Source organism: Bradyrhizobium sp. 153 (genome assembly GCF_023073835.1).
GTDB lineage: Bacteria > Pseudomonadota > Alphaproteobacteria > Rhizobiales > Xanthobacteraceae > Bradyrhizobium.
In genome coordinates, this window is the sequence record NZ_JADPKH010000128.1 from 112980 (window position 1) to 159068 (window position 46089).

Below are 46089 nucleotides of genomic sequence, written 5' to 3' on the forward strand. Positions count from 1 at the left end.
CAGAACCGCTAAGCAAAAGGCCAGCCTATCCATGCGGAAAACCCTGCTGTTCCCCCTGGGCGCGCTCACGGGAGTGTGTCTGACCCTTCTGGTAGCCAGTCCCCACGGCAGCGTGTGGGCGGCACGGGCGGCGGCGAGCGCGGACGATGCCTATTCCCAGCTCAATCTGTTCGGCGCAGTGTTCGAGCGGGTCAAGGCGAACTATGTCGAGAAGCCCGACAGTGCCAAGCTGATCGAAGGCGCGATCACGGGCATGGTGACCTCGCTCGATCCGCACTCGCGCTACATGAATGCCAAGGCCTGGACCGAGATGCAGGAGACCACCTCCGGCGAGTTTGGCGGGCTCGGCATCGAGGTCACGATGGAGGATGGGCTCGTCAAGGTCGTCTCGCCGATCGACGACACGCCGGCCTCGAAGGCCGGCATCATGTCCGGCGACCTCATCAGCAAGATCGACGGCGAGGCCGTGCAGGGCATGACGCTCGAGCAGGCCGTCAACAAGATGAAGGGGCCGGTCGCCACCAAGACCAAGCTCACCATCGTGCGCAAGGGTGCCGACGCGCCGCTCGATGTCGCGATCACCCGCGAGATCATCCATGTGCGCCCGGTGCGCTTCCACGTCGAGAATGGCGACATCGGCTATATCCGCATCACCTCGTTCAACGAGCAGACCACCGACGGCCTGAAGAAGGCGATCGCGTCGGTCTCCAAGGAGGTCCCCCCGGAGAAGCTCGCAGGCTATGTGGTGGACCTGCGCAACAATCCCGGCGGCCTGCTCGACCAGGCCGTCTCGGTGTCGAGCGCATTCCTCCAGCGTGGCGAGGTCGTCTCGACCCGCGGGCGCAATCCGGAAGAAACCCAGCGCTTCACCGCGCATGGCGGCGATCTCACCAAGGGCAAGCCGCTGGTGGTTCTGGTCAATGGCGGCTCGGCGTCGGCTTCCGAGATCGTGGCCGGCGCGCTGCACGATCACAAGCGCGCGACGATCATTGGCACGCGCTCGTTCGGTAAGGGCTCGGTGCAAACGATCATTCCGCTCGGCGCCGGCAATGGTGCGCTGGCGCTGACCACGGCGCGCTACTACACGCCGTCGGGCCGCTCGATCCAGGCCCAGGGCGTCGCGCCCGACATCGAGATCCTCCAGGACGTGCCGCCCGAGCTGAAGGGCCGGATGGATACGATGGCGGAGTCCCAGATGCGCGGGCACTTGTCGGCCGCCGATGGCACCGAGCAGACCGGTTCCCAATCCTACGTCCCGCCGGAGGAGAAGGACGACAAGGCGCTGCATGCGGCCTATGACTTCCTTCACGGCGTCACCGCGAATGCCGTCGCCGCCAAGCGCGCGACGAAGGCTGCGGTGCCGAACTAGACTTGACGGCCTCAGACATGGATCGCCTGGGAGCGGATGACCGCTTCTGGGCGATTTCGTTTGCGGCGCAGTCTGCGAAGCCTAACCGGCCTCGCGGCGTCGGCTCTCGCTGCCTTCGCGTCGGGCGAGACGGCTGCGATGCAGCGCGAACAGCTCCAGCATCTTGTCGGCCGGTTTCGCGGCGCTGAAAAGATAGCCCTGCATCTCCGAACAACCGAGCGCCCGGAGCAGGCGCTGCTGCTCTTCGGTTTCGACGCCCTCGGCCGTGGTGGTCATGCGGCGGGCGGCAGCTAAGTTGACAACGGCCTGGACGATGCTGGCGGAGCCGTCGGGGCCGGCGATGTCTTCGACGAAGCAGCGGTCGATCTTGATCTTGTCGAAGGGGAAGCGGTGCAGATAGCTCAGCGACGAGTAGCCGGTGCCGAAATCGTCCAGCGCGATGCGCACCCCGATGGCGCGAAGCTGGTGCAGGATCGCCAGCGCTGCTTCGTCGTCGCGGATCAGCACGGCCTCGGTGATCTCGAGCTCGAGCCGGCTCGCCGGGAGGTCCGAGGCGGCCAGCGCCGCCATGATCTTGAGCGCCAGCGTGCCGCTCTTGAATTGCACTGGCGAGACGTTGACGGCGAGGCGGATGTCGTCGGGCCAGATGGCTGCGTCCCGGCAGGCGGTCGCCAGCACCCATTCGCCGATCTCGTTGATCAGGCCGGTGTCTTCGGCGATCGGGATGAACTCGGCTGGCGAGACCATGCCGCGCTCGGGATGGCGCCAGCGCACCAGCGCCTCGCAGCCGGTGATGCGGTCGTCGTTCAGGCCGAGGCAGGGCTGGTAATAGACCTCGAGGCCGCCATGGGCGATGGCGTGACGCAGGTCGATCTCGAGCTGCCGCCGATCGCGAACCTTAGCGTCCATGTCCGGCTCGAAGAAGCGATAAGTGCGGCGTCCGGCGGCTTTGGCGGCATACATCGCCATGTCCGCGTTCTTCAGGATCTGATCGAGCACCTCGCCGTGTTCCGGCGCCAGCGCAATGCCGATGCTGGCGTCCGCGGTGAGATGATGGCCCATGCAGTCGAAAGGGGTGCGGATGGCCTGGAAGACCCGTGCGACGAGATCGTTGACCCGGTCCGGCGAGGTCACCGCGCTCTGCACGATGGCAAATTCGTCGCCGCCAAGCCGGGCCACGAAATCCGCCGGGCCGGCACAGCGGCGCAGGCTCTGCGCGATCGACTTGAGCAGTTCGTCGCCGACGAGATGGCCAAGCGCGTCGTTAACGCCCTTGAACTCGTCGATGTCGATATAGTGCACCGCGATCTGTTCGCCGTCGGCGATGGCGGCCAGCTCTTGCCGCAGATGCTCGTGGAACATGGTGCGGTTGGGCAGATCGGTCAGCGCGTCGTAATGGGCGAGGTGGGTGATGCGCGCCTCGATCCGCCGGCGCTCGGTGATATCCTCATGCGTCGCCACCCAACCGCCGTCCGCAAGCGGCTCGTTGACGATCTGGATCGAACGGCCGTCGGAGGTGTCGACGACCATGGCGTTGCGCACATGGACGCCGCTCAGCACGCGCGCAACGTAGTCGTCGACATCGCCGGTGAACGAGCCCGTCGCTTTCCGATGGGCGATGATGTCGTGGAAGCTGCAACCCGGCTTCACGATCGCGGCCGATAGCCCGTACATGTCGATGTAGCGTTGGTTGCAGATCACGAGCCGCCGCTCGGAATCGAACAGCAGAAGGCCCTGGGTCATGTTGTTGACGGCGCGGTCGAGACGCTGCATTTCCAGCATCAGCCGTTCCCGCGAGAGGCGGTGCTGCTCCAATAGCTTGCGCACGATCGCGATCAGCACGCCCGCGATGGCGAGCGCAGAAGACGCGGCGACCGAGATCAGGATCCTAATCTGCTCGCGCCAGTCCGTCAGGGCCGCCGCGCGCGTCATAGTGGCCATGATCAGGATCGGGAAGTGGGGCAGGGCGCGCGAGGAGATCAGCCGGTCTTCTCCGTCGACCGGGCTTACGAAGCGGCCGGCGAAGTGATCGAGCCCGAAAACCCTCTGCTGCGAGAACGGGCCGGTCTTGAAATTCCGGCCCATCAATTCGCTGGAAAGCGGATACCGGGCGAGCAGCGTGCCGTCTCGATGCAGCATCGAGATCGTCGCGCCTTCGCCGAGCACGACGGAAGCGAAGAATTTCTCGAAATTTGCGGGCTCGATACCGCGCCCGACGATGCCCAGGAACTCGCCGTTCGGTCCCAGGATCTTGCGCACGATCAGGATGGTCCAGGCACCCGAGATGCGACTGTGCAGCGGCTCGATCAGCACGTCAGGCGAATGCGGATCGTATTTGAAGGTGCGGAAATAGGCGCGATCGGCAACGTTCACTTTCGGGGCCGGCCATGCCGTCGACGAATTGACCAGATTGCCTTCGGCGTCGATGACGTTGACCCCACCCATGTAGGGCAACGCCTCGATCTTCGAGCGCAGCATCCGGTGGACGTCCTGCCCCGAGAGGCGCCTGCGATAATCCTCCGCGTCACGGATGCCGGTCGTGCGGACGTGGTCGACGAAATCCCGTTGGATGACCGCAAAATCCTGCAATTGCTGGTCGAAATGATGGGCGAGCATCAGCACGGTGTTTTCCAGCTCGCGGCCGGAGTTGCGCAGCGCACGTTCGCGGAAATTCTGCGCCATCAGCGTCGCGCCGACGGCGATCGCCGCGATCAGCAGCGTGCCGCCCACCACCAGCCAGCGGATCGGTCCGCTGCGCACGAAGGCTTGGTCAAAGAGGCGACTGCCGAATCTCGTCATCATGCTGGATCATTGCCGTGCACACGCCAGGATCAATTCCTGACCTCGAAAACACCCGTTGGTTTACGGGAACGGTATGGAGGCGAAGTTAGGAAGCGCGGTTAACGCGATGTGAACGGCCGGGTGCAAAGGCAACCGATGTGCGCGGCGCAGAAGGTGGATCGCTGACGTCCGCGTGTCAGGCGCGGTAATGGCCGGACTTGCCGCCGAGCTTCTCGACGAGATGGATGCCCTCGATGCGTACGCCGCGCTCCACCGCCTTGATCATGTCGTAGATCGTGAGGCAGGCGACCGAGACGGCGGTGAGCGCCTCCATCTCGACGCCGGTGGGACCGGTAACCTTCACGCTGGCGCGGACGAGGCAACCCGGCAGTTTCGCATCGGGCCCGATGTCGACCGTGACCTTCGACAGCGCGAGCGGATGGCAGAGCGGGATCAGCTCGGAGGTGCGCTTGGCGGCCATGATTCCGGCAATGCGCGCAGTCCCGAGCACGTCGCCCTTCTTGGCGTTGCCGGACACGATCAGCTCGAGCGTCGCCTTGGTCATGATGACACGGCCTTCCGCCACCGCAAGCCGCTCGGTCGCGGGCTTGTCCGAGACGTCCACCATCCGCGCTTCGCCGGACGCGCCGATATGGGTGAGGGCAGCGCCGGCCTTCGACTTGGCTGGGATTGTCTTGGATGGCTTGCGCGCCATGTCAGCGCGTACCCGTCGCGCGCGGCGCCGTCTCGCGCGCCAGCAGCGTGCGCGTGGCGGCGGTGACGTCGGCCTGCCGCATCAGGCTCTCGCCGACGAGGAAGGTCGACATGCCGACGCGCTCGAGCCGCGCAAGATCCGCGGCTGTGAAGATGCCGCTCTCGCCGACCATCAGCCGGTCCCCGGGGATCAGCGGCGCCAGAGCCTCGCTGGTCGCAAGCGTGGTTTCGAAGGTGCGCAAATTGCGGTTGTTAACGCCGATCACCGGCGAACGAAGTTTCAGCGCGCGGTCGAGCTCGGCGCGGTCGTGGATCTCGATCAGCACATCCATGCCGTAGGCGAAGGCGGCATCTTCGAGGTCTCTGGCAGTCGCATCATCGAGCGCGGCCATGATGATCAGGATGCAGTCGGCGCCATGCGCGCGAGCCTCCGCCACCTGATAGGTGTCGAACATGAAGTCCTTACGCAGCACCGGCAGCGAGGTTGCCGCGCGCGCGGCCACCATGAAGTCGAGATGGCCCTGGAACGAGGGCGTGTCGGTCAGCACCGAGAGGCAGGCGGCGCCGCCGGCCTCATAGGCCTTGGCAAGCTGGGGCGGATCGAAATCGGCGCGGATCAGTCCCTTGGACGGCGAGGCCTTCTTGATCTCGGCGATCAGCGCGTAGTCGCCATTGGCGTGCTTCGCCTTGATCGCGCGCACGAAGCCGCGCGGGGCGGCTTGCGCCTTGGCCTTTGCCTCGACAATCGAGAGCGGCTGCGCGCGCTTGGCCGCGGCAATCTCCTCGCGCTTGTACGCTTCAATCTTGGTCAGGATATCCGACATGTCAGGCTCAGCCGTTCGAAACCGCGATCAGATGTTTTAGCCGCGCGCTCGCGGCGCCGCTGTCGAGCGATTTTGCGCCGATCGCCACCCCTTCCTTGAGGTCCTTGGCGCGTCCGGCCACGACGAGCGCGGCGGCGGCGTTGATCAGCGCGACGTCGCGGTAGGGGCTCGGCCTGCCGTCGAGCACGCTTTTCAGCGCGATCGCGTTGGCATCGGCGTCGCCGCCTTTGAGTGCGCCCGTCTCGCAGCGCGATAGGCCGGCCTCCTCGGGCGTCACCTCGAAATTCCGGATCTCGCCATTGTGGAGCGCGGAGACGAAAGTCGGGCCGGTGAGGGTGATCTCGTCGAGGCCGTCGGAGCCGTGCACCACCCAGGCTGACTCCGAGCCGAGGTTCTTGAGCACCTGCGCCAGCGGCTGCACCCATTGCCGCGAAAAGACGCCGACCATCTGCCGCTTCACGCCAGCCGGATTGGAGAGCGGACCGAGCAGATTGAAGATCGTGCGCGTCGCGAGCTCGACCCGGGTCGGGCCGACGTTCTTCATCGCGGGATGGTGCGCGGGGGCGAACATGAAACCGATGCCGCATTCGCGCACGCAGTGTCCGACCTGCTCGGGCCTGAGGTCGATCTTCACGCCGAGCGAGGCCAGCACGTCGGCGGCGCCCGAGCGCGACGACAGCGCGCGGTTGCCATGCTTGGCCACCGGCACGCCGGCGCCCGAGACGATGAAGGAGGCGCATGTCGAGACATTGACGGAGCCGGAGCCGTCGCCGCCGGTGCCGACGATGTCGACCGCATCAAGCGGCGCCGTCACGGTCAGCATCTTGGAGCGCATCGCCGTCACAGCGCCGGTGATCTCGTCCACGGTCTCGCCGCGCACCCTGAGCGCCATCAACAGGCCGCCCATCTGCGAGGGCGTGGCCTCGCCGGACATCATGGCATCGAAGGCGGAGGCGGCTTCGTCACGCGACAGGCTGGCGCCGGTCGCCACTTTTCCAATGATCGATTTCAGGTCGTCCATCGCGTGCTTTCAACTCACTGGTTCGCGCCGGTCACCTGCGCGAAGGCGGCCTGATTAATGGTGGTCCCGATGTCGGTTTCAAGCTTGTTGACGTAGGAAGCGACCTGCTCCTCGGTCTGCGCACGGTCGAGGCTGTCCTTCAGCTTCTTCACCGCCTCGGAGGCTGCGTCGACCGCGGGTTCGACGATGTCGGTGACGCGGAAGATGATCACTTCGCTGCCGCCGCTCACGGGCGTCTGCCCGACGCCGTCCTTGGCGGTACGGAAGGCCGCCGACACCACAGTTGCGGGCACGCCGGCAGGCGAATCGTCGCGCTTGAAGCCGGTTGCGGTCTCGACTTTGGCGCCGATCGCAGCGGCCTCATCGGCGAGCTTGCCGCCGGATTCGAGCTTCTGCACCATCTCGGTCGCCTTGGCCTTCAGCTTGGCCGCGACCTGGTCCTGGCGCCAGCGCGCCTCGACCTGGTCGCGGACCTCGTCGAGATTGCGGTCGCGCGAGGGCGTGATGGCGAGGACGTCGTACCAGACATAGCCGCCTTTGAACGAGATCGGGTCGTTGTCGACGCCGACGTCGGTGTTAAAGGCCTGCGACACCACGTCGAGACCCTGCGGAATGTTGGCGACCGGCTGGCCGTTCGGGGCGCGGCCGGAACGGTCGACGGCGTCGATGGTCACGGCCGTGAGCCCGAGCTTCTGCGCTGCGTCGATCACGCTGGAGCCGCCCCCACGCTCGTCCTCCATCTTGTCGCGGAGATCCGCGACCTTGACGCGCGCGCGCTCGGTCGCGATCTCGCGCTTGATATCGCTGGCAACGCTCGCGTAGTCCGCCTCCTTGCCCGGTTCGATTTTCTCGACCTTGACAATCGCGACGCCAAGCCCCCCCTGGATCGGCTGGCTGATCTCGCCGGCAGGAAGCGCGAAGGCAGCTTCGCCAACGGCGGCATCGAGCGAAGACTTGGTCACGAGCCCGAGGTCGACGTCGGAGGCGCTCAGCCCGCGCCCCTTTCCGAGGTCCTCGAACGACGTCCCGCCGACGAGGCGCTCGCGTGCGGTCTGCGCGTCGGCCATGTTCGCAAACACGATCTGCTGGATCTGGCGCTTCTCCGGCGTGCCGAGCCGATCCTTGCGCTGGTCGAACACTTTCTTGGCGTCCTCGTCCGAGACCTCGGTCCACTTGCCGATCTCCTCCGGCGAGACCACGACGAAGGCGACCTTGCGATATTCGGGCGCGCGGAACTGGACCTTGTGATCCTCGAAATAGGCGGGGAGCGTCTCGGGCGAGGGCGCATCGATGGTGCCTGCCTGCGCGGCGTCGAGCCTGACGAACTCGATGGCGCGCTGCTCGTTCTGGAAGCGCGTCAGTACGTCGAGCATCGTTTTCGGCGGCTCGAGGCCGGCGCCGATCGTGCCGGTGATCTGCCGGCGCAGCGACACCTTGCGCTGCTCGGCGACGTAGCGCTGCTCGGTGTAGCCGAAATTGCGGATCACGGCCTGGAAGCGGTTCGCATCGAAGTTGCCGCCGACGCCCTTGAAGTTCGGGTCGTTCATGATGACCTGGCGGATCTGCTCGTCGGACTGGCCGAGCCCGAGCCGACGCGCCTCCTCGTCGAGGGCGGCCTCCGCAATGGTCTGCTGCAGCACCTGACGATCGAGGCCGAAGGCGCGCGCCTGATCGGGCGTCAGCGGACGGCCGAACTGGCGGCTAATCTGTTGCAGGCGGTCCGTGTAGATCTGGCGGAACTCGTTGAGCGAAATCTCGGTGCTGCCGATCTTGGCCACCGTGGACTGCCCGAAGCCGCGGAAGATGTCGGCGATGCCCCAAATGCCGAAACTGACAATCAACACGCCCATCACCACGGCCATAATGGTCTTGCCGAGCCAGTTTGATGAGGCCTTGCGCATTCCTCGAAGCATTTGGTCCAACTTGTTTGGCAGGAGGGGAACGGGAGCGCGTCTTAATGCAGATTCCGCAAAAGCGCGTCACCAAATTGATAGATCATCATAAAGTGGCGGCTTTCCCCCCGCAACCTCGCCTCAAGCGGCTGTTCGAAGCTGCGGTTAAAAGCCCCGAGGTCTGGAACTGGCGCGACAGCTCTGCTAGCGCATGCACAAATCTCATTTTGCTGGACATTGACATGACCGACGCCATCCGACCGCTGATTGCCGGCAACTGGAAGATGAACGGCCTGAAGGCTCAGGTTGCGGAATTCGACGCCATGCTCAACGGCGCGGCAGATGTGACTGGAAGGGCCGACCTGCTGGTCTGCCCACCAGCAACCCTGATCGCCGCCTTCGCCGACAGGGCGCGGGGCAAGAAGGTGACAGTAGGAGCCCAGGACTGCCATCCCAAGGCCTCCGGGGCCCATACCGGCGATGTCGCTGCCGAAATGCTGGTGGATGCGGGCGCCACCGCCATCATCGTAGGCCATTCCGAGCGCCGCGCCGACCACGGCGAGGGCGATGCCCTGGTCCGGCAGAAGGCCGAGGCAGCCTGGCGCGCCGGGGCGACCGCGATCGTCTGCATCGGCGAGACGCAGGGCCAGCGCGATGACGGCCAGACCCTGGACATCCTGCGCGGCCAGCTCGACGGCTCGCTGCCGGACGGCTCCAGCGCGGCAAATTTGATCGTGGCCTACGAGCCGGTCTGGGCGATCGGCACCGGCCTCACCCCCACATCCCAGGATGTCGAGCAGATTCATGGCTTTATCCGGGAACTCCTGACGTCCCGGTTCAAAGCCGATGGTGCCAGGATGCGGATCCTCTACGGCGGCTCGGTCAAGCCCGCGAACGCGGCCGAACTGATGGCGGTGAAGAACGTCAACGGCGCGCTGGTCGGCGGGGCCAGCCTGAAAGCAGCTGATTTCCTTGCGATCGCGAAGGGCTGTCCCTAGCTCATCCAAACCATGGGTCCGGATCCGATCGGGGGTGGCAATACCCCCTCCGATCGTGTAACACCGCGCAACTTCAGGAAAACCCGCGAAGCGCGATCGGCCGCCGTCAGGCGCCGCCGGCTTATGACGGAAGGATACTATGCAGACCGTTGTCATCGTCATCCACCTCATGATCGTCGCCGTCATGATCGGCGCCGTCCTGCTCCAGAAGTCGGAAGGCGGCGGCCTCGGCATGGGCGGAGGCGCGGGCTTCATGTCGAGCCGCGGCACCGCAAACCTCTTGTCGCGCACGACAGCGATCCTGGCCGCGGGCTTCTTCCTGACCAGCCTGTTCCTGTCCTGGTACGCCGGTTATGACCGCAAGCCGTCGTCGATCATCGGCCAGCCTGGGCAGACTCAGCCGGCCGGCGGATCCCCGATCGCGCCGCCGACCTCGGGCGGTATCCTGGATTCGCTGAAGAAGGCCGACGAGCAGCAGAATCAGGCGCCTGCCGGCCCGCAGGTGCCGCGCTCGCAATAAAGCAGGGGGGCCATGCAGGTCGGCTGCTACCGTCCTGCATCAAAAATCCCCATCAAGGCACTGTCACCACTCTCAGTTCTGGATCACCCACAGGCCCGCAGAATCTTTGGGGCGGAATGCGAATCGCTTTGGCGAATCGAATTCGAGGGATTAGAGGTTAAGTCCCATGGCGCGGTATATATTCATCACCGGCGGCGTGGTTTCTTCGCTCGGCAAGGGTCTGGCTTCAGCGGCACTCGGTGCGCTGTTGCAAGCCCGGGGCTACAAGGTCCGCCTCCGCAAGCTCGACCCCTATCTCAACCTCGATCCCGGAACGATGTCGCCGTATCAGCACGGCGAAGTGTTCGTCACCGATGATGGCGCAGAGACCGATCTCGATCTCGGTCACTATGAGCGCTTCACCGGCAGGCCTGCGACCAAGGCCGACAACATCACCACGGGGCGCATCTACCAGGACATCATTTCCAAGGAGCGCCGCGGCGATTATCTCGGCGCGACCATCCAAGTGGTTCCGCACGTCACCAACGCCATCAAGGAATTCGTCCTCGACGGCAATGACGATTACGATTTCGTGCTGGTCGAGATCGGTGGCACTGTCGGCGACATCGAGGGCCTGCCGTTCTTCGAGGCGATCCGCCAGCTCAAGAACGAGCTGCCGCGCGATCATGCCGTCTACATCCATCTCACGTTGCTGCCCTACATCCCCAGCGCCGGCGAGCTTAAGACCAAGCCGACGCAGCACTCCGTGAAGGAGCTGCGCTCGATCGGCATCCAGCCGGACATCCTGCTCTGCCGCACCGACCGCGAGATCCCGAAGGAGGAGCGGCGCAAGCTCGGGCTGTTCTGCAACGTGCGCGAAAGCGCCGTGATCGAAGCGCGCGACGTCGACAACATCTACGCCGTGCCGGAGGCCTATCACAATGCGGGCCTCGATGATGAAGTGCTCGCCGCCTTCGGCATCGCCTCGCGGACTCCGCCCGAGCTGCGCAGCTGGCAAGAAATCAACGAACGCGTGCGCAATCCCGAGGGCAACGTGACCATCGCCATCGTCGGCAAGTACACCGGCATGAAGGACGCGTACAAGTCGCTGATCGAGGCGCTGTCGCATGGCGGCATCGCCAACAAGGTGAAGGTCAATCTCGACTGGATCGAGAGTGAGATATTCGAGAAGGAAGATCCCGCGCCGTTTCTCGAGCACGTCAACGGCATCCTGGTGCCCGGCGGCTTCGGCCAGCGCGGCGCGGAAGGAAAGATCAAGGCGGCGCAATTCGCACGCGAGCGCGACGTGCCGTATTTCGGCATCTGCTTCGGCATGCAGATGGCGGTGATCGAGGCCGCGCGAAATCTCGTCGGCATCGAGGATGCCAATTCCACCGAGTTCGGTCCGACCAAGGAGCCGCTGGTTGGCCTGATGACGGAATGGCTGCGCGGCAACGAGCTCGAGAAGCGCTCGCAGGCCGGCGACCTCGGCGGCACGATGCGGCTAGGGGCCTATCCTGCAACGCTCAATCGCGGCAGCCGCGTCTCAGAGGTCTATGGCGGCGCCACCGAAATCTCCGAGCGTCACCGCCATCGTTACGAGGTCAACACTGCCTACAAGGACCGCCTCGAGCAGCACGGCCTAAAATTCTCCGGCCTGTCGCCCGACGGCGTGCTGCCGGAGATCGTCGAGTACGAGGATCACCCCTGGTTCATCGGCGTCCAGTTCCACCCCGAGCTGAAGTCGCGCCCCTTCGAGCCGCACCCGCTGTTCGCCTCGTTCATTCAGGCGGCGATGGTGCAATCGCGGCTGGTCTAGACGCCTCAGCTCGCTTTCTTGACGATCTTACGGAGAGCGGCATCGATCGTCGATTGCCAGCCAGATCAATCCGTCCCGGCAACATCGGCGCCGCAAGCTCGGGCGAAAGCAGTGCCGTGACAAGTTTCATCTGCGGCCGCCGCGTCAGCCTGTAGACGGCCGCGGGTGGTACGTTCAGCATTGCCCGATCCACCAGCTTGGCGCGCAGGCCCAGCCGGTCGAGCACCGGGCGCGGCACCGGGCAGCTCATGCCGTAAGTGAACTGATAGAAGGCGCCGCCGGGGCGGATGTAGCTGAATGCGCCGCTGACAATCGAGACGACTTTGCGCATTGACATGTTGAGCATCGGCAATCCGCTCACCACGGCGCCGACCGGCGCGCCCTCATAAAGGCGATGCGTGGTGAGCCGCGCCGCATCGATCCACAATATGCGAGCCCCGGGAAAGCGCACCTGCAGCAGCTTCATGAAATCGGAGCCGTATTCGACCAGCGTGAGGTCTTCCTGGCGCACGCCGCGCTTCAACAGCTTGTAGGTGAATGCGCCGGTGCCGGGACCGAGCTCGAGGATGGGGCCGGTCGATGCGTCGATCTCGCGCGTGATGAGATCCGCCAGTGCCGCGCTCGACGGCGCGATCGCACCGACCTGACGCGGTGCCGACATCCAGGCGAGGAAGAACGAGAGAAAATCGTTGGGCATGCGCACTCCGGCATTTTGCTTCGCGCCTCGCAAATCAGAGGCGGCTCACAATCTCACGGGAGTGCATTGCGACAGCATTGCGTAGGTGATGCCGACCAAGATCACTTGGCGCGGATCGGCGGCAATGTGATCCGGAAGCATGCGCCGCCGTTCGCTCCGTCCAGCACCGAGACGTCGCCGCCATGCAGCAGCACGATCTCGCGAACCATGTTGAGGCCGAGGCCGGCGCCGCGATCGAGCGGCGTGAGCCGATAGAACGGCTCGAAGATCATCTCGCGTTGCTCGGGCGGAATGCCCGCGCCCTCGTCGGTGACTTCGATGCAAGCGGGCTTGCTGACGCGGATGCCGATCGTGCCGCGGCGCGGGCCGTGCTGGATGGCATTCTGCACCAGGTTGGTCAGGGCGCGTTCGAGCGCGACCGTGTCGCCGAGTGTCTCGATCGCTGTTTCCGGTGCGTCGAGCGCCAGCTCATAGCCCGCGGCGATGGCAAGCGGAGCAAGCTCGGCGGCGACGCCCTGGGCGATGGCGACGAGGTTGACCCGTGCGAAAGGGTGCCCGCAGCGGTCGAGCCGCTGGATATCGAGCAATTGCTCGGCGAGCGTGGCGAGCCGCGCGGCATCCTCGATCAGGCGGGTCTTGTCAGGTCCCGGCGGAAGCGACTCCAGGCGCGTGTTCAGGATCGCGATCGGCGTGCGCAGTTCGTGCGCGGCATCGGCGACGAAGCGCTTGTGCCGGGCATAGCCTTCATCGAGCCGCGCCAGCGCGTCATTGACTGCGGTCACGAGCGGCACGACCTCGAGCGGAATCTGGTCCACCGACAGTCGCGCGCCGCGCTGATGAATGTCGATGCGGCGCGCCTGATCGGCGGTCGTGTCCAGCCCCCTGAAGGCGCGCCGCACGATCATCGGAGTAGCGATCAACGTCGCCGTTCCCATCAGGAGCAGGCCGGGCAGGGCGATGCCGAGAAACATCAGCGAGGTCATGAGCACCGCCTTGGCGCCGGTTAGCGTGCCCTGCGTCGCCGTGATGACCTGCACGTTGCCGGCGTCGGCATCGACGCGCTTCAACCGCGCGGGGGCTTTGCGTGGATCGTCCTCGAAAAGCTGCCAGCCGAGCCGCGCCTGGCTGATGTGGTCGAGCGCCCCGCCGATCGTGGCGAATTCGGCCGGCACAGCGCCTTCGCTGAGCGAATGGCCCTCTCTGTCACGGACCAGGAACCACAGGTCGGGCGTCTCCGCGCGCAGCTGTTTCAGCTCCGGCGTCGCGCGCAGCATCAGGCCGCCCTGTGCGTCGCGGGTCAGCGCATGCTGCACGGCGTCGATGACACGGTCCTCGTCGCGCGCGGCGAGCACGAAGCCGGAGGCGCATAGCCCCGTGATGATGACGGCCACCAGTGCGACGAGCAGCGCGGCCTGGAGGGACAGCAGGCGCCAGCTCAGCCGCGAGCGCAGGCAATAGGGATCGGCGTGCCTGCTCACGGCAGCTTCTTCAGGAGATAGCCGACGCCGCGAATGCCGTGAATCTCGACATCCGCATCCGCTTCGGCAAGCTTGCGGCGCAGCCGCGATATGTGGGTATCCAGCGCGTTCGACTGGATTTCGTCGTCGAAATTGTAGACGGCCTCTTCCAGTGCCGAGCGCAGGACGGTCCGGCCCATGCGGCGGATCAGCGCTTCGAGCACCAGCAGCTCGCGGCGCGGTAGCTCGAACGGGTGGCCGTCGATGCTCGCCTCGCGATGGCCGACATCGAAGGCGAGGCGGCCGGCGCGGATGACATCCGGCGTGAGACCGGCGGGCCGCCGCAGCACCGCGCGCAGACGCGCGAGCAATTCCTCGACCGCGAAGGGCTTTGCCAGATAGTCGTCCGCGCCGCTGTCGAGCCCGGCGACACGGTCGGCGAGCTCGCCGCGGGCCGTCAGGACGATGATGGGCACGCTGTCGGCGCGCGCCCTCAGCTTCGGGATCAGGGCAAGACCGTCACCGTCCGGTAGCTGGCGGTCGAGCAGGACTGCGGCGTGGACCTCGGCGGAAAGCGCTTCCTCCGCTTCGCAGAGCGTCGGCACGTGGTCCACCACCATGTCGTAGCGCTTCAAGGCCGATGCCAGCGCGCCCGCCATCTCCGCCTCATCCTCGACGAGCAAAATTCGCATGATCTCGCACCTCAGCCTTCAGAGCCGTTCTAGCCGCCGTATCATTGCGGCAGCATTGCGGGAACCGGCTGCGACGCGGTGACAGTGAAGGGGGCACCAGCCATGCGCGGAACGCCGCAGGGGCGGCCGGGTGAGGCTCAAGACAGCATCACGGCCAATCGTTATAACCGCTGCACTTGATCAGGGAGGAACATGAATGATCTACGAAATGCGCCAGTATCGCTGCGTGCCTGGCCGTTTGCCGGCGCTCTTGAAGCGGTTCGAGACGGTCACGCTGAAGCTCTGGGAGAAGCACGGCATCAAGCAGGCCGGCTTCTTCACGACGCTGATCGGTGAGTCCAACCAGGAGCTGACCTATTTTCTGGCCTGGGAGACCCTTGCCGAGCGCGAGAAGAAGTGGGGCGCGTTCATGATCGATCCGGATTGGCTCGAGGCGCGGGTCAAGTCGGAAGCCGATGGCCAGATCGTCGCCAACATCGTCAGCCAGATACTGACGCCGACCGCTTTCTCGGCGGTGAAGTAGTGAGCCTGGCGCGGCGGGGAACCTTGGTGCAACCCTGATATTCGAACGGTCCCGGCCGAAGAGGGTTGATCCGACCCTCATCGCCGCTATGGTCGCGCCGAAACGAGGGATTTGCCTTGAGCTCTTCGAATTCAGCGGCGCCGGTCGTCACCATTGGCACGGTCAAATTCGGCAATGACCTGCCGATCTCGGTCATTGCCGGGCCGTGCCAGCTCGAGAGCCGCCAGCATGCGCTGGAGGTCGCCTCCGCGCTGAAGGAGATCGCCGCGCGGCTGAACATCGGCCTCGTCTACAAGACCTCGTTCGACAAGGCCAACCGCACCAGCGCGTCCGCTGCGCGCGGGCTGGGCCTCGCGCAATCGCTGCCGATCTTCGCGGAGATCCGCTCCTCGCTCGGCTTGCCGGTGCTGACCGATGTGCACGAAGCCACGCAATGCGCCGAGGTGGCGCAGGCCGTGGACATCCTCCAGATACCCGCCTTCCTGTGCCGGCAGACCGATCTGCTTCTTGCAGCGGCTGCGACCGGGAAGGTCGTGAACGTCAAGAAGGGCCAGTTCCTGGCGCCTTGGGACATGGCGAATGTCGTGACCAAGATCACGGGTGCGAACAATCCCAATGTGCTCGTTACCGAACGCGGCGCCTCGTTCGGCTACAACACGCTGGTTTCCGACATGCGCGCATTGCCGATCCTGGCACGCACCACCGGCGCGCCTGTGATCTTCGACGCCACCCATTCGGTGCAGCAGCCGGGCGGGAAGGGGACTTCCTCGGGCGGCGAGCGCGAGTTCGTGCCGGTGCTGGCACGCGCGGCTGTTGCCGTTGGCGTTGCCGGCGTCTTCATCGAGACCCATCCCGACCCCGACAGCGCGCCCTCCGATGGTCCCAACATGGTGCCGCTGCGCGAGTTCGAGGGGCTGATCGCCAAGCTGATCGCGTTCGACGCACTCGCAAAGAACCCGGGCTAATGCAGCGAGGCGAGGCGCGGCCGCAGGATCACGGCTTGCCGACAGCACTCTACGTCATATCGGGCGCAAGCTTCGCCGCAGCGCTTTCGGCACGCGCGCTCGATCCGGTGCTGCCGCACGTCGCCGAAGATTTTGGCGTCAGCATCGCGACCGCCGCCGGCTTTGCTGCGGTGTTCGCCTTCACCTTCTCGATCATCCAGCCCATCATCGGCGCCGCCGCCGATCTATTCGGCAAGACGCGGCTGATGATCGGCTGCCTCGCGCTGCTCGGCCTTGCCAACATCCTGGGCGCGCTCTCGACCTCGTTCTCGGTTCTGTTTGCGACCCGCATCCTCGCCGGTATCGGCTCGGGCGGCGTGTTTCCGGTGGCGCTGAGCCTGACCAGCGATCTCGTTGGGCCGGAGAGACGCCAAGTCGCGATCAGCCGCACGCTTGCAGGCGCGATGACCGGCAATCTGCTTGGCGCCTCGGCCTCCGGGCTGATCGGCGATTTCCTCGGTTGGCGCGGCGTGCTCGCGGTGCTCGGCGTGCTGGTGATCGCCGCCTCGATCGCGGTCGCGGCCGGCTTTCACGGCGCCAAGGTCAAGCATCCGCCGAAGACCAGCCTGTCGGCACTGAAGGCCGGCTATCGCACCATCTTCACCAATCCGAACGCCTATGTCTGCTACTCGGCCGTGTTCATCGAAGGCTGCTGCGTGCTCGGCCTGTTTCCCTACATCGCCTCGTTCCTGTTTGAGCTCGGGCAGACCTCGCTCTCGATCGCCGGCATCGTCATCGCGGGCTTTGCGGTCGGCGGCTTGTTCTACACGCTGACGGTGTCGCGCCTGCTGCCGCGGCTAGGGATGAAGGGCATGATGATCGCGGGCATGACGCTGGTGGCCTCACAGCTCATGGCCGTCGCATTCGGCCCACGTTGGGAAGTGCAAGCACTGAATCTCGTCGTGATGGGATGGGGCTTCTACATCGCCCATGGCTGTCTGCAGGTCTTCGCCAGCGAGCTCTCGGTCGAGGCGCGCGCCACCGCACTGTCGCTGCATTCGTTCTTTTTCTTCATGGGACAGACCGTTGGGCCGCTCGCCTATGGCTTCGGGCTCCAGCATGCTGGCAAAATGCCGACGCTGGTCGCGAGCGCCGGGATCATGGTGGTGCTGGGCTTCGTCTGCGCCCGGTTGCTCAAGCCGCGTGCACCGGCGGATGCGCGGGCCTGAACAATACCGTTCAGGCCACGCCAAGCTGGACAACAGGACGCTATCCCCGCCCGCGATAAGGCGCGACACCTTGCTCCGGCACCCACAATCCTTTCGGCACGCGGCCGGTTTGCCAGAACACGTCGATCGGAATGCCGCCGCGCGGATACCAATAGCCGCCGATGCGCAGCCATTTCGGCTTGATCTCGCTCGCGATGCGCTTGCCGATCATCACGGTGCAGTCCTCGTGGAAAGCGCCGTGATTGCGGAAGCTCGCAATGTAGAGCTTGAGCGACTTCGACTCCAGCAGCCATGGGCCCGGCGCGTAGTCGATCATCAGATGCGCGAAATCCGGCTGGCCCGTGACCGGGCACAGCGAGGTGAATTCCGGCACGGTGAAGCGCACCAGATAATCCGTGCCCCTCTGCGGATTGGGCACGCGATCGAGCTGCGCTTCTTCCGGTGTGTGCGGCCACTCGACCGCGCGGCCAAGCTGCAGGGATTTCTTCGCCATCGTCGTCACATCCTGTTTCGGATGCCGGGATGGACGCAAACGTCGCTGTCGTCAACCGGCGGCGATGGTGTGGATCATGACGATCCGGTCGTTGCCGGATTCGCAGCCCCAGAGCTCGCCCGGCCTGCCGTCGAGCTGTCGCACATTGGCATTGGCCTTATTGCTGGCGAAGACGTTGAACCGCTCGGTTGTGGGATCGAAACGGACGATGGCGTTGGCGGAGAAATCGCTCAGCCAGACCTTATCCTTATCGTCGACATAGACTGCGTAGGGCCGGGGGCGCTCGCCCGGCAGCTTCCAGGTCTTCCAAGAGCCGTCCGCGGGATCGTGCACCGAGACATGGCCGCTGTTCCACTCGCTGACCCAGATCCGGCTCTTCGAATCGGACCACACCCGCCGCGAGCCTTGGCTCGGCGTCGGCGGCTCGACCACGCTCGCATTGCCGCTCGCGCGGTCAATCTTCGCGATGTAGCTCCCAGCGAGCGAGGCGTACCAGATGTCGCCGTCCGGGGTGACCGTGATGCCGTAGGGGCCGATTCCCTTGGGCGCCTTGAACACATTCATGTCGCCAGACTTCGGCACGAGCCGGCCGTAATAGCCGGACTGACCGGTGAACCAATACGTGCCGTCCTTGTCGAACACGCCGGTGTTGAGATTGGCGGCGGCGAACTTTTCCGGCAGGCGGAACAGCGTGACCTTGAGATCGCCGGGGTCGGCCCGCGCAATTGCGTTCTGGCCGCCCTCGGTGATCCATGGCGCGCCGTCGGGGCCGATGGTCACCCCGTGCGGGGCAGCACCCTGGCCGAGGCTGACCGTCTTGAAGGTGCCATCCTTGGGGTCGAGCCTGCCGAGCATGCCCTTGCCCTGCGCGGTGAACCACACTGTGCCGTCAGGGGCGGGCGTCAGATCGTGCAGGCCGATGCCGGCACTGATCGGGAAATACTTTGTCCGGAACGGGCCTTCCTGCGCGAAACCTGGGCGGATGGCGAGCAGGGCGGCGCTTGAGACAAGAAACTCGCGGCGATTCATGGCGTTACCCCGACTGTTTCAGATTGAGGTTGGACGCGCAGATCAGATGCCGTGGAGCATAATCTGAGGGGCTTCACGCGTCAGTCGAAGCCAGCCGTCCAAGCGTTCACATTTGCTTGCGCTCCGTGTAAGACCCGCGACACCGATCAGCCCTAACGAACGGAAGTGCACATCATGACCGCCATCATCGACATCATCGGCCGCGAAATTCTCGATAGCCGGGGCAATCCCACGGTCGAAGTCGATGTCGTGCTCGAAGACGGCGCACTGGGCCGCGCCGCGGTGCCGTCGGGGGCCTCCACCGGCGCCCATGAAGCGGTGGAACTGCGCGACGGCGACAAGGCCCGCTATCTTGGCAAGGGCGTCTCCAAGGCGGTCGGCGCCGTCAACGGCGAGCTCTTCGAGGCCCTCAGCGGCCTCGATGTCGAGCAGCAGGCCCAGATCGACCAGATCATGATCGACCTCGACGGTACGCCGAACAAGAGTCGCCTCGGCGCAAACGCCATTCTCGGGGTATCGCTGGCCTGCGCCAAGGCGGCCGCGAACTCGCTGGACATGCCGCTCTATCGTTATGTCGGCGGCACCTCGGCGCGCCTCTTGCCGGTGCCGATGATGAACATCATCAATGGCGGCGTGCACGCCGACAACCCGATCGACTTCCAGGAATTCATGATCCTGCCGGTCGGCGCATCGAGCTTTGCCGAGGGCCTGCGCTACGGCGCCGAAGTCTTCCATACGCTGAAGTCGGAGCTGAAGAAGGCCGGCCACAACACCAATGTCGGCGACGAGGGCGGCTTCGCGCCGAACCTGCCGTCGGCCGATGCCGCGCTCGACTTCGTCATGAACGCGATCGGCAAGGCCGGCTTTAAGGCCGGCTCCGATATCGTGCTCGGCCTCGATTGCGCCTCGACCGAGTTCTTCAAGGACGGCAAATACGTCTATGAAGGCGAGGGCAAGACGCGCTCGATCTCCGAGCAGGCGAAGTACCTTGCCGACCTCGTCGCGCGCTATCCGATCGTGACCATCGAGGACGGCATGTCGGAGGACGACATGGACGGCTGGAAGGAGCTCACCGACCTCATCGGCAAGAAGTGCCAGCTGGTCGGCGACGATCTCTTCGTCACCAACGTCAAGCGCCTCGCCGAAGGCATCAAGGCGGGCAGGGCCAATTCGATCCTGATCAAGGTCAACCAGATCGGCACGCTCACCGAGACGCTTGCCGCGGTCGAGATGGCGCACAAGGCGGGCTACACCTCAGTGATGTCGCACCGCTCGGGCGAGACCGAGGATTCCACCATCGCCGATCTCGCGGTCGCCACCAATTGCGGTCAGATCAAGACCGGCTCCCTTGCGCGGTCCGACCGCACCGCCAAATACAACCAGCTCCTGCGCATCGAGCAGCAGCTCGGCAAGCAGGCGCTCTACGGCGGCAGGGCGGCACTGAAGGCGCTGGCTTAAGCCGGCGCTTCGACCTGCGAAACGACGAACAGGGGAGGATCGACATGAGCGACGGCAACACCGGACTGCAATTGCGTTCGCTGATCAAGGCGAGCGGCGAGCTGGAAATCTCGCTGGTCGACGTGCCGACCCCCGAGCCTGCCGCGGACGAGGTCGTCGTCCGCGTCGACGCGGCGCCGATCAATCCGTCCGACCTCGGGCTTCTGATCGGCGCGGCCGACATCAGCACGGCGAAAGCTTCGGGCAGCAAGGACGCTCCCGTCATCACCGCGAAGGTGCCGGAGGGCGCGATGCGGGCGATGGCAGGCCGGCTCGACCAGTCGATGCCGGTCGGCAACGAGGGCGCCGGCGTCGTCGTCAGGACCGGCTCGTCGGATGCCGCCAAGGCGCTGATGGGCGAGACTATCGCCATGATCGGCGGTGCGATGTATTCGCAATATCGCACGCTGAAGGTGAGGGAGTGCCTGCCGCTGCCTGAGGGCACGACGCCGGCCGAGGGCGCCTCTTGCTTCGTCAATCCGCTCACCGCGCTCGGCATGACCGAGACGATGCGGCGCGAAGGTCACAAGGCCCTGGTGCACACCGCGGCCGCCTCCAATCTCGGCCAGATGCTGAACAAGATCTGCATCAAGGACGGCATCCCGCTGGTCAACATCGTGCGCAGCAGGGAGCAGGCCGACATCCTGCACAAGATCGGCGCCAAATACGTGGTCGATTCCACCGCGCCGAGCTTCCTCGGCGATCTCACCGATGCGCTAGTCGAGACCGGCGCCACCATCGCCTTCGACGCTATCGGCGGGGGCAGGCTGGCCGGCGACATCCTCAACTGCATGGAAGCGGCAATCAACAAGACCGCGAAGGAGTACAGCCGTTACGGCTCCAACGTGCACAAGCAGGTGTACGTCTACGGCGCGCTCGACACGCGGCCGATCGAGCTGCCGCGCGGCTTCGGCATGGCCTGGGGCGTCGGCGGCTGGCTGCTGTTTCCGTTCCTGATGAAGATCGGGCAGGCGGACGGCGCCAAGCTGCGCCAGCGCGTCCTCGACGAATTGAAGACCACCTTCGCCAGCCATTACACCAAGGTGGTCTCGCTTGCCGAGGCGCTCGATCCCGCCAACATCGCCGTGTACGCCAAACGCGCCACAGGCGAAAAATTCCTCATCAACCCGAATAAATTATCGTGATGTGCGACGGCACGTCACCGAAAGAAGGACTTGCCTTCTGAGCGAACCGGGGGATTATTCCCGCCGCCGTTGAAAGCGGAAAAACCGCAAGGCACTCAGAAGGGGATCTGCATGACCGACCTCAATCGCCGTCACCTGCTTGCAGGCGCCGCCACCCTCAGTGCGGCTGCCGTTACCGGGCTTGGACCGATCGCCGCCGATGCCTCAGTGCCGCCGGCCGGAACGCAGGCGCCGGGCTTCTATCGCTATAAGGTCGGCAGCTTCGAGTGCACCTCGATCAATGACGGTGCGCGCACCTTCCCGATGCCGGACAAGTTCGTCGTCAACGTGCCGAAGGACGAGGCGCTGGCCGCAGGCGAGGCGGCCTACATGCCGAAGGGCATGGTCACGGTGCCCTTCAACCCGCAGCTCATCAATACCGGCTCCAAGCTGGTGCTGATCGATACCGGCAACGGCATCGCGAATTTCGAGCCGAGCAAGGGCGCCGTCGGTCGCACGTTGCAAAATCTCCAGGCCGCTGGCGTCGATCCCAAGAACATCGACGTCGTGCTGCTCTCGCATCTGCATCCCGACCACACCAACGGCATCCGCCTCGCCGACGGCGCGCTCGCCTTCCCGAACGCGGAGATCATGGTGCCGGGCAAGGACTGGGAGTTCTGGACCAGCGAGGACAACGCCGCCAAGGCCGAGTCCAACGCGATGATGAAGAATTATTTCGCGAACGTGAAGAAGACCTTTGCCGGCCTCGAGTCCAAGGTCACCAAGTACGAGTGGGGCAAGGAGGTCGCGCCCGGCATCACCTCCATCGCGACGCCGGGTCATACGCCCGGCCACACCTCGTTCGCGGTCGCATCGGGCGATGCGAAGGTGCTGATCCAGTCCGATGTCACCAACATTCCGGAATTCTTCCTGCGCAATCCGGACTGGCACGTGATGTTCGACACCGATGCCGCGCTGGCGCAGGCGACCCGCCACAAATTCTACGACATGGCGGCGGCCGAGAAGGCGACCGTGGTCGGCTTCCACTTCTCCTTCCCCTCGATCGGCCATGTCGAGAAGGACGGCGCAAAATATCGCCTGATCCCATCGGCGTGGAATCCAACGATCTGATCTGGGTTAGTCTCGTCTAGACGTTCGCGCGAATGATCGGGCCGCCACTTGGCGGCCTGACTGTTTTGGCCAACAGGTCAAAGGACGCGATTTCCCCAGAAGAGCCGAGGGCACTTTCACGAAACACAGCGTTTCCAAATCGAGCCAGTTCATGCACTTGCATCCATCGGTCCGGATGGCTTAAGTGCCTTCCCGGCACTCCCGCTCAAGATCCCAAGGACACACCATGGCCTACAACATTGTCACGATCGCCGGCAGCCTGCGCAAGGACAGCTTTTCGCTCAAGATCGCCAATGCCCTCGCCAAGCTCGCACCTAGCTCGCTCAAGCTCGAGGTCGTCACGCCGGCGGGCATTTCCTTCTTCAACCAGGACCTCGAGGGCGCGCCGCCCGCCGACTGGCTGGCCTTCCGCGAGAAGCTTCAGAAATCTGACGGCGTCATCTTCGTCACGCCCGAATACAACCGCTCGATCCCGGGCGCGCTGAAGAATGCCATCGACGTCGCCTCGCGGCCCTATGGCAAGAGTTCGTTCAACGGCAAGCCGGTCGGCATCATCTCGAATTCGCCGGGGCCGCTCGGCGGGGTCAGCGCTGCCAAGCATTTGCAGACCATCCTGCCTGGTATCAGCGGCCCGATCATGCAGCAGCCGGAGGCCTATCTGAACGCCGTGGGCGACGCCTTCGATGCCGAGGGCAATCTGACCAAGGAGTCGCTGAAGCCGGTGCTGCAGGCCTATCTCGACGCCTTCGCGGCGCACGTGGCGAAGCATCACGGCTAATCCAAGTCGCCGGCGGCTAGACGCCAGGTCCTGATCTTGAGGAGGCGCGTCAGCGCCGTCTCGAAGGATGGCCGCGGGGACAGCGGGGCCTTCATGATTCGAGACGGCCGCTATGCAGCCTCCTCACCATGAAGGTCAGATCCTCGTCAGCTAGGGCCGATTAGCACTCCCTTAACCAACCTGTCCCATCTTCCCAAGATGGTCTCCCGCGCGCGCCTGAAATCGATCCTGACCGGCCTTGCCCTGTATGCGATGGCGGCGGCCATCGTCGGCTATTTCGGCGTCAACGCCTACACCGGCAAATACGGCCTCAATGCCCGCCAGGAGCTCGATCAGGAGATCATCGCCCTGACCAGCGAACTGGCGCAGCTCAAGCGCGAGCGCGCCCGGAGCGAGCAGCGCGTCTCTTTGCTGCGCACGTCGAGGATTGATCCTGACATGCTGGACGAGCGGGCGCGCTACCAACTCGACTATGTCAATCCGCATGATCTCGTTCGGATGATCCCGGCGAAATAGCGTTCTCGCTGCCGAGCGGTCGTGACATGATCGGCCATGGTGTCTTGGTCGAAACGGTCGGGGCGTCGGGCGTGAGTCCCAAAAGATGATGCTCGATCACGACCCGCAGACCAAGAAGCTCCCGAAGAGGGTCGGCTTCTTCTGATTGGGCGGACGGAGAGGGCGGCGTCATTTCGGCATCGCCCGTCCTCCCCATTTCTTGACGCGGTCACGAATCTGCGCGTGCGGCAGCCTTGCATCGAATTGTTGCCCGATCGGCGCCAAAGATTTTCCAATATTACGATCACGTTGCAGTGCGGCATAATGAAAGTCGTGCCATGCCGCCGCGGTGCTTTCCAACGGTGTTTGACTTGGGTTAGAGAGGGCGAAAGTTTTCTCTGACCCGGAATTCCCATGGCCGCACCCAAGAAAGCCGCCGCAAGCACTCCACAGGACAAGGCCGACGGCGGTCCGCCCCCGGAATTCACCAGGGAGCAGGAGCTCAAGGCGCTCCGCGACATGCTCCTGATCCGGCGCTTCGAGGAAAAGGCTGGCCAGCTCTACGGCATGGGCGCGATCGGCGGTTTCTGCCACCTCTATATCGGCCAGGAGGCCGTGGTGGTCGGCATGCAGATGGCCCTGAAAGAGGGCGATCAGGTCATCACCGGCTATCGCGATCACGGCCACATGCTCGCCACCGGCATGGACGCCAACGGCGTGATGGCCGAGCTCACGGGCCGCCGCGGCGGCTATTCCAAGGGCAAGGGCGGCTCCATGCACATGTTCAGCAAGGAGAAGCACTTTTACGGCGGCCACGGCATCGTCGGCGCGCAGGTCTCGCTCGGCACGGGTCTCGCCTTCGCCAATCACTATCGCGGCAACGACAATGTCAGCGTCACCTATTTCGGTGACGGCGCGGCCAACCAGGGTCAGGTCTATGAGAGCTTCAACATGGCGGAGCTCTGGAAGCTGCCGGTGATCTACGTCATCGAGAACAACCGCTACGCTATGGGGACCTCGGTCTCGCGCGCCTCGGCGCAGCAGGACTTCTCCAAGCGCGGCGCCTCCTTCAACATTCCCGGCAAGCAGGTCGACGGCATGGACGTCCGCGCCGTGAAGGCTGCGGGCGAGGAGGCGGCGGCCTGGTGCCGTGCCGGCAAAGGCCCCTACATTCTCGAGATGCAGACCTACCGCTATCGCGGCCACTCGATGTCCGACCCTGCAAAATATCGCACGCGCGAGGAGGTCGAGAAGATCCGCCACGACCAGGACCCGATCGAGCAGGTACGTAACCGCCTCTTGGCGGCCAAGGTCAGCGAGCAGGATCTGAAGGCGATCGACGCCGAGGTGCGCGACGTCGTCAACGCGTCCGCCGATTTCGCCCAACATGATCCCGAGCCGGATGCCGCCGAGCTCTGGACCGACGTTTACCGCTGAACGCGCGCAAGCTTTCTTTTGGAGTCGACATGCCAATTCAAGTGCTGATGCCCGCGTTGTCGCCCACGATGGAGAAGGGCAACCTCGCCAAATGGCTGAAGAAAGAGGGCGAGACGATCAAGTCCGGCGACGTCATCGCCGAGATCGAGACCGACAAGGCGACGATGGAAGTCGAGGCAACCGATGAGGGCACGCTCGGCAGGATCCTCATTCCCGAGGGCACCGCCGACGTTGCCGTCAATACGCCGATCGCGACCATCCTCGCCGATGGCGAGAGCGCCGCCGATCTCGCGAAGGCCCCAGCGCCGGCCAAGCAGGAGAAGGCTGCGGAGTCCGCGCCGCCCGCCGCCGCCAAGTCCGAGGCCCCCCAGCCCAAGGCGGCGCCGTCCGCGCCGCAGCCCGTGGCCGAGCCCGATCCGGAGGTACCCGCCGGCACCGAGATGGTGACGCAGACCATCCGCGAAGCCTTGCGCGATGCCATGGCCGAAGAGATGCGCCGCGACGGCGATGTCTTCGTGATGGGCGAAGAGGTGGCCGAATATCAGGGTGCCTACAAAGTCACGCAAGGGTTGCTTCAGGAGTTCGGCGCCAAGCGCGTGATCGACACGCCGATCACCGAGCACGGCTTTGCCGGTGTCGGCGTCGGTGCCGCGATGACGGGCCTCAAGCCGATCGTGGAGTTCATGACCTTCAACTTCGCCATGCAGGCGATCGATCAGATCATCAACTCCGCGGCCAAGACGCTGTACATGTCCGGCGGCCAGATGGGCTGCTCGATCGTATTCCGCGGGCCCAATGGTGCCGCTGCGCGGGTCGCAGCCCAGCACAGTCAGGATTACTCGGCCTGGTATTCGCACATTCCCGGCCTCAAGGTGGTCGCGCCGTATTCGGCGGCCGATGCCAAGGGGCTGCTTAAGGCCGCCATCCGCGATCCCAACCCGGTGATCTTCCTCGAGAACGAGGTGCTCTACGGTCACACCGGCCAAGTACCCAAGCTCGACGATTTCGTGATTCCGATCGGCAAGGCGCGCATCGTGCGCTCCGGCGGCCACGTCACCATCATCTCGTGGTCGAACGGCATGACCTATGCGCTCAAGGCCGCCGACGAGCTCGCCAAGGATGGCATCGAGGCCGAGGTGATCGACCTACGCACGCTGCGCCCGATGGACACCGAGACCATCATCAACTCGGTCAAGAAGACCGGTCGTGCGGTGACGGTGGAGGAGGGCTGGGCTCAGAGCGGGGTCGGCGCCGAGATCGCCGCGCGCATCATGGAGAACGCCTTCGACTATCTGGACGCGCCGGTTACGCGGGTCTCCGGCAAGGACGTGCCGATGCCCTATGCCGCGAACCTGGAGAAGCTCGCGCTGCCCTCGGCAGCGGAAGTCGTCGAGGCCGCCAAAGCCGTCTGCTACAGGTAGACCATGGCGGGCCCCAAGGAGCAGCCACTGCCGCCCGACGTCATGACCCGCGAGGACGCGGTCGAGATCCTGCGTGTGTTCGTGCTGGACGGTGGGCTGTCGATGGCGTTCCAGCGCGCCTTCGAGGAGCCCGACATGTGGGGCCTGCTGCTCGTCGATCTCGCGCGCCATGCCGCGCGCGCCTATGCGCGCGAGAGCGAATACACCGAGGAGGATGCCTTGAACCGGATTCTGGAGATGTTCCAGGCCGAGATCGAGCGTCCGACCGACACCGGCAGCACGACGCCACGCGGCAAGGGGCACTGACGTGGCCATCGAATCCTATCACTACGATTTTATGCTGGAGGCGACCCGCGAGGCGGAAACCTCGATCGCGCAGGGCGGCCTGCCGATCGGTGCGGTGCTGACGCGCGACAACAAGATCATCGCCCGCGGTCACAACAAGCGCGTGCAGGAGAACAACGTGATCCTGCACGGCGAGATGAGCTGCCTGCGCGAAGCCGGCGCGATCACGTTTCATGACACCGTCATGTACACCACCCTGTCGCCATGCTCGATGTGCGCCGGCGCGCTGGCGCTGTTCAAGGTCAAGCTGGTGGTGATCGGGGAATCTGTCACCTTCGAGGGATCCAAGGACATCCTCGACAAGTTCGGCATCCCCTGGATCGACCTTGCCGACGACCGCTCCATCACCATGATGAAGAATTGGCGTTCCAATCCCGCCAATGAGCGTCTGTGGCAGGGCGACATCGGCAACTAAACCTGGTCTGTTCGTCTTCGCTTCAGGAGACGACGTTTTGAGAAGTTCTTCGTGAGGTCAGCATGCCCATCAACATCCTGATGCCCGCTCTTTCGCCGACGATGGAGAAGGGCAACCTCGCCAAGTGGCTGAAGAAGGAGGGCGACAAGGTCAAATCCGGCGACGTCATCGCCGAGATCGAGACCGACAAGGCGACCATGGAGGTCGAGGCGATCGACGAAGGCACGATCGCCAAGATCCTGGTGCCCGAGGGCACCCAGGACGTTCCGGTCAACGACGTGATCGCGGTGCTGGCCGGCGAGGGCGAGGACGTGAAAGCCGCGGGCGCCGCGAAGCCGACCGCCTCGGCTGCACCGCCCAAGACCGCTGAGGCACCTGCTGCCGCGCCGGCACCGGCACCTGCGCCGGCCGCACCCAAGGCGACGCCGGCTGCCGCCGCACCGGCTCCGCCGGCTGCAGCTCCCGCCGCGCAGGGCAACGGCCATGGCGGCCGCGTGTTCTCATCGCCGCTCGCGCGCCGTATCGCGAAGGAAGCCGGCATCGATGTTGCGATGATCACGGGCACTGGCCCGCACGGCCGCGTGGTCGCGCGTGACGTCGAGCAGGCCAAGTCCGGCAAGGGCCTCAAGGCTCCCGCCGCAGCACCGTCTGGGGCGCCCTCGATCGCGCCGACCATGTCTGACAAGCAGATCCTGTCGCTGTTCGAGCCGGGCTCCTACGACATCGTCCCGCATGATGGCATGCGCCGGACCATCGCGCAGCGCCTGACCGCATCGATCCAGAACGTCCCGCACTTCTATCTCACCATCGATTGCGACATCGGCAAGCTGCTGGCCGCGCGCGAGGAGATCAATGCGGCTGCTCCCAAGGACAAGGAGAAGAAGCCGCTCTACAAGATCTCGGTCAACGACTTCGTCATCAAGGCGATGGCGGTCGCACTCCAGAAGATCCCGAACTGCAACGTCAGCTGGACCGAAAGCGGCATGGTCAAGCACCACCATTCCGACGTCGGCGTTGCCGTCGCGATGCCAGGCGGCCTGATCACGCCTATCATCCGCAAGGCCGAGACCAAGACGCTCTCGACCATCTCCAACGAGATGAAGGACTTTGCCGCGCGCGCCCGCTCGCGCAAGCTGAAACCCGAGGAATACCAGGGCGGCACCACGGCCGTCTCCAACCTCGGCATGTACGGCATCAGTCACTTCACCGCGGTGATCAATCCGCCGCACGCGACCATCCTCGCGGTCGGCACCAGCGAAGAGCGTCCCGTCGTGCGCGGTGGCAAGATCGAGATCGCAAACATGATGAGCGTGACCTTGTCCTGCGATCACCGCGCCATTGACGGCGCGCTCGGCGCCGAGCTGATCGGCGCGTTCAAGCAGCTGATCGAAAATCCCGTCATGATGATGGTCTGACGCGGCGGCAGAGGGGGCAACGTTGCATGTCCGTACCCGCTGGCCATGGATATCGCTGCTGCTTGGGGGGATCGTCGCGCTCAATCCGATCGGGCTCGATTTTCTTCAGTCCGCCTTCCTGTCGGCAGAGCAATTATCGCGGAACATCGCTCAACCCATTGTGTTGAGCGCGCTGGCTATTCTGGTGCTGGTCGGGATCATCGAATGGCTAGTCAGGTTTGTTGTCTTCAAGCGCCGCGCTCGCGGCGCCTCTTGAATTGAACGGGAGCGCCATGGCCGATACATCCTTCGACGTCATCATCATCGGCTCCGGTCCCGGCGGCTATGTCACCGCGATCCGCGCCGCACAGCTCGGCTTCAAGACGGCGATCGTCGAAAAAGCGTATCTGGGCGGCATCTGCCTGAACTGGGGCTGTATTCCGACCAAGGCGCTGCTGCGTTCGGCCGAGATCTACCACTACATGCAGCACGCCAAGGATTACGGCCTGTCGGCAGAGAAAGTGTCTTTCGACCCGAAGGCTGTGGTGCAGCGCTCGCGCGGCGTCTCGAAACGACTCAACGACGGCGTCGGCTTCCTGATGAAGAAGAACAAGGTCAGCGTGATCTGGGGCGCGGCGTCGATCGACGCGACCGGCAAGGTCACTGTGAGTAAATCGGACGTCGAGGGCCCGAAGGGCACGTTGGGCGAGGGGAGCTACCAGGCCAAGCACATCATCGTTGCGACCGGCGCGCGGCCGCGCGTGCTGCCCGGGCTGGAGCCGGACAAGAAGCTGGTCTGGACCTATTTCGAGGCGATGGTGCCGGAACGGATGCCGAAGTCGCTGCTGGTGGTCGGCTCCGGCGCGATCGGCATCGAGTTCGCCTCGTTCTTCCACACCATGGGCTCCGACGTCACGGTGGTCGAGGTGCTACCCCAGATCCTCCCCGTCGAGGACGCCGAGATCGCGAGCCTGGCGCGCAAGCGCCTGGAGAAGCAGGGCATCAAGATCATGTCCTCGACCAAGGTCACCAAGCTCGAGAAGAAGGCCGATAGCGTCGTCGCCACCATCGACGACGGCAAGGGCAAGCCTGTGGCGACCGAGTTCGAACGGGTGATCTCCGCTGTCGGCGTGGTCGGCAACGTCGAGAATCTCGGCCTCGAAAAGCTTGGGGTGAAGACCGATCGCGGCATCATCGTGGTGGACGGCCACGGCAGGACCAACGTTCCTGGCATTTACGCCATCGGCGACGTCGCAGGTCCCCCGATGCTCGCGCACAAGGCCGAGCATGAGGGCGTGATCTGCGTTGAGGCAATCAAGGGTCTCAATCCGCATCCCATGGACAAGAACATGATCCCGGGCTGCACCTATTGCCATCCGCAGGTGGCATCGGTCGGGTTGACTGAGGCCAAGGCCAAGGAGAGCGGCCGCGAGATCCGCGTCGGCCGCTTCCCCTTTGTCGGCAACGGCAAGGCGATCGCGCTCGGCGAGGACCAGGGCCTCGTCAAGGTGATCTTCGACAAGAAGACCGGACAGCTTCTCGGCGCTCATATGGTCGGCGCTGAAGTCACCGAGCTGATCCAGGGCTACGTCGTCGCCATGAACCTGGAGACCACGGAAGAAGAGCTGATGCACACAGTGTTCCCGCATCCGACGCTGTCGGAGATGATGAAGGAAGCCGTGCTGGATGCTTATGGACGGGTGCTGAATATTTGAACGCTCGCCATGACGACCAAAGAGCTGTTCTCCAGAATAAGAAGGAAACCACCCCATGCACGACAACGACAACCTCACCATCGAACGTCCGACCTTCGTCACGCATCTCGAATGCGCGATGGAAGGCGATCATTACGCCCCCGACCAGGTCCACAATCTCTCCAAGGCCGGCAAGCCGCTGCTGGTCCGCTACGACCTCACTGGGGTGAAGAAGGCGCTGACCAAGGACGCCCTGGCCCAGCGTCCCGCCGACATGTGGCGCTACCGCGAGCTGCTGCCGGTGCGCAAATGCAAGGACATCGTCTCACTCGGCGAGGTCACGACGCCGCTGATCCGGCTGCCGAAGCTCGGCGCCAAACTCGGCGGTGGCGAGATCATCGTGAAGGACGAAGGGCGCCTGCCGACCGGCTCGTTCAAGGCGCGCGGCCTCGTGATGGCGGTGTCGATGGGCAAGGCGCTGGGCATCAAGCACATGGCGATGCCGACCAATGGTAACGCCGGCGCCGCGCTGGCGGCCTATGCGACCTCCTGCGGCATCAAGACAACGATCTTCTGCCCGGCCGATACGCCCGAGGTGAATGTCAGCGAGATCGAGCTCCAGGGCGCGACCGTCTATCGCGTCAACGGCTATATCGACGATTGCGGCAAGATCGTCGGCGAGGGGAAAGCAAAAGTCGGCTGGTTCGACACGTCGACGCTGAAGGAGCCGTACCGCATCGAGGGCAAGAAGACGATGGGCCTCGAGCTTGCCGAGCAGCTCGGCTGGGACGTGCCCGACGTGATCTTCTATCCGACCGGCGGTGGCACCGGCCTGATCGGCATGTGGAAGGCGTTCGACGAGCTCGAGAAGATCGGCTTCATCGGGTCCAAGCGTCCGCGCATGATCGCGGTGCAGGCCTCGGGCTGCGCGCCGATGGTGCGGGCCTATGACGCCGGCGCCGAGCATGCGACGCGCTGGGAGGATGCCCACACCATCGCCTCGGGCATTCGCGTGCCGCAGGCGATCGGCGATTTCCTGATCCTGCGCGCGGTGCGGCAGAGCAAGGGTTTTGCCATCGCGGTCGACGACGACAAGATCTCGTCGGCGCTGAGCGAGGTTGCGCGCGAGGAGGGACTGCTGTTGTGTCCCGAGGGCGCCGCCACCTACGCTGCCTACAAGCAGAGCCTTGCCGATGGCCGTGTCAGCAAGACCGACCGCGTCATGCTGTTCAACTGCGCGACCGGACTGAAATATCCATTGCCGCCGGTCACCCGGACGCTCGATCGCCACAAGCCGATCGATTACACGCAGTTCTAGCGCGGCAATACGCCACGAACGATCCCTCTTCCCGTACGCGGGCAGAGGGTCACAATAACAAAGACATCGCTGGGGAGAGGACTATGAAGGCCGCTTGGGCTGCGCTGATTGCCATTCTCGCTGTTGCAGGCGCCGCGCGCGCTGACGACTATCCCACGCGTCCCATCACCATCATCGTGCCATTCGCGGCCGGCGGGCCGTCGGATGCAATGGCGCGGGTGCTTGCGGAGCGCATGCGCGTATCGCTTGGCCAGCCCGTGGTGATCGAGAACGTCACCGGTGCGGGCGGCTCGATCGGCGTCGGTCGCGCCGTGCAATCACCGCCGGACGGCTACACCATCTCGTTCGGCCATCTCGGTACCCACGTCGCAAACGGTGCCGTCTACAAGCTCAAATACGACCTTGTCGCCGACCTCGAGCCGGTGGTGCTGTTGCCGAGCAATCCGATGATCGTGGTCAGCAAGAACGCGGTGCCGGTGACCTCGCTGAAGGAGCTCATTGAATGGCTGAAGTCGCGGCCATCGCCGCCCACGGCAGGCACGGCCGGCGCAGGCTCCGGCAGCCACATCGCCGGCGTCTATTTCGAGAGCGTCTCCGGCATCAAGCTGCAATACGTGCCGTATCGCGGCACAGCGCCCGCCCTCAACGATCTCATCGCCGGCCAGATCGATCTCATCGTCGACCAGACCTCCAATTCCATCAACCAGGTCCGCGCCGGCACCATCCGCGCCTACGCCATCACCGACGACAAGCGCCTGCCGTCGGCGCCGGAGATTCCGACCGCGGAGGAGGCGGGCCTGAAGGGTTTCAAGATGACGCTGTGGTCAGGCATGTGGGTGCCGAAGGGCACGCCGAAGGAGGTCGTGACCAAGCTCAACGCGGCGGCCGTGGAAGCGCTGAACGATCCTGGAGTGAAGAAGCAGCTCGAAAGCCAGGGCCTGGAGATGACGCCCAAGGATCAGCTCACGCCAGAAGCGCTCGGCAACCGCCAGAAGGCGGAGATCGCTAAATGGTGGCCGATCATCAAGGCGGCGAATATCAAGGTGGATTGAGGTGGGCTGCGCTGGTGTCAGCGTCGCATTCGCTGATCGCCGGACAATCACTTCATGGTTTCGTCACCTGCTGCAGCGCCACCTCCAGGCATTTCATCAGATCCGAGGCGGCAAACGGTTTACCGAGGAAACAACTTGCCCCGGCTTTAAGCGCACGCACACGCACGCTCTCCTCCGGGAAAGCGGTGATGAAGATGAACGGCGTTGACGACCCCTGCGCGCGCATCTGCGTCAGCAGATCGATTCCAGTGACCGACGGCATCTGCACGTCCGCGATCACGCAGGAGGTGTCGGTCGAATCGGTCGACCTCAAAAACTCCTCGGCGGAGGCGAATGTGTGGACGATGTATCCGCGGGATTCCAAGAGATTGTTGATCGCGGCCCGCACGTAGGGATCATCGTCAAGCACAGAAATGACCGAAGCCACTGACAAGACGTCCGCTCCTCGCCCGGAATTACGCTTGCCGTCGCTACGGCCTCACATAAACCCGCAAGGTGGACCCGCCGGTCATCGTTGGAAACTCATACTTAGGTTTGTACGTCGGGCTTGCTGGGTCGAATCCCGAGCGCCTCGCTCATCCTCACCAGGTCGGCCAGCGACTTCGCCCCCATTTTCCGCATGATTTGGCCGCGATAGATCTTGACGGTGATTTCCGCCAAACCGAGCTGGGCGGCCACTTGCTTGTTCATCAGGCCCGACGTCACCAATGACAAGACGTCCCGCTCCCGCGAGGTGAGTGACTCGAAGCGCGATCTGACGTCCGAGACGGTCTTGTAAAGATCGCGGCGCTTGCGGTCTCGCTCGATCGCGGCCTGGACCGCGTCGAGAATTTCCTGGTCGCGAACCGGCTTGGTCAGGAAGTCGATCGCGCCGCTCTTCATGGCCCGAACAGTCATGGGAATATCGCCATGACCGGTGATGAAGATGATCGGCGTATGGATATTTGCCTTGGCAAGATCGGTTTGCAGCTCAAGGCCGCTCGTTCCGGGCAGGCGGATGTCGAGCACCAGGCAACTGGGGACTTCCGGCGGCTTGGTCTGGAGGAGTTGCGGCGCCGAGCCGAATGCTTCGACCTTGAGGCCGACCGACTCGAACAGATTGGTAAGCGCACGACGCATGGACGCGTCGTCGTCGACGATGAAGACGATTGGCTGATCGCCGTCCTCCTTGGGCGAAGGCCCCGCGCGCTCGTTCACGGTGCTTCCTCTCGATGGAGTGGCAGGGTGATCTGAAAAGTCGCTCCGCGCTCCTGGTTCGGTATGGCGGAAAGTCGTCCGCCGTGTGCCTCGATAATCGAGCGGCAGATCGACAGGCCCATGCCCATGCCGCTGGACTTCGTGGTAAAGAACGGCATGAACAGGCGGTCCATTGCCTGTTCGCAGATGCCGACGCCGCAGTCGGAGACGCTCACCAGCACCGCGCCATCGTCGTCGGCCGCTGAACGGATCGCCAGCTCGCGCGGGCGGTCATCGATGCCTTCCATGGCCTCGATGCCGTTCTTGATCAGGTTGATGAGGACCTGCTGCAATTGAATTCGATCGCCAAAGATCCTGGGCAGTGCCGACGACAGTTCCATTCGAACCGACACGGCATGGCTCGCCATCTCGCGCTGAACGAGCGCGACAGCCTCGCGCACGACCACGCTGACTTCGAGCGGAGCCATCTCGATATCGGAACGCTTGGCGAGCGCCCGAACGTGACGGATGACGTCGCTGGCACGCTTGCCGTCCTCGATGATCCACTCCACGGAGCGGCGCGCCGCCTTGAGATCGGGCGGACTGCGCTGCAGCCAGGCTAGGCAGGCGTCGGCGTTTGCGATCACGGCGGCGAGGGGCTGGTTGATTTCGTGAGCAATTGAAGCGGTCAGCTCGCCCAGCATCGTTACGCGAGTCACATGAGCGAGCTCGGCTTGCGCCTTGCGCAGCGCCTCTTCGGCGTGATCGGCCCGGATGGCCGCGGTCACGTCGGTGCAGACGCCCCGATAACCCAGAAAGGTGCCGTTGGCGTCGAAGAACGGCTTGCCGCTCGTCCGCACATAGATCGGCTGTCCGTTGCGGTCCTTGCTGCGGTAAACCAGATCGCGGAACGGGACGTGGGCATCGAGCGCCGCCCGATGTTGTCGCCATTTTTCGGGCTCGAGATCGGCGTCGGGAGCAATGTCCCAACGCGTGAGCCCGATCAGGCCCGCGGGGGCGGTGACGGTATCAGAATGTTCCGAGATGTGAGTGACGCGATGGTCTGGTCCCGTCTCCCAGAACCAGTCGGAGGCGGTTTCGGCATAGTCGCGAAAGCGCTGCTCGCTGTCACGAAGTCTGCGCTCTGCCTCCTTGGTCGCCGTGATGTCAGTCACCGACCCCACGAACTCCACGTGACCGCTCGCATCTCGCGTCGCGCGGGCGACCGCTCGGACGTACTTGATGGAACCGCCGGGCATCACCAGCCGGTATTCGTGATCGTAATCTTTTCCCTCGCGCGCCGCCCGGCCCGTGATCCGCTGCACTGCGAGCCGGTCCTCCGGATGGATGCGCTGGAGCATGAAGGGAATCTCTGGCTTGGTCCCCTCGTCGCATTGGAAGATGCGATAGGTCTCCTTGGACCATGTGATCTCGCCGGTTGCAGCCCTCCAGCCGAAACTGCCGGTGTGGCTCAATTCCTGTGCCTGGGCGAGGTAAGCTTCGCTCTGTCGCAGCGCATTCTCCGCTTCCTTGCGCTCGGTGATGTTCTCGCAGGCGACCAGCACGATCGGCCCGCCATTGCCCCGCAGCATGGTCTTGGCATTCTCGCGCACCCATAGCACCGAGCCGTCCTTGCGAACCTTCCGGATTTCCCAGGTGTGTGACTGATCAACGGTCTCAAGGCACAGCGCAACACACGCGCGTACGAAGTCGCGATCTTCCTCGAAGAACACATCCAGCACTGATCGGCCGATCAACTCCGCGGCCGTATAGCCCAGTTGCGCCGCGCCGAACGTGTTCACGTTGATCACGGTTCCGCTCGGATCGACCATGAAATACATGACCGGGTTGTGCTCGAAGACTTGCTGCCACTGCTTGACCGCCTCCAGCAGACCGGCGTCGCTGGGCTCGCTGCGCGGCTTGGGGGTGACAACTTGCCTGAGGCAGCCGGCGAGGTATTGCGCGGCTGACTTCCCGAACGTTGCTGCCCGGCCCGGCTTCATCGCAGACGCTCCCGGCGCTCTCTGCGTGAACACAAGTAGAGCACGTTGCCGCCGGAGGAGCAATTCCGGCCAAAGTCGGATGCCGGTGACGACGTTGGGCTTGGAATTGGCTGCTCGCCGTCCTGGTCACCTCAGCGCCCGATTTTTCGCGGTAGCCGTGCAACCCGCGCATCGTGCGTGGTCTCGTTGAACGCGAGCCCGCGCGAGAGCCCCCGGGCGAGTACGGGACAAACCTAGGTATAGCTCGTCTATTCCTAGTCATGGCGGCCATTTACCTCCGTACAATTGAGCGCCTCATGCCTGGCGGACTAGCCTCATGACCATCGGGAGTGTCGACCAGCCAATCGCATCGGTCGGGCGAGATCGGGTCTCAAGCCTACGGCCGAGGCCTCTCACTAACAGGCACGACCAAGGACGAGGCCGCTGCATTTCTCGACACCCAGCCGCGTTGGAGCAATTCACGACCCGCGTGAGGTCGACGGGAACCAAGCAACAAGGGAGAGAACAATGTGCAATACGTCGCAACTTCCTGAGCCTCGCCTATCCGAGTCCGAACGTTGCTCTTCAATCAAAGGCTGTGCGGTGTGTGGCGGCAAGTTTGGCCTGATCCGCTACTATTCCTGGCGCACAGCGCTCTGCTCCAAGAAGTGCGTTGATCGCTTCCGCACACGCCGCGAACGCGACCGCCGGTGGCTGTTCCGGGCTCAGGTCGCGTGAGGGCTGAACTGGAGAGCTGACTTCTAATCGCGGAGCTCGTGCGTTGAACCGCTCATGCAAGCTCTTGTGCTCGATGGTTCTCCTTGGCTCCGCTGCGACGGTCCAGGCGCAGGAGACAAGAGACGGTGCCGTTCATCGCCAGCATCCACCCCAGGACCAGGCGCTGCACGAAAAATTCTATTCGACCTGGCACATGCCGGACAATCCGAGCCTCAGTTGCTGCAGCAGCGCTGACTGCTATCCGACTGATATCAAGTACATTGACGGCCGGCTCTATGCACGGCGCAGGGAGGACGGCAGATTCATTCTGATCCCACCGCAAAAAGTGGAGCGAAACAGGGATAATCCGGACGGCCGAAACCATCTTTGCGCTCCACCGCCCGCACTTTCTCCGTTGGACAGCGTTTACTGCTTCGCTTTGGGAGGTGCCACGTGAGATTCGCGTTCGTATTGGTGAACGGCCGGACTCCGTTCCGGAAGACCTGGTGCATGCAGTGCTGCGAGCCGATCAGCAGCAGCTATCTCCGCGAGATTCGGACAGGTCTGCCTTACTGCGACTATCAGTGCTACGCGCTGTTCTGCGAAGCGCTCGCCAAAGATGGCGTGAGGGCGGCTTCATGAAATTCGTGGTGGTCAATCACGACCCCCCGTTGCCCGCCGTCACGTGCAGCACATGCTCGCGGTCAATCCGCTCCGGCTATGTCCGGCATGTGCGGACGCAGCGCCGTTACTGTGACTACGATTGCTACCGCCGCGGCGAACTCGTCACGTTTATGCGATGGTCGATGCCCGGGTGGACAGAACGGGCCGCCGAGAACGTCGAGTTCGCTGGAAACATGATCGAGACGTTGGCGGTCCTGACGGCCGTCTCGTGCTGGAGCTGCACGATACACGCCTGGACCTTCGCAAGAGCGTTGACCGGCGCATATTTGGACGGTCGCGATCTGATCACGATGGAAGGAGGTGACACCTAGCTGCGCGACTGCACGCGCGTGGAAGCCGCAGCACCGTAACCTTGCAGGCGCCGCGTTCAGCCCCGGGCGGCGTTGACTAGGGAGCAGGTGCTGCGGCCGCCACGGGTGCGGTTGCGCCAGCTTCGTGCGTGACGACGCGCTGGTCGCTCTTGCCGGCGATCATGCCGCTGTCTTCGAACCGTGCGCGGTAGACCAGCACGTTCTCGATCACGCGCTGGACGTAGTTGCGCGTCTCCGACAGCGGGATGCGCTCGACCCAGTCGACCGGATCGACCTTGGGGTCTCTGGGATCGCCACGCGCCTGCACCCATTCGCGCACGCGACCGCGGCCGGCATTGTAGCCGGCGAAGGTCATGATCTGGTTGCCGCGATATTCCGAGAACAGCGCGCTGAGCTCGGCCGCGCCCATCTGCGTGTTGTAGACGGGATCGGAGACCATCCTGTTCCAGTCATAGGTCAGGCCGAAGCGTTTGGCGGTGTCGCGGCCCGCTTCCGGCGTCACCTGCATCAGCCCGACCGCATTGGCCGGCGACTTGTCGCGCTGGTCGAACGAGCTTTCGGTGCGCGCCACCGAATAGATCACGCTGGTCTCGATCGCGGGCGCGACCTGTTTGTGCTCGGGAACGCCGATGGTGGGGAAGGCATAGTGGTCGAGCGCAAGCCCGCGTGCCAGCGCCGATTTGCCGATCTCCAGCATCACGCGCGCATCGCTGCGCCGGCCCGCGAGCTCGGCGAGGGCTTCGAGCGCCGCGAGCTCGGTGCTCTCCTTGGCAAAATCCTCGGCATAATAGAACACCACGCCGCGCTCGCCGATATCGTAGAGCATGTTGGCGGCGCGCACGCGTTCGTCCGCCAATTGCGTGTCGGCAGTGGCCAACACCGGGGAGGGCGCACGTAGCTCGATCCGGTCGAGGCCAAGCTTTGCGCGGGCGAGCTGGCCGTAATAGGCGGTCTGATAGCGCGCCGCCGCCTTGTAGCTCATGCGGGCGTCGACGGTGGCGCCCATCGCTTCGGCGGCGCGGCCGCGCCAGTAATGGGCGCGCGACAGCGCGATCGGATTGGCCGAGCCTTCGTCGATTGCGGCGAAGTGCACCATCGCCGTCTTGGGATCGTCGAGATAGCGCAGCGCGATCCAGCCGCACATGAAATGGTAGTCGACGCGGTAGACTTCCTTTTCCGGCACCGCGGCCGTGCGCACCACGTCGTAGGCGGTCTTGAACTTGCCCTGGTCGAGCAGCTTGCGTGCCAGCAGGCGGCGCTCGCGCCACCAGGCATCGGTGTCCTGCGCCGCCATCGTGTCGGGCAGGGCGGTGAGGATCACCTCGGCTGCGTCGTCGATGCGGTCGTTCTGAAGATGCCATTGGGCGCGGCACAGTACATAGCCGAGATCGCGCCGCGCCTCGGTCGAGACGTCCTCGAGATAGTCCTTGGCCTTGCTAGCCTTGCCGGTGACGGCGGCGCAGGCCTTTACGATCGCGAGCGCATCCTCGCCGAGACGTTTGGCTGCGCGTCGTGCGCCTGCGTAGTCCTTGGCGCCGAGACGCTTGTCCATGCGCGCGCGGTGATCGTCGGTGGATAGAAGGTCGTGGAACGCCGCGTAGGAGTCTTCTTCGCTCCGCTCGGACAATTCATCCGTGCGCCAGGCCTCGCGCACGAGACGCGCGGCCCTGTCGGTCTCGCCTTCAGTGAGCAGCACACGGGCCAGCGCGAACCTGCCCTTGGCGCTGGTCGGCCGGTCCATGGTGAATTTGTGCACGATGGCCGGCTCGCTCTTCTCCTGCCACAGCCGCGCCTCGGCGCGCCGGCACAGCAGAGCGCTGCTCGGCCAGTCCGGATTGGCGGCGAGGAAGGCGGCGTAGCGCTTGAAATTCGCCGTGCTCTCGGAATGGCGCAGCATGAACCAGTCCACAAGCTTCTGTCCGGCGGGGTCAGTGATGCGGTCGCGTGCGGCGCCCGCATCCTCGGTCTTGCCCTTGCGCGCGAGGTCGATCGCATCCCTCAGCGCGGCGAGATCGCCGGTCAGCGGCGGCGGTGCCGGCTTATCCGAGGGTACCTCGACCGTCTTCTTCGACTTGCGCTTGGCTTCGGCGTGCTTGCCGTGCCGCGCCTTGGCGGCCGAGGCATGGCGGTGCTTGCCGGCCTTCGCCTCATTCGTCTTCTTCGGAGCAGATGATTTATGACTGCTCTTCGCCGCCAACGCCGTGGGAAGGAGGGCGATCGCGGCCACGGCAACGACACACGCGAGCGAGCGTAGGCACTGGTTCATTCCATGGCCCCCTGCGAAACCACTACAAACCAAGGTCCGCGACGACATGCGGCTTGAGAATCAAAAAAAGACACCAAAACGATGTCATGACATCGTTTCGCATTTCTCACGCTCCCGCAACAATGCGGCAAAATACGGATGGGAACTCGGGAACGTGCGAAATGGTGGAAGGACAGCGCCTTTAAACCTCTGTTAGTGGGCTCTCGCAGGGGTTGTGTAGGTTCAGGACGTCAGGCCCGCCAGATTGTGCGTGTCCCTACGACCAATTCCGGTGTATTGAGTTCCATCGTTCATCCTTTCAGCCTTTGCCCTGCACCTATGCCGATTTTCAACCAGTCGATTCGGCGCAAGATCGTCGGGGTCGCCCTCGGATTGATCGTTCTCATGTTGATCACCTCGATCCTGTCGATGGTGATGTCGAGCCAGGTCGGCGTGCTCTTGGACGAGCTGACCAACCGTTACATCCCGGCCTATGGGCATCTGGCGCGGGCCAACGTCCGTTCGCTGGAACGGGCGTTGGCACTGCGGCGCATGGTCATGACCAAGATGCAGTCGCCATCGGACGAGGAGGCCTATGCGGCGCGCCTGCGCGAGTTCGATCAAACCGACCGCAAGATCGAGGAGGAAGCCGAGAGTGCACGCAAGCTCATCAACGCCATCATCGACGATCCCAGGACCCCGTCCGACTATGCCGCGCTGGCGCGGATCGAGCTCCGCATCGAGACCGCCGTCACTGAGCTGCGCCGCGATCTTGACGAGGACCACGGAAAGCTGGTCAAGCAGGTCGATGCCAAGCAGATGGCGGAGGCCCGCGGCACGCTGGAGCACATCGATGCGCTGCGCGACCAGTTCAACCAGAAGATCGATGCGATCCGCACCGACATGCTGGCGCAGGTTTTCTTCAGCACGTCGCAGGTGATCAGCCGCCAGCACCAGACGATCATCGTGTCGGGCGTCGTGACCCTACTCGCAGCGATCGTCGGATTTGCCTTTGCGCTGCTCGTGAGTAGCGGTATCACGCGCCCGGTGCGACTGCTGCTCGCTGGCACCCGCGAGGTCGAGGCGGGTCGGTTCGACAAGCCGATCACCGTTTCCACGCAGGACGAGATCGGCGAGCTTGCCGCGGCCTTCAACCGCATGATCGAGCAGTTGCGCCACAACGAACGCATCCGCGAGACCTTCGGGCGCTACATCGACCCCAAGGTGGTGCAGGGCCTGATTGACCGGCCGGAGGTCGCCATCGAGGGCCAGCGTCGGGTCATGACCATCATGTTCTGCGACATGAGCGGCTTCACTTCGATGAGCGAAGGCATGACGCCGCGCGGTCTCGTCAAGGTGATGAACCACTATTTCACGGTGATGTCCGGCCCCATCCGCAGCAATCGCGGCGTCATCGACAAATATATCGGCGACGCCATCATGTCCTATTGGGGGCCGCCCTTTATCGAGGAGGACGAGCAGGCGATGCTCGCCGGCCTTGCCGCCATCGAGATGGCCGATCAGGTGCCCGCGCTCCAGAAGCAGCTGCCGGATCTGCTCGGCATCCGCGCCATGCCGGCGCCCTGCGATCTGCGCATCGGCATCGCCACCGGCGAGGTCCTGACCGGCAGCATCGGCTCCGAGCTGATGATGAGCTTTACCGTGATGGGCGACGCCGTGAACCTCGCCTCGCGGCTGGAGGCCGCCAACAAGGCGTATGGGACCCGCATCCTGATCTCGCAGGCAACGGCAGAGGCGGTCGGCGCGCGCCTCGAGCTGCGCGAGATCGATCGTCTCGCGGTGGCGGGCCAGAGCGCACCGCAAGCTGTTTTCGAGGTGATGGGCAGGGCCAACGCACTCACCGATGCCCAAGCGAGCCTGCGCACGCACTATGCCGAAGGTCTCTCCGCCTATCGCGCCCGGCGCTTCGGCGATGCCCGCGCCGCCTTCAACGCCGCGCTCGAAGCGGTCCCGGGCGACGGTCCTTCGCGCACGCTGCTCGGCCGCATCACGCAGTTCGAGGCCAACCCGCCCGACGGCGGTTGGGATGGCGCCTGGCGGTTGGAGCAGAAATAGCCGTGCCTGCCGTCCTTCGCCGCAGACCGGAAAAAACGATTCTGGTTCATAACGATGTTCGCCGTGACCTATTTCCCGGGCTTAGGCTTGATGTCCTTGAGGCGTCTGATGGGGACACGCCGATGACACATCTTGAGGACAGGCTCGAACGGTTCGAGACGCTCACCGCGGAGTGCGAGCTGATCGCCAAGCTCGCGACCGACAGCGCCAAGCGCGAGTTCTATCTGAATCTCGGAGAACAGTACCGCCAGCTGGCGCTGGACACGCGGCAGGCGATCGCGACCAGGGCCGCGGCCTGAGGCCGGCTGCAATCCGTTCTTAACATTTGGCGCGCATTCTCGCAGCATGCGGATGTCGCTGATCGGCGACGGTTCGTGGTGGGAAGGCCGGGATTCGTTGCAATGCAGCGCGCCCCGCGAGTGTCACTTGCCATGTTCGACGGGCAATCCCATGCGCCTCGTTGCAGTGATCACAGTCGCGCTCATGATGGCAGCCTGCAATCAGGAGCAGGACATCACCGGCTCGGCCTCGACCTGCCCGATGCGAAACTACAGCAGCTACAATCCCCGCGACATGAACCAGTGCGTCAGCACCTGCAAAGCATGCGATCGCGGCACCACGGTGACCTGCACGACCTCCTGCTCCCTCAAGGGGGCGCACTGATCCAAAGTCCCTGACGCGCCAAGCCCGGCGGTGCCTAGGCACCGGAACGATTCACATGGATTAATCATTGAGGAAGCGGGCAGGACGCGGAGTTCGATGGAATGGGTATGCTCGATCCCGGCCGGTTCCTGGTGTCGTGCTCGCATTGCGACGCCTGGCCGATGGCTGCCAACGTCAAACGTTCAAGCTGGTCGGCGTCCCCGCACGAAGTCCGCTTCGTGTGCCCGCGCTGCCGCCGCGAGGAGACCGCGATCGTCTCCGCCTCCGGCGAACTGACGCCGATCAAGCGCATCGATGTTCCGCCACGCGACGTCGCCGTTGCGTGGGCGCAAGCCCAGCGCCCGCGCGGGCGGACGTAAGTCGCCACGCACTCGCAGTCTGACGGGACGTCCCTTGATCTCCGATTTGGAACCGGGCCCACCGGCGGGCGTTTCTGCCCAACATCAACCCATCGAGGCCGGGCGAATGATCAGCGAGCACTTCGACACCCGCACACGGATCAACATGAAATTGGCGTTGGACCGGATCTGCCGCGGTCGCCCCGATGGCGAGGACTATGGCTTCCGGAGGTCGGTCGCTGAAAACATCGTCCGGTGCGCGCTTATGGGCCGAACCGGTATCGGCCAGCTCGTCGACGCCGGCGAACGGGCCGTGGTCCGGACGCGCTCCGAGAGAACGCCGGCCTGATCGTGCTGGCTTGCGTAAATCGTAAATCATCACCAGACGTGGTAAGACGACCGTCTGGAGATCACCATGGCTCTCATCCTGCCATCTCATGACGACCGTTTCCGGCTTCACCCCGTCGCGCCGCGCCTTGCGCGGATGTTCTGTTTTGCGCTGTTGGCGGTGTCAGGCGCGCTCGGAAGCTTCGCGTTCGCCTGCGCCACGCCGTTTGCGGCCTTCGCGGTTGTCGCGGCCGCGATGCTGCCGCTGCGGCCGGCACTGCTCGTCGTCACCGGCGTCTGGCTCGTGAACCAGGCCATCGGCTTCGGCGCGCTGCATTACCCTATCGACGGCAGCACCATCGCCTGGGGTTTTGCGACCGGCGCGGCCGTGCTGCTGGCGACCGCCGTTTCGTCCGCCGTGCTGCGTACGCTGCCGCAGGGCCGCAGGCCGCTGGCGCTGGCCGTCACGCTCGTTGCCGCCTATGCGGCCTATGAGCTCGCGCTGCTCGCCGCGACGCCGGCCCTCGGCGGAGAGGGCGCCTTCACCGCTGCCATCGTGACGCGCATTGGGCTCACCAGTGCCGTGTGGCTCGCCGGTCTCGTCGCCGTCTGCGAGATCGTCCGTGTGGGCGATCCGTTCGTCCGCGCGCTGCGGAATGCCTGAGCACATCCCGACGGGCAAAACACCAGGCAATTTCGGCCTGTCCCGTGTCAAGCGGCGCGTTCAAAAATATTCCGCTTTACCGAAATTCGGAAATGACGTATGTGTCGTGCATCCCGGCTCATCCGAGAGGGGCGATCATGTGTCGTGATGATCGCGGAGCCGGGCTTGCGGTGGACGCGGCAGCGTCGGGCGCGAAAGGCCAAGGGCAGGGCGGATTGCTCTCCGTGAGCCCTTGAGCTTCGCGCAGACGGACGGCGCTGTCAGGTTCGTCGCGCCAGCATGTCGATGGCAAAGTGCACAACGCCGTCGAACCCTGCGGCGCAGGCGAGCCGCGCGTACGGCAAAACCGTGTGGTCCTGGCCGTCGTTGCTACGGTCAAGCCCTGGCGGATGCGGCATGGGCGTCAACCGGCGCGGTGTCCGTGACTTCTACGAGGGCGAGGGAGGCCAGAACGAATTCGGCTCCCAGGAGAGCGCGGCATAAGCCGTCAAACCACTGCGCAGGGAAGGCCGTGTGTTGGGCTTCACCTGTATGCCGCTGTGCAGTTTTCTGCGTGTGCCTTTCGCACAGCGGACCGTGGGTGCCAGGTCAGCACCCGGCCTTCCCCATAGGCGTTAAGATAGCGCGAGCATCGATTGATACCGACGTTTTCGAGGAGGCTCGCGCAGGTGCCGCCCAAGCGCTCGTTTTCTGCGGCGGAAGCAGCGGATGGTTGGTTGTGGAATGATCGCTTGTAGCAAGGATGCAACGAGTTGTTGCAGAACGCGCCAAGCGCCAGGTGTTGTCAGGCGGCCTGCATCCAGCGGGGAGAGTCCTCGAAGTCGCGGGCAAGCGGCTCGAGCAGCAGGATGATCAAGAGGTGGGCCAGCAGGTAGGACTTGGCGGAGCGCGGATCGGTTCCAGGTGGCGTCTTGAGACCAATCAGACTCTTCAGTCGCTTGAAGCCAAGTTCGATGCGCCATCGCAGTCGATAGAGCGCGAGTACATCCTTGGTGGAGAACTCGTCCCGTGCGAGCGACTTGACCAGAATGACCCAATCCGCGGCTTCCAGAGTTTCTTTGGAGATGACGCGGTTTTCGTCTTGTGCGTCTCGCCGGGCTTTACGACGCGAAGCCGCGACTGCACCGGCGGGCTTCTTGACTGCGACCAGACGCATAGCCAGAGGCGAACCGTCCTTGCGTTTGATCCAAATCCTCCGATCGATCAGTCCGTGCGCCTTCGCCGCACGCAATTGGGCCATCAGATCGAACGGAAGGCCTTTGGCATCAAGCCAACGTGCGTTCTTCCAGCCCGCTCGGATCAAAACGTCTGCCCCGGCGTCGCGGACAGCGGCGATGCGGTCGGGTTGCAGATAAGCGCGGTCAGCAATGCGGATCTCGTTCTTGACCACCGGTATCCGGTCAAACGTTTCGCCCTCTTGCTGATCTGTCAGCTCGAAGTGACCAAAGCGCTCATATGGCAGATCGAATGCACTATGAACGCGCCAAAGCTCACTGTTCCTGCGCGCAGCCGGTCCTGCCTGAGGCACTGTCGTCGCATCGATAATGCGGATCAGGCGGCCTCGGCTCGCCTTCGGGGCTGCCGCAGCGAGCAAGCCCTCCACCAGCACTGCAAACCAATCGCCACATTGACGCAGGCGATAGAACAACGCCACGCTACTGAGGTCGGCAAGGCCAACAGAAGCGGCCCACGCGGCTGTCGATCTCAACCCTCTTTCACCCAGACTGTGTTTCGGCATGGAATAAGGACCCCGTTTTCGGGGTGATCGGCATCCAATCGGGACCCCGGGATAAGGGTCCACAGTGGCTTCCATCGAGTCATGGA

The 46089-nt window shown here is 64.3% G+C and carries 44 protein-coding genes; 28 read left to right on the forward strand and 16 right to left on the reverse strand.

What is annotated here, in order from left to right:
• Positions 1 to 31: 31 nt before the first annotated feature.
• Positions 32 to 1369, forward strand: a complete 1338-nt coding sequence (locus tag IVA91_RS30655) for a S41 family peptidase (RefSeq protein ID WP_247275963.1) — start codon at positions 32 to 34, stop codon at positions 1367 to 1369.
• Positions 1370 to 1450: 81 nt separating this feature from the next.
• On the opposite strand, the gene IVA91_RS30660 is transcribed toward IVA91_RS30655, so the two are convergent.
• From IVA91_RS30660 to IVA91_RS30680, 5 genes are all read right to left on the reverse strand, one after another.
• Positions 1451 to 4171: an EAL domain-containing protein gene (locus IVA91_RS30660; RefSeq protein ID WP_247460012.1), complete on the reverse strand. Its 2721-nt coding sequence runs from the start codon at positions 4169 to 4171 to the stop codon at positions 1451 to 1453.
• A gap of 175 nt (positions 4172 to 4346) precedes the next feature.
• Positions 4347 to 4865, reverse strand: a complete 519-nt coding sequence (gene moaC / locus IVA91_RS30665; protein ID WP_247275965.1) for a cyclic pyranopterin monophosphate synthase MoaC — start codon at positions 4863 to 4865, stop codon at positions 4347 to 4349.
• A gap of 1 nt (position 4866) precedes the next feature.
• Positions 4867 to 5688, reverse strand: coding sequence for an indole-3-glycerol phosphate synthase TrpC (gene trpC / locus IVA91_RS30670; RefSeq protein WP_247275966.1), 822 nt, complete (start codon positions 5686 to 5688; stop codon positions 4867 to 4869).
• Between the two features lie 7 nt (positions 5689 to 5695).
• Positions 5696 to 6709, reverse strand: a complete 1014-nt coding sequence (gene trpD / locus IVA91_RS30675; protein WP_247275967.1) for an anthranilate phosphoribosyltransferase — start codon at positions 6707 to 6709, stop codon at positions 5696 to 5698.
• A 14-nt stretch (positions 6710 to 6723) separates the two neighbouring features.
• Positions 6724 to 8622, reverse strand: coding sequence for a SurA N-terminal domain-containing protein (locus IVA91_RS30680; protein ID WP_247460014.1), 1899 nt, complete (start codon positions 8620 to 8622; stop codon positions 6724 to 6726).
• A gap of 221 nt (positions 8623 to 8843) precedes the next feature.
• Here IVA91_RS30680 and tpiA point away from each other — a divergent pair, with 221 nt between their 5' ends.
• From tpiA to IVA91_RS30695, 3 genes are all read left to right on the forward strand, one after another.
• Positions 8844 to 9599 carry a triose-phosphate isomerase gene (gene tpiA / locus IVA91_RS30685; protein WP_247460035.1) on the forward strand — a complete coding sequence of 252 codons (756 nt, stop codon included), beginning with the start codon at positions 8844 to 8846 and terminating at the stop codon, positions 9597 to 9599.
• A gap of 139 nt (positions 9600 to 9738) precedes the next feature.
• On the forward strand, positions 9739 to 10119 hold the full coding sequence (gene secG, locus IVA91_RS30690; RefSeq protein ID WP_247275969.1) for a preprotein translocase subunit SecG: 381 nt from the start codon (positions 9739 to 9741) through the stop codon (positions 10117 to 10119).
• Positions 10120 to 10285: 166 nt separating this feature from the next.
• Positions 10286 to 11917: a CTP synthase gene (locus tag IVA91_RS30695; RefSeq protein WP_247460016.1), complete on the forward strand. Its 1632-nt coding sequence runs from the start codon at positions 10286 to 10288 to the stop codon at positions 11915 to 11917.
• Here IVA91_RS30695 and IVA91_RS30700 read toward each other — a convergent pair.
• The 3 genes from IVA91_RS30700 to IVA91_RS30710 form a co-directional block, all read right to left on the reverse strand.
• Positions 11880 to 12614 (reverse strand): rRNA adenine N-6-methyltransferase family protein, encoded by a 735-nt coding sequence (locus IVA91_RS30700; RefSeq protein ID WP_247275971.1) that lies wholly within the window; start codon positions 12612 to 12614, stop codon positions 11880 to 11882. The two genes, IVA91_RS30695 and IVA91_RS30700, sit on opposite strands and share 38 nt — an antisense overlap.
• Positions 12615 to 12715: 101 nt before the next feature.
• Positions 12716 to 14092: a HAMP domain-containing sensor histidine kinase gene (locus tag IVA91_RS30705; RefSeq protein ID WP_247275972.1), complete on the reverse strand. Its 1377-nt coding sequence runs from the start codon at positions 14090 to 14092 to the stop codon at positions 12716 to 12718.
• Complete coding sequence (locus IVA91_RS30710; protein ID WP_247275973.1) at positions 14089 to 14763, reverse strand: response regulator transcription factor; 675 nt, start codon at positions 14761 to 14763, stop codon at positions 14089 to 14091. Before IVA91_RS30710 ends, IVA91_RS30705 begins: the two co-directional genes overlap by 4 nt.
• Positions 14764 to 14959: 196 nt before the next feature.
• Here IVA91_RS30710 and IVA91_RS30715 point away from each other — a divergent pair, with 196 nt between their 5' ends.
• From IVA91_RS30715 to IVA91_RS30725, 3 genes are all read left to right on the forward strand, one after another.
• A complete protein-coding gene (locus IVA91_RS30715) occupies positions 14960 to 15286 on the forward strand; it encodes an NIPSNAP family protein (protein ID WP_247275974.1) in 327 nt (108 codons plus the stop codon).
• A gap of 116 nt (positions 15287 to 15402) precedes the next feature.
• Complete coding sequence (gene kdsA / locus IVA91_RS30720; protein ID WP_247275975.1) at positions 15403 to 16251, forward strand: 3-deoxy-8-phosphooctulonate synthase; 849 nt, start codon at positions 15403 to 15405, stop codon at positions 16249 to 16251.
• Positions 16251 to 17459, forward strand: coding sequence for an MFS transporter (locus IVA91_RS30725; RefSeq protein ID WP_247275976.1), 1209 nt, complete (start codon positions 16251 to 16253; stop codon positions 17457 to 17459). Before kdsA ends, IVA91_RS30725 begins: the two co-directional genes overlap by 1 nt.
• A 40-nt stretch (positions 17460 to 17499) precedes the next feature.
• On the opposite strand, the gene queF is transcribed toward IVA91_RS30725, so the two are convergent.
• Together queF and IVA91_RS30735 are read right to left on the reverse strand one after the other, a co-directional pair.
• Positions 17500 to 17952, reverse strand: a complete 453-nt coding sequence (gene queF, locus IVA91_RS30730) for a preQ(1) synthase (protein ID WP_247275977.1) — start codon at positions 17950 to 17952, stop codon at positions 17500 to 17502.
• Between the two features lie 51 nt (positions 17953 to 18003).
• Positions 18004 to 18981, reverse strand: coding sequence for a lyase (locus tag IVA91_RS30735; protein ID WP_247275978.1), 978 nt, complete (start codon positions 18979 to 18981; stop codon positions 18004 to 18006).
• Positions 18982 to 19155: 174 nt separating this feature from the next.
• Here IVA91_RS30735 and eno point away from each other — a divergent pair, with 174 nt between their 5' ends.
• The 5 genes from eno (at position 19156) to IVA91_RS30760 (ending at position 24027) form a co-directional block, all read left to right on the forward strand.
• On the forward strand, positions 19156 to 20439 hold the full coding sequence (gene eno, locus IVA91_RS30740; protein WP_247275979.1) for a phosphopyruvate hydratase: 1284 nt from the start codon (positions 19156 to 19158) through the stop codon (positions 20437 to 20439).
• Positions 20440 to 20483: 44 nt separating this feature from the next.
• On the forward strand, positions 20484 to 21623 hold the full coding sequence (locus tag IVA91_RS30745; RefSeq protein WP_247460018.1) for a zinc-binding dehydrogenase: 1140 nt from the start codon (positions 20484 to 20486) through the stop codon (positions 21621 to 21623).
• 111 nt (positions 21624 to 21734) lie between these two features.
• Positions 21735 to 22733 (forward strand): MBL fold metallo-hydrolase, encoded by a 999-nt coding sequence (locus IVA91_RS30750; protein ID WP_247275981.1) that lies wholly within the window; start codon positions 21735 to 21737, stop codon positions 22731 to 22733.
• 226 nt (positions 22734 to 22959) lie between these two features.
• Positions 22960 to 23511 carry an NAD(P)H-dependent oxidoreductase gene (locus IVA91_RS30755; protein ID WP_247275982.1) on the forward strand — a complete coding sequence of 184 codons (552 nt, stop codon included), beginning with the start codon at positions 22960 to 22962 and terminating at the stop codon, positions 23509 to 23511.
• A 198-nt stretch (positions 23512 to 23709) separates the two neighbouring features.
• Complete coding sequence (locus tag IVA91_RS30760; RefSeq protein ID WP_008567889.1) at positions 23710 to 24027, forward strand: septum formation initiator family protein; 318 nt, start codon at positions 23710 to 23712, stop codon at positions 24025 to 24027.
• Between the two features lie 168 nt (positions 24028 to 24195).
• Here the strand turns inward: IVA91_RS30760 and IVA91_RS30765 are convergent, their stop codons facing one another.
• Entirely contained in the window at positions 24196 to 24366 is a 171-nt protein-coding gene (locus IVA91_RS30765) for a hypothetical protein (RefSeq protein ID WP_247275983.1), read from the reverse strand.
• Between the two features lie 54 nt (positions 24367 to 24420).
• Here IVA91_RS30765 and pdhA point away from each other — a divergent pair, with 54 nt between their 5' ends.
• The 9 genes from pdhA (at position 24421) to IVA91_RS30810 (ending at position 33082) form a co-directional block, all read left to right on the forward strand.
• Complete coding sequence (gene pdhA / locus IVA91_RS30770) at positions 24421 to 25443, forward strand: pyruvate dehydrogenase (acetyl-transferring) E1 component subunit alpha (protein ID WP_247275984.1); 1023 nt, start codon at positions 24421 to 24423, stop codon at positions 25441 to 25443.
• 29 nt (positions 25444 to 25472) lie between these two features.
• Positions 25473 to 26864, forward strand: a complete 1392-nt coding sequence (locus IVA91_RS30775; protein ID WP_247275985.1) for a pyruvate dehydrogenase complex E1 component subunit beta — start codon at positions 25473 to 25475, stop codon at positions 26862 to 26864.
• A gap of 3 nt (positions 26865 to 26867) precedes the next feature.
• Positions 26868 to 27170 carry a DUF5076 domain-containing protein gene (locus IVA91_RS30780; protein WP_247275986.1) on the forward strand — a complete coding sequence of 101 codons (303 nt, stop codon included), beginning with the start codon at positions 26868 to 26870 and terminating at the stop codon, positions 27168 to 27170.
• A 1-nt stretch (position 27171) separates the two neighbouring features.
• Positions 27172 to 27624: a nucleoside deaminase gene (locus IVA91_RS30785; RefSeq protein WP_247460020.1), complete on the forward strand. Its 453-nt coding sequence runs from the start codon at positions 27172 to 27174 to the stop codon at positions 27622 to 27624.
• 62 nt (positions 27625 to 27686) lie between these two features.
• Positions 27687 to 29039, forward strand: coding sequence for a pyruvate dehydrogenase complex dihydrolipoamide acetyltransferase (locus IVA91_RS30790; RefSeq protein ID WP_247275988.1), 1353 nt, complete (start codon positions 27687 to 27689; stop codon positions 29037 to 29039).
• A 22-nt stretch (positions 29040 to 29061) separates the two neighbouring features.
• Entirely contained in the window at positions 29062 to 29295 is a 234-nt protein-coding gene (locus IVA91_RS30795; protein WP_247275989.1) for a hypothetical protein, read from the forward strand.
• Positions 29296 to 29311: 16 nt separating this feature from the next.
• On the forward strand, positions 29312 to 30733 hold the full coding sequence (gene lpdA / locus IVA91_RS30800) for a dihydrolipoyl dehydrogenase (RefSeq protein ID WP_247275990.1): 1422 nt from the start codon (positions 29312 to 29314) through the stop codon (positions 30731 to 30733).
• Positions 30734 to 30788: 55 nt separating this feature from the next.
• Positions 30789 to 32030: a threonine synthase gene (locus IVA91_RS30805; protein ID WP_247460022.1), complete on the forward strand. Its 1242-nt coding sequence runs from the start codon at positions 30789 to 30791 to the stop codon at positions 32028 to 32030.
• An 83-nt stretch (positions 32031 to 32113) separates the two neighbouring features.
• Positions 32114 to 33082, forward strand: a complete 969-nt coding sequence (locus IVA91_RS30810; protein ID WP_247275992.1) for a tripartite tricarboxylate transporter substrate binding protein BugD — start codon at positions 32114 to 32116, stop codon at positions 33080 to 33082.
• Between the two features lie 52 nt (positions 33083 to 33134).
• Here the strand turns inward: IVA91_RS30810 and IVA91_RS30815 are convergent, their stop codons facing one another.
• From IVA91_RS30815 to IVA91_RS30825, 3 genes are all read right to left on the reverse strand, one after another.
• On the reverse strand, positions 33135 to 33515 hold the full coding sequence (locus IVA91_RS30815) for a response regulator (RefSeq protein WP_247275993.1): 381 nt from the start codon (positions 33513 to 33515) through the stop codon (positions 33135 to 33137).
• Positions 33516 to 33610: 95 nt separating this feature from the next.
• Positions 33611 to 34279 (reverse strand): response regulator transcription factor, encoded by a 669-nt coding sequence (locus IVA91_RS30820; protein ID WP_247275994.1) that lies wholly within the window; start codon positions 34277 to 34279, stop codon positions 33611 to 33613.
• Positions 34276 to 36261, reverse strand: a complete 1986-nt coding sequence (locus IVA91_RS30825; RefSeq protein ID WP_247275995.1) for a PAS domain S-box protein — start codon at positions 36259 to 36261, stop codon at positions 34276 to 34278. The genes IVA91_RS30820 and IVA91_RS30825 overlap by 4 nt, the downstream gene beginning before the upstream one ends.
• Before the next feature lie 1334 nt (positions 36262 to 37595).
• Between IVA91_RS30825 and IVA91_RS30830 the strand changes: the two genes are divergently transcribed.
• A complete protein-coding gene (locus tag IVA91_RS30830) occupies positions 37596 to 37952 on the forward strand; it encodes a hypothetical protein (protein ID WP_247275996.1) in 357 nt (118 codons plus the stop codon).
• 76 nt (positions 37953 to 38028) lie between these two features.
• Here IVA91_RS30830 and IVA91_RS30835 read toward each other — a convergent pair whose 3' ends face one another.
• Positions 38029 to 40218 carry a lytic transglycosylase domain-containing protein gene (locus IVA91_RS30835; RefSeq protein WP_247275997.1) on the reverse strand — a complete coding sequence of 730 codons (2190 nt, stop codon included), beginning with the start codon at positions 40216 to 40218 and terminating at the stop codon, positions 38029 to 38031.
• A 318-nt stretch (positions 40219 to 40536) separates the two neighbouring features.
• Here IVA91_RS30835 and IVA91_RS30840 point away from each other — a divergent pair, with 318 nt between their 5' ends.
• The 6 genes from IVA91_RS30840 to IVA91_RS30865 all read left to right on the forward strand — a co-directional run bounded on the left by IVA91_RS30840 (position 40537) and on the right by IVA91_RS30865 (position 44265).
• Entirely contained in the window at positions 40537 to 42273 is a 1737-nt protein-coding gene (locus IVA91_RS30840) for an adenylate/guanylate cyclase domain-containing protein (RefSeq protein WP_247275998.1), read from the forward strand.
• Between the two features lie 122 nt (positions 42274 to 42395).
• Positions 42396 to 42572: a hypothetical protein gene (locus IVA91_RS30845; RefSeq protein ID WP_247275999.1), complete on the forward strand. Its 177-nt coding sequence runs from the start codon at positions 42396 to 42398 to the stop codon at positions 42570 to 42572.
• A gap of 151 nt (positions 42573 to 42723) precedes the next feature.
• Positions 42724 to 42936, forward strand: a complete 213-nt coding sequence (locus IVA91_RS30850) for a hypothetical protein (protein WP_247460025.1) — start codon at positions 42724 to 42726, stop codon at positions 42934 to 42936.
• 101 nt (positions 42937 to 43037) lie between these two features.
• Positions 43038 to 43295, forward strand: coding sequence for a hypothetical protein (locus IVA91_RS30855; RefSeq protein ID WP_247276001.1), 258 nt, complete (start codon positions 43038 to 43040; stop codon positions 43293 to 43295).
• Between the two features lie 34 nt (positions 43296 to 43329).
• Positions 43330 to 43623: a hypothetical protein gene (locus IVA91_RS30860; RefSeq protein WP_247276002.1), complete on the forward strand. Its 294-nt coding sequence runs from the start codon at positions 43330 to 43332 to the stop codon at positions 43621 to 43623.
• A 66-nt stretch (positions 43624 to 43689) separates the two neighbouring features.
• Positions 43690 to 44265, forward strand: a complete 576-nt coding sequence (locus tag IVA91_RS30865; protein WP_247276003.1) for a hypothetical protein — start codon at positions 43690 to 43692, stop codon at positions 44263 to 44265.
• A 784-nt stretch (positions 44266 to 45049) separates the two neighbouring features.
• Here IVA91_RS30865 and IVA91_RS30870 read toward each other — a convergent pair.
• Positions 45050 to 46089 (reverse strand): transposase (locus IVA91_RS30870; RefSeq protein WP_247460031.1); only part of this gene is annotated, 1040 nt, incomplete at its 5' end.

Excerpts from the sequence above, each read along its gene's own strand:
- IVA91_RS30655 (WP_247275963.1), top strand. The coding sequence starts at position 32 with ATGCGGAAAACCCTGCTGTTCCCCCTGGGCGCGCTCACGGGAGTGTGT.
- IVA91_RS30660 (WP_247460012.1), bottom strand. The coding sequence starts at position 4,171 with ATGATGACGAGATTCGGCAGTCGCCTCTTTGACCAAGCCTTCGTGCGC.
- moaC (WP_247275965.1), bottom strand. The coding sequence starts at position 4,865 with ATGGCGCGCAAGCCATCCAAGACAATCCCAGCCAAGTCGAAGGCCGGC.
- trpC (WP_247275966.1), bottom strand. The coding sequence starts at position 5,688 with ATGTCGGATATCCTGACCAAGATTGAAGCGTACAAGCGCGAGGAGATT.
- trpD (WP_247275967.1), bottom strand. The coding sequence starts at position 6,709 with ATGGACGACCTGAAATCGATCATTGGAAAAGTGGCGACCGGCGCCAGC.
- IVA91_RS30680 (WP_247460014.1), bottom strand. The coding sequence starts at position 8,622 with ATGCTTCGAGGAATGCGCAAGGCCTCATCAAACTGGCTCGGCAAGACC.
- tpiA (WP_247460035.1), top strand. The coding sequence starts at position 8,844 with ATGACCGACGCCATCCGACCGCTGATTGCCGGCAACTGGAAGATGAAC.
- secG (WP_247275969.1), top strand. The coding sequence starts at position 9,739 with ATGCAGACCGTTGTCATCGTCATCCACCTCATGATCGTCGCCGTCATG.
- IVA91_RS30695 (WP_247460016.1), top strand. The coding sequence starts at position 10,286 with ATGGCGCGGTATATATTCATCACCGGCGGCGTGGTTTCTTCGCTCGGC.
- IVA91_RS30700 (WP_247275971.1), bottom strand. The coding sequence starts at position 12,614 with ATGCCCAACGATTTTCTCTCGTTCTTCCTCGCCTGGATGTCGGCACCG.
- IVA91_RS30710 (WP_247275973.1), bottom strand. The coding sequence starts at position 14,763 with ATGCGAATTTTGCTCGTCGAGGATGAGGCGGAGATGGCGGGCGCGCTG.
- IVA91_RS30715 (WP_247275974.1), top strand. The coding sequence starts at position 14,960 with ATGATCTACGAAATGCGCCAGTATCGCTGCGTGCCTGGCCGTTTGCCG.
- IVA91_RS30725 (WP_247275976.1), top strand. The coding sequence starts at position 16,251 with ATGCAGCGAGGCGAGGCGCGGCCGCAGGATCACGGCTTGCCGACAGCA.
- queF (WP_247275977.1), bottom strand. The coding sequence starts at position 17,952 with ATGGCGAAGAAATCCCTGCAGCTTGGCCGCGCGGTCGAGTGGCCGCAC.
- IVA91_RS30735 (WP_247275978.1), bottom strand. The coding sequence starts at position 18,981 with ATGAATCGCCGCGAGTTTCTTGTCTCAAGCGCCGCCCTGCTCGCCATC.
- eno (WP_247275979.1), top strand. The coding sequence starts at position 19,156 with ATGACCGCCATCATCGACATCATCGGCCGCGAAATTCTCGATAGCCGG.
- IVA91_RS30745 (WP_247460018.1), top strand. The coding sequence starts at position 20,484 with ATGAGCGACGGCAACACCGGACTGCAATTGCGTTCGCTGATCAAGGCG.
- IVA91_RS30750 (WP_247275981.1), top strand. The coding sequence starts at position 21,735 with ATGACCGACCTCAATCGCCGTCACCTGCTTGCAGGCGCCGCCACCCTC.
- IVA91_RS30755 (WP_247275982.1), top strand. The coding sequence starts at position 22,960 with ATGGCCTACAACATTGTCACGATCGCCGGCAGCCTGCGCAAGGACAGC.
- IVA91_RS30760 (WP_008567889.1), top strand. The coding sequence starts at position 23,710 with ATGGTCTCCCGCGCGCGCCTGAAATCGATCCTGACCGGCCTTGCCCTG.
- pdhA (WP_247275984.1), top strand. The coding sequence starts at position 24,421 with ATGGCCGCACCCAAGAAAGCCGCCGCAAGCACTCCACAGGACAAGGCC.
- IVA91_RS30775 (WP_247275985.1), top strand. The coding sequence starts at position 25,473 with ATGCCAATTCAAGTGCTGATGCCCGCGTTGTCGCCCACGATGGAGAAG.
- IVA91_RS30780 (WP_247275986.1), top strand. The coding sequence starts at position 26,868 with ATGGCGGGCCCCAAGGAGCAGCCACTGCCGCCCGACGTCATGACCCGC.
- IVA91_RS30790 (WP_247275988.1), top strand. The coding sequence starts at position 27,687 with ATGCCCATCAACATCCTGATGCCCGCTCTTTCGCCGACGATGGAGAAG.
- lpdA (WP_247275990.1), top strand. The coding sequence starts at position 29,312 with ATGGCCGATACATCCTTCGACGTCATCATCATCGGCTCCGGTCCCGGC.
- IVA91_RS30805 (WP_247460022.1), top strand. The coding sequence starts at position 30,789 with ATGCACGACAACGACAACCTCACCATCGAACGTCCGACCTTCGTCACG.
- IVA91_RS30810 (WP_247275992.1), top strand. The coding sequence starts at position 32,114 with ATGAAGGCCGCTTGGGCTGCGCTGATTGCCATTCTCGCTGTTGCAGGC.
- IVA91_RS30825 (WP_247275995.1), bottom strand. The coding sequence starts at position 36,261 with ATGAAGCCGGGCCGGGCAGCAACGTTCGGGAAGTCAGCCGCGCAATAC.
- IVA91_RS30830 (WP_247275996.1), top strand. The coding sequence starts at position 37,596 with ATGAAATTCGTGGTGGTCAATCACGACCCCCCGTTGCCCGCCGTCACG.
- IVA91_RS30835 (WP_247275997.1), bottom strand. The coding sequence starts at position 40,218 with ATGAACCAGTGCCTACGCTCGCTCGCGTGTGTCGTTGCCGTGGCCGCG.
- IVA91_RS30840 (WP_247275998.1), top strand. The coding sequence starts at position 40,537 with ATGCCGATTTTCAACCAGTCGATTCGGCGCAAGATCGTCGGGGTCGCC.
- IVA91_RS30845 (WP_247275999.1), top strand. The coding sequence starts at position 42,396 with ATGACACATCTTGAGGACAGGCTCGAACGGTTCGAGACGCTCACCGCG.
- IVA91_RS30850 (WP_247460025.1), top strand. The coding sequence starts at position 42,724 with ATGCGCCTCGTTGCAGTGATCACAGTCGCGCTCATGATGGCAGCCTGC.
- IVA91_RS30855 (WP_247276001.1), top strand. The coding sequence starts at position 43,038 with ATGGGTATGCTCGATCCCGGCCGGTTCCTGGTGTCGTGCTCGCATTGC.
- IVA91_RS30865 (WP_247276003.1), top strand. The coding sequence starts at position 43,690 with ATGGCTCTCATCCTGCCATCTCATGACGACCGTTTCCGGCTTCACCCC.